Origin of the sequence: Burkholderia sp. AU18528 (assembly GCF_002223215.2) — a bacterium.
Taxonomy (GTDB): domain Bacteria; phylum Pseudomonadota; class Gammaproteobacteria; order Burkholderiales; family Burkholderiaceae; genus Burkholderia; species Burkholderia semiarida.
This window is the reverse complement of sequence record NZ_NKFC02000009.1, coordinates 287015-343589: the sequence shown is the minus strand read 5'-3', so window position 1 is coordinate 343589 and position 56575 is coordinate 287015. Positions and strand designations below refer to the sequence as shown.

The following is a 56575-nucleotide window of genomic DNA, read 5'->3' as shown; positions in this document are numbered from 1 at the left end:
TTCGGACGCGGCGTCGACTATCGTTTGGCGAAGCGCTTCGTTCGCCGGCCGGCCGCGGCGGCCCGGGTTGTTTTCGGTCACGACAATTCCAGTACTTGACAGTATTCAAATTCCAGCATTACGATACCATGCAGTATCGCAAATGTGCAAGCCAATGGGGTCGGCTTCGCGTATCGCTGGACGATATTGCGCATCAGCCCGCCCCCTCCATCCACGACACGGAGCCCATCACCATGAACGACGTCATCATCATCGGCGGCAGCTTTGCCGGCCTCGCCGCCGCCCTGCAGCTCGGTCGGGCCCGCCGCGCGGTCACCGTGCTCGATACCGGCCGGCCGCGCAACCGCTTTGCCGGCCATTCGCATGGCCTGCTCGGCCACGATCACAAGCCGCCGCTGGACATCCTGGTCGAGGCGCGGCGGCAACTGGCGCGCTATCCGACGATCACGCTGGTCAATGCCCGGGCGGAGAGCGTGGCCGGCGCGATCGACGATTTCCGTGTCGTCACGGACGATAACGAAATCCTGACGGCGCGCCGCCTGATCCTGAGCTATGGCGTCGCCGATCAGATGCCCGATGTTCCGGGCTTCGCGGAAAGCTGGGGCACGTCCATCGTACCCTGCCCCTATTGCGACGGCTTTGAAGCCGCCGGCCAGCATTGGGGGCTCGTTTGGTCCGGCCCGCAGTCGCACCAGTCTGTCAGGCTGTTCCGCGACTGGACCGACAAATTGACCGTCTTCGCCGATGGTCACGACATCGCGCCGGATATCCAGGCCGATCTGGCCCGCCGCAACATCCCTGTCGTCGATGGCCGGATCGTGGAGATCGCCCATCGCAATGGCCATATCACCACCGTCAATCTCGATACCCGCCGCCATGTCGCGGTCGACATCCTGTTCGCCCAGCCGCGCAACAAGCCGTCCGCAAGCCTGCATGAATCGCTGGGCCTCGCCACGGTCGATACGCCCACCGGCATCGTCCTCGAGGTCGACGCGCGCCGCCAAACCAGCATGCCCGGTATCTACGCCGCCGGCGACCTCGCCACGCCATTCTTGCCCTCGGCCACCCAGGCATCGTCGCAGGGCGCGATGGCGGGTATCTTCGCCCAACAATCGATGCTGGTTTGAGCACGCGGATTCCGTTCTCCGGTTGCATCGACACCTTCGAAGCGGCTGGCGTGGATCGGCGAGGTGAAGGACGGATTCGTCCAGTTTGACGGAATGGCAGGAGCGGTTGGTGTGCGTCGCGTTCCGGCGGCAGGCGGCGCGGGTCTCGACGCCTGAGACGATCACGCGCAGGTCTGGCGCCTTGTTGCTGGTGGAGGTGGCCTGGCTCGAGAAAAGCCGAGCATGGGCCTTGGCGCCGCTTTGCGCGCCGAGCCTTCGGATACGGCGCACGTCGCGCCGCACCCGCTCTACCTGCCGCGTCATCGGCCGGCACGCCGCAACAATCCACCCACCGACTGTCCAGTTTCCGTACACCGAATCGCGAACGCTCTCCAAACCATGCGCGCGCCGCGCGTGGGAAGAAACCCGGATAGCCCCGCTTCCCCACACCGGCCTACCCTCGCGCGCACGCCGGTCGACGCCAGGCAACACCCGATCCGGCGATCCGAATTTCCCCAGGAGCGCACATGGATAGCAGCAGGAACCCCGCCCTCTTCGACGCCGACATCTGGCGCGGCAGGATCTTCACCGGACGCTGGCACGCGAGCCCGCACGCGGCCGACGTGATCGAACCGGCGACCGGCAACACGCTCGGCCGCATCGGTCTCGCGGACAGCGCGGCCATCGCCGACGCATCGGCCGCCGCACATCGCGCACAGCCCGCGTGGTTCGCCCTACCCTACGACGACCGCGCGGCGGTCCTGCGCCGCGCGGCGGCCGTCGCCGAAACGCACTTCGACGCGATCGTCGACTGGCTCGTGCGCGAAAGCGGCTCGACCCGCGCGAAGGCGTCGTTCGAAACGTCGGTCACGATCAAGGCGCTGCACGAAGCGGCCGGACTGCCGTCGCGCGCGGCCGGCGAAGTGCTGCCGTCGACGGCCGGCCGGCTGTCGCTCGCGCGCCGCCGCCCGCGCGGCGTGGTCGGCGTGATCTCGCCGTTCAATTTCCCACTGTACCTCGCGATACGCGCGGTCGCGCCGGCGCTCGCGCTCGGCAACGCGGTCGTGCTGAAGCCCGATCCGCGCACCGCCGTGTGCGGCGGCATCGCGATCGCCCGCGTGTTCGAGCTCGCCGGCTTGCCCGAAGGCGTGCTGCACGTGCTGCCCGGCGACGGCGCGGCCGGCGCGGCGCTGGTCGCCGATCCGCACGTCGCGATGATCCAGTTCACGGGTTCCACCGCGGCCGGGCGCAAGGTCGGCGAAGCGGCGGGCCGCCATCTGAAGAAGGTATCGCTCGAACTCGGCGGCAAGAACTCGCTGATCGTGCTCGACGATGCCGACCTCGATCGCGCGGTCGCGAACACCGCGTGGGGCGCGTATCTGCATCAAGGCCAGATCTGCATGGCGACCGGCCGCGTGCTCGTGCAGCGCGCGATTCATGACCGCTTCGTCGCGAAGCTCGTCGAAAAGGCGCAAAGCCTGCGCGTGGGCGACCCGGCCGCCGGCGACGTCGGCCTGGGCCCGCTGATCAACGCCGCGCAGCGCGACCATGCGGCGAGCGTGGTCGACGCGGCCCACCGCGCGGGCGCGCGTGTCGAGACGGGCGGCGGCCATCGCGGCCTGTTCTTCGAGCCGACCGTGCTGAGCGGCGTCGCGCCGGGCAATCCGGCATTCGACGAGGAAATCTTCGGGCCGGTCGCGATCGTCGTGCCGTTCGATACCGACGAGGACGCGATCGCACTCGCCAATCAAACCGAATACGGGCTGTCGATGGCGATCCTGTCGGCCGACGTCGGCCGCGCGCTGCGAATCGGCGAGCGCTTGAACACCGGGCTGCTGCACATCAACGACCAGACGGTCAACGACGAAGCGATCAACCCGTTCGGCGGCGTCGGCGCATCGGGCAATGGCTCGAGCATCGGCGGTGCGGCAAACTGGGAGGAATTCACGCAGTGGCAGTGGCTGACGATCAAGGGTGAAGCGCCGCTGTATCCGATTTGACGAGGAGACCGATCATGTACACCGAACACGATACACGCGCCGTCACCGCGGCCGTCGCGCGCGCGGCCGGCGCACCCTTCTCCATTGAATCCGCCCGCATTCGCGCGCCGCGCGGCGACGAGGTGCTCGTGCGCGTCGTCGCGACCGGCCTGTGCCATACCGACCTGATCGTGCGCGACCAGTACTATCCGGTGCCGCTGCCGGCCGTGCTCGGCCACGAAGGCGCCGGCGTGGTCGAGGCGGTCGGCCCGAACGTGAAGACGCTCGCGGCCGGCGATCACGTCGTGCTGACCTACGGCGCGTGCGGCCACTGCGCGTCGTGCGTCGGCGGTCAAGGCGCGTATTGCCGGCAGTTCTTCGCGCTGAATTTCGGCGGCGCCGATTCGGACGGCCAGACGGCGATGCGGGACGAGGCCGGGCAACCGCTGCACGATCACTTCTTCGCGCAGTCGTCGTTCGCGAGCTACGCGCTCGCACGCGAGAACAACGCGATCAAGGTGCCGAAGGAAGCGCCGCTCGAACTGCTCGGCCCGCTCGGCTGCGGAATCCAGACCGGCGCGGGCGCGGTAATCAATTCGCTCGCGGTGCGCCCGGGCAGCAGCTTCGCGAGCTTCGGCGCGGGCGCGGTCGGCATGAGCGCCGTGATGGCCGCGCGCATCGCCGGCGCGACGACGATCATCGCCGTCGACATCGTGCCGTCACGGCTCGCGCTGGCGCTGGAGCTCGGCGCGACGCATGCGATCAACAGCCGGGAAGTGGACGTCGTCGACGCGATCCGCGAGATCACCGACGGCGGCGTCGACTACGCGCTCGAATCGACCGGGCTGCCGGCCGTGCTGTCGCAAGGGATCGACGCACTCGGCTCGCGCGGCACGATGGGCGTGGTCGGCGCGCCGAAGCTGGGCACGAAGGCGGAATTCGACGTGAACAGCCTGCTGCTCGGCGGCCACACGATCCGCGGCATCGTCGAAGGCGACAGCGTGCCGCAGACGTTCATTCCGCAGCTCGTGCAGCTGTATCTGCAAGGTCGGTTTCCGTTCGACCGGCTGGTGAAGTTCTATCCGCTCGACCAGATCAACCAGGCGGCGGAAGACAGCAGCAACGGAAGCACGCTCAAGCCGATCCTGCGGTTGCCGCATTGAGCGGCGATGCGCCGCCGTCCGCGCGGTACATGGCGACCGCCGGGGACCTCGCACGGCAGCGTAGCCGCCGCGAAAATACCGCGCCGGGGGCGCCGGGCTATATTACGCATTCGCGCGACACGGGGCCTGCACGTCCAGCCCCGACCTTCGACCCCAACTGGAGCGCAGCGTGAATACAGCCCCCGAATCCCCTGCACGGCCGGTCGACCTCGACCGGCTTCGCGCCCGCTTCGCCGCGGGCGAGCCGCTGCCGGAAACGGCGTTGCCGGCCAGCGTCGCGCGCTCGTGGCTGCGTTCGCGCGCGGCCGGGCTGCGGCCGTGGGAAGCCGCCCGCTATGAAATGCAGCGCGAGCGCGACGAATCCCGCGACGACCGGCGGCTCTATCGCTGCGTCGCGCAGGAGATCGAGCCGCTGTGGGCCGCGTTCGGCGGCCGCGAATGGGCGATCATGTGCGTCAACCCACGCGGCACGATCGTGCATGCGCGGCGCAGCCCGCAATGCGACGACGCGCTGCTGACGCCGATCGTCGCCGGCCGCCGGATCGTCGAGCCGAACATCGGCACGACCGCGCCGAGCTGCGTGATTCACGACGGCGCCGAAGCCGTCGTCGCGGGCGCGCAGCACTATCTCGACGAGTTCGCGCGGGTGTTCTGTCTCGCGGTGCCGCTCGTCGGTTTCGACGGCGAAGTGATCGGCGCGCTCGATATCACCGGGATCGGCCGGCGCAACGTCGCGCAATTGCACGAGCCGTTCCGGCATGCATCGCTGTCGGCCGAGCAGCGGCTCTATGCGATGCTGCGCGACTGCCATCTGCTGCAGGTGCAATTCGATCCGCGCTGGCTCGGCACGCCGCTCGCCGGCGTCATCGCGCTCGACGACGCGGGCCGCGTGCGTGCGGTGAGCCGCCTGGCGCGCCGGATGCTCGATCTCGCGCCCGAAGGGCCGGTCGCCCCGGTCGGTCACCGCCAACTGTTTCCCGGCGCGACACCCGCGCAGCAGCGTCGCTTGCTGACACCGTCGCGCACGCCGCAGCGGATCGCGCGCGACGATGGCAGCCACGTATGGGTGCGCACCGTGCGCGCCCCGCTCGATCGCACGACCGCGGCGCGGCACGCCGACGTACTCGCCGACGCGGATGACGTGTGCCACGCGGCGCCGGCCGGCCACCCTCACGCCAACGCCAGCCTGCGCGAACAGTCGCTCGATGCGATCCGGCGCGCGCTCGACGAGCATGACGGCAACGTGTCGGCGGCCGCGCGGCAACTCGGCATTTCACGCACGACGCTGTATGCGAAGCTGCGACAGCGCGATGCGGCGGGGATCAGGCACGGCGGGGCGCATTGACCATGCGGGATGAAGTGCGGTGTGGCGATGGCGCTAAGCCACTGCCCGCCGCTCATGCAGCCGCAACGCGGCCCACGCGACACCGGCCGCGAAGATCGCGACCACGCCGCCGAAGGTACCGATCCACGGCAGCCCGAAGTCGCCCGCGATATGGTTGCCGAGCAGCGCGCCGGCGCCGATCCCGACGTTGTATAGCCCGGAGTAGATCGACACGGCCAGGTCGGTCGCCTCCGGCGCCAGCTTCAGCACCCATGCCTGCATCGCCAGCCCGAAACAGACGATCGCGCCGCCCCACACCAGCGTGTGCACGGACAGCGTGACGATGTTCAGCGCGCACGGGAACAGGATCAGCAGGCAGCCCGACAGCGCGACGATCGACGCCAGCAGGAAATCGTCGGGCCGGTGCGGATAGACGCGATTGAAGCAGACCGCGGCCGGCAGGCCGGCGACGCCGAACAGGATCAGCACGTACGTGATCCGGCTGTTGCTCGCATGGTTGATGCTCTGCACGAACGGTTCGATGTACGTGTACGACGTGAAGTGCGCGGACACGACCAGCACCGTGATCGCGTACAGCGCGACCAGCGCCGGCTTGCGCAGGAACACGCCGATGCTGCTCAGCGACCCGGCGCCCTGGCTCGGCAGCAACGGCAACGTGGCGCGCAGCAACAGCAGCGTGACGCCCGCCGCGCCCGCGATGATCAGGAACGTGATGCGCCAGCCGAACGCCTCGCCGATCACGCGTCCGAGCGGAATGCCGGCCACCATCGCGATCGCCGAGCCCATCGCGATCAGGCTGAGCGCGCGGCTCTTGCGGTCGCTCGGCGCGAGCCGCACCGCGAGCGGGATCGAAATCGACCAGAACACCGCATGCGCGCACGCGATGCCGAGCCGGCCGATCATCAGCACCGTGAAATTCCACGCGAAGCCGGTCACGACGTGGCTGCCGACGAACACCAGCAGCGCGACGCTCAACAGCTTGCGGCGCTCGACGTGCCGCGTGACGAAGGTCAGCGGCAGCGACACGACCGCGACGGCCCACGCGTAGATCGTCAGCATCAGGCCGACGGCGGTCGGCTGCATCTGCAGGCTGTCGCCGATCGCGCTCAACAGCGCGACGGGCACGAATTCGGTGGTATTGAAGATGAAGGCGGAGAGTGCCAGGGCCAGAACGCCCCACCACGATTGTTCGGAACTGACGGCGTCGGGGGTTGCCATACGGGGATTCGACGAAGGTTGGGCGCGCGCGGGCGGCCCGCCCGGCGCATCGGCGCGATTGTACCAGCGCTGTTCGACACGCCGCCGCCGGGCGCGGCGCGTGCGGCGCGGGACATGGCGGTGACACGGCCGCGCGCCGATAATGTGACGAACCGGGTTTTACCGACGATTTGCCCGACAACCATCAGGCCAGGAGAGTTACATGCGCATTGAAACGTCATTTCTGTTCGATCTCGACGGCACGCTCGTCGACAGCGTCTATCAGCACGTGCTCGCGTGGAAGGAAGCACTCGATGCCGAAGGCATCGAACTGTCGGTGTGGCGCATCCATCGCAAGATCGGGATGAGCGGCGGCCTGTTCCTGAATCAGCTGCTGCGCGAGACGGCCGGCGACATCGACGCCGAGCGGGTCGAGCGGCTCGCGCGGCTGCATGCGGCCGCCTACCAGCGGCTGCGCGCGCAGGTCCGGCCGCTGCCGGGCGCGCGCGAGTTGCTCGCCGCGCTGTCGAATGCCGGCATTCGCTGGGCGATCGCGACCAGCGGGCGGATGGAAACCGCGGCGATCAATCTCGAGGCGCTCGGCGTCGATCCGGCGAAGAACGTCGTCGTCACGCGCGATCAGGTGAAGTATGCGAAGCCGGACCCCGACCTGTTCCTGACCGCCGCCGCGAAACTGAACGTGCCGATCGAGCATACGGTGGTGGTCGGCGACAGCATCTGGGACATGCTCGCCGCCGCCCGCTGCCGCGCGCTGGGCGTCGGGCTGCTCTCGGGCGGCTACGGCAGCGACGAACTGGAGCGGGCGGGCGCGCTGCGCGTGTACGACGATCCTGCGGATCTGCTCTGGCATCTGGACGAGGTCGCCGCGCGGCCGTAGGCGCAGTTGGGTCGCGCCCGGTCCGTCCGTGCGTGAGCGGCGTTTCAGTCGGGCCGGACGCCGTGTGTCCGCACGGCCTCGTCCGGCCGAGGCAGCCGCGTGCGCGATTCGTTCGCGGCGCGGCTGCTTTTTCGATTCATCGAATCGAAACAATCCCCACCGTCATTGACGATTGAGATTTCAATATCTTTGTCGGCGCCTGTTTTCCCGTGTTTTTAAAACAGACGGGAAGATTCTTGAAAAATCGAATCGCCTCTCATATAACAAATACACTTCGTTTCCGGATCACGATCGCAGTATCCGAATCGTGAAAATGCGAGTTACATACGGAGCCGAACCGGCCAGCCGGTGCAACCCGCGTCGCCAGGCGTCCCGCACATGATCGGGCCTGCCTCGCGATGCCGCGTCACGGCGCCCTTTCCGCCATTTATCCGGGGATTCTATAAATGCGCACGGATCTTTCACCTTCATAACGTTTCAACGAAAGCATTACATCGTTTTATTCAATCGCACGATCGTACGTATCGGCACGCGCTTTTTTTCGTTCCGGCGTTTCGTGAAGACGTGTGCTGCCGCTCGATCGGCGGGTGTTGTTTTTGTCCAGTTTGACGAAAATAAACGACGCGAGGATTCCGATGAATCAGGTCAGCGAACAGGCGATCGTCGACATGCGGGCAGCGCATCCGGCGCCCGCCCTGCCGATCCGGGTGCTGCACGGCGACACAGTGAGCGATTACGAGCGGAAAGTGCAGACGACCTACGCCGGCAGCCCGGACGACTGGCGCAAGGCGATCGGCGAATATCTGTTGTTCCAGTTCGGCGTCTACGACGATCCGCGCTCCACGCCGCCGATCTCGCTCGACGAGTCGGGCATTCGCTACTTCGAACGCCAGCTTGGCCTCGCCGGCTTCGACGATCCCGTTCCCGCGCGCGTCGAGCGCATTCTCGACATCGGCTGCGGCTGGGGCTACATCCTCAAGTATCTCGCCGACCGTTTCCCGGGCTGCATGCGCCTCGACGGCGTCAACGTCAGTCGCGAACAGCTCGAGTACTGCGCACGTTTTCATGCGCAGCACGGGCTCGCCGGGCGCATCAACCTGTATCAGTGCAACGCACAGGACGTCGATCGGCTGCCCGATCCCGCGACGCCGTACGATCTCGTGATCATCCGCGGCGTGATCTCGCATTTCCCGAACGCGCTGTACGAAAAGACGATGCGCGCGCTGCATGCGCGTGTGCGCGGCGGCGGCTCGGTGGTCATCTCGGACAATCTGTACAACGTCGATCTGAACGAATACCAGTCCGACACGCCGGACGAGGTCGACCGGATCGCGTGCAAGCATCGCAAGACGCCCGACTATTTCAGGCAGGTGCTGATCGACGCCGGGTTCGCGATCCGCGACATGCGCGTGCTGCCGTCGAACATCGACGTCGCGCGCTGGCTGATGGATGCCAAGGCCAACATCGATCGCCATTTTCCGCACCGCGCGCCGGACACGCTGGAAGAATTGCGCGTGCTCGCCGAAAACTGGTCCGTCGCGCTGATCAAGAACAAGGTGTCGACCTACAGCATCGTCGCGGTCAAACCGGACGCGTAACCGGGAGATCCGCATGCAAGCATCCGGAACGCCACGCGCCGCGGCCGCCCCGTCGGGCGCGACGGACACGCTGGTGCTGCCGCTGCCGCGTCTGTCGCTGCCGCTCGCCCGGCACCCTCAGCATCAAGCGATCGAGCAGCAGCTTGCGATCGACGACTACCCGTACATCCTGCGGCACTATCGCAGCGACGCGGCGGCTCGCCGTTTTCTCGCGCAGCGGATTCCCGCATACGGCAGCCTGTGCTACCCGAACGCGCGGCCCGATCGCGTGTACGCGATCCATCGCATGATGAACGTCACGACGCTGATGGACGATGCCTTCACGCATCTCGCGCGCACCGGCGATCAGGCGGGGCTCGACGCGTTGCACGCTCATTTCCTCGCCGCGGTCGACGGCACGCCGCCGCCGGCCGATGCGCCTGCCGCGCAACTGCTGTACGACACGCTGCGCGCGATGCGCACCGTACTCGACGCGCGTCCGGCGTTCCGGCAGCGGCTCGTCGAATGCATCCGCGAACAGATCCGCACGCAGGCCGACCCGACGGCGACCGACGCGGCGCGCCTGTCGCTCACCGATTATCTGGCGTTTCGCCGGGTCGAGGGCTTCGGACACTGGATCACGCTGCTCACCGAATATGCGCTCGACGTCGACATGGGGCAGCGCCTCGCGCAATACGCGGCACTGGCCGACGCGCGTAACGCCGCGATCGATTCGGTGATCCTCGTCAACGACCTGTTTTCGTTTCGCAAGGAACGGTCCGCGCGCGAGCGCTTCAACGCCGTGTGGATCCTGATGCGCGTGGAGGAATTGGGCGTTCAGGCGGCGCTCGACCGGTTGGCCGCGCTCTGCACGGCGAACGAACGCCGCCTGATCGACGCGCAGCAGGCGGTAGCGACAGGCGTGCTGGCAGGCGACGCCGACGCGCACGCGTACGTGACGGAGCTCGGCTACATGAGTGCGGGCAATGCGGAGTTTCACGCGTTCAGCACCCGCTACCACGGCGACGATTTCGGTGGCGGGCGCTTCACAGGGGGCGAAATCGCGATGACGGCGCTCCCGACACTCGACGAAATCGCTGTGCGCGACCGTCGCGATTCGCGCTGGTGAACGGAGACATGCGCATGCATTCATCGATTCATTTCCCGCCCGACCCCGCCGCGGCGGCGCGACCTCGCTACCCGGACGGCTGGTTCGCGCTGGCATACAGCCGCGACGTCAGACCCGGCGCGCTCGTCGTCACGCGCTTCATGGGCGAGGACGTCGTGCTCTATCGAACGGCATCCGGCCTGATTCGTGCGGTCGCGCCGCATTGCCCGCACCTCGGCGCCCATCTCGGGCATGGCGGCGTCGTGCGCGGCGAGGAGATCGTGTGCCCGTTCCATCATCTCGCGTTCGCGCCGGACGGCACTTGCGTGCGGGCCGGGCGCGACGGCAAGCCGCCCGCCGTCGTGCTGCGGCAGCGCCACGTGTGCGAATGGAACGGCGTCGTGCTCGCGTGGCAGGACCGTGCGGGCGCCGCGCCGCGGTGGTCGCTGCCCGAGCTGGACCTCACGGGCTATTCGCGACCGCGCGGCCAGTGCCACACGCTGAACGGCAGCCTGCAGAATCCGGCCGAGAACGGCGTCGACGTCAATCATTTCAGCCCGGTGCACGGGTGGTCGAATCCCGTGCTGGAGCCACCGGAAGCCGACGGCCACCGAATGACGATGCGCTCGACGCTCGTGCTGCTCGGGCAACGGTTGCTGCTGGACATCACGATGCACGGCCTCGGCTGCATGGCCGCGCGCATGGAACTGCCGGACCTCGGGCTGCACGCGCGGGTCGTGCTGTTCCCGACGCAGATCGAACCTGATCGCTGGACGTGCCGTGAATTCGTTGCGCTGCGCGTCGAACGCGCGTCGGCGTGGCCGTCGCCGCTGCGCCGGGTCGTGCACGAGATGCTCGTGAGCGCCGCGTACCGGTTGTGGTTCGTGCCGCAATTCAAGCGCGACCTGCGCATCTGGGACCACCGCGACTACGACGCGCGCCCGACGCTGATGGCCGGCGAGATGCCGATCATGACGTTCCGGCGCTGGGCCGCGCAGTTCTATCCGGAAGCCCGCGGCGACGCGCCCGACGGGCAACATGGGCAACACGGCGCCGTGCCGGCGGCCGTCGCCCACGCCGACCGGGCATTCGCGCGATGAACGCCATGCCGACGCAGGAGCGCGCGATGCATGCAGCCAGCCCCGTCGACGAAGCCGCCCCGCTGCCCTATCCGGACGGATGGTTCGCGCTGTGTTTCAGCCGCGAGCTGAAGCGCGGGGCCGTGCTCACGACGCCTTTCATGGGGCGCGATGTCGTGCTGTACCGGACGGCCTCGGGCGTCGCGTGTGCGGTCGACGCATATTGCCCGCATCAGGGCGCGCATCTCGGCCACGGGGGCACCGTCGACGGCGAGCAGATCGTCTGTCCGTTCCATCACTACGCGTACGGCCCCGACGGCCGGCGCACCACGGCCCGCTGCATGAAGGGTAGCCAGGAACTGGTGCTTCGCACATGGCACGTGCGCGAATGGAACGGTTTCGTGTTCGTATGGCAGAACGCCGACGGGCTGGCGCCGACGTGGGAGCTGCCCGAAGTGGACATGACCGGCTTCTCGGCGCCGGTCGGCCGGGCATTCACGCTGCGCGGCGTGATGCAGAACCTGCCGGAAAACGGCTACGACCTCGAACATTTCGGCGCGCTGCATCGCTGGAAGGACATGAAACCGCATGCGCCCGTGATCGACGGGCCGCGCATTTCGATGCAGGTGGACATGGCGTGGAAGAACATCAGATGGAGCACGCTGATTGGCGTTCATGGCCTGGGCTGCGTGTCGTCCGACCATGAAATGAAGGCGATCGGCCTCGAAGCGAAGATCTTCGCGTGCGGCGTGCAGATCGCGCCGCTGCGCTGGACCTTCCGGGACGGCATCGCATTCCGCTTCTCGTGGCTGGCGAGATGGCCGGCGCCGTTGCAGCGGCTCGTCTACGCCGCGCTCGGCCGCGTGCTGCACCGGCTGTGGCTGGTGCCCGTGTTCAAGGAAGACATCATGGTGTGGAACAATCGCGACTACACGGGCTACGGTACGCCGGGTGCCGGTGACGGACCGTACCCGGTGTTTCAGCGCTGGGCGCGGCAGTTCTATCCGGGCGTCGAGCGGCCCGCGGCGCGGCGCCCGGCCGCGCATGCGGACACGGTCGCCGAAAAATAGCCAAGGGAGGAATGTACGCGGCGCGCCCGCCGAACGCACGACCCTACACCGTCCGTCTGACCAGCATCGTCCGGCAGCGAAACAGCCTGATATATTCCCGTTGCCATAATTAAGTCTGGGCGAAATATGCAGGTCACCAGAAAAAATCTAATCGCGATCTCGGCCGTTTTGGTCTTGGCGATTCCGTCTCTTATGTTGCGCGAATCATATGGGGGTTGCGAAAACTATACTCAAGCTTTTAACGGGGGAACGAAAGAGTTCGGTGGCGAGCAATACAAAATCGAGCTGTGTGGGGCACCTCGCTCTCTTGGCGACGGCGACGAAATTCGTCTCCGGGTGATAGGGTCGGCAGGAAATGTGCTGGCGGAGAGGTATTTCGCGGTGCGCACGATCAACGATGCAGTTCCTCGGGAACTGGAGTACGGCGACGACACGATTTTCTACTACGACCAATCGAAGTCGTCGCCCTTGCGCTTCATCGCCATGCCGCCTTCCCGGATGGACCGGTGGACGGCCCAAATGCCTTTGCTCCAACGACTGATCTCGGTATTTTCATAAGTCCGGGAGCAAGCATTCAGACGTGGCATATCACACCGTCCGCCTGACCAACATCGTCCGGATCTCCGAAATCGCCTTGGTCGGATTCAGCCCCTTCGGGCACACGTCCGTGCAATTCATGATCGTCCGGCAGCGGAACAACCGGTACGGATCCTCCAGATCGTCGAGCCGCTCGGCCGTCGCGAGATCGCGCGAATCGGCGATGAACCGGTACGCCTGCAGCAGCCCGGCCGGGCCGACGAACTTGTCCGGGTTCCACCAGTAGCTCGGGCACGACGTCGAACAGCACGCGCACAGGATGCATTCATACAGCCCGTCGAGCTGGTCGCGCTCTTCCGGCGACTGCAGCCGCTCGCGCGCGGGCGGCGTCGTGTCGTTGATCAGGTAGGGGCGAATCGAGTGGTACTGATTGAAGAAATCCGTCATGTCGACGATCAGGTCGCGCACCACCGGCAGCCCCGGCAACGGCCGCAGCACGATCTCGCGCGGCAGCGTCTGCATGTTGGTCAGGCACGCGAGACCGTTCTTGCCGTTGATGTTCATCGCGTCCGAGCCGCAGATGCCTTCCCGGCAAGAGCGGCGATACGCGAGCGTCTCGTCGTCGCGCTTCACGCGGCCGAGCACATCGAGCAGCATGCGGTCGGCCGGGTCCACGTCGATCTCGTAGCGCTGCAGGTACGGCTGCGCGTCCCGATCGGGGTCGTAACGATAGATATGCAGGGTGCGCGGATCGCTCATCGTTTCCTCCCGGCGCCAGCCGGCATGAGTCCTCGGAGTGCTGCGGGATACTGTCGCGGCGCGCGGCGCCGCAAGCGCCATGCCGATCAGTCGTCGTCGACGCGCTTATCGATCAAATAGCGGCCGCGTTCGACGCCTGCCCGCAGCGCCTCGACCTCGGTCAACCATTCCGGGCCGGCTGCCTCCGGCACCACCAGCTCGATGCGCGCGCCGTTGACGTATACCTGTACCTCGTCGCGCCATGCGCCGCGCTCGTTGGGTCGCGCCCACACGAGAATCTCGTGGCCGCGATACGGGTCCCGAACCTGTGCGTCCTGTTGATGTGCCAAGGTGGCCTCCTGTCTTATCTGCGATGGCGATGCAAAAAATGCGCGCCGCATGCACGCGGCGCACACCCCGGGCCTTGCGCGCACGGACCGTGCCCGGCCGGCACGCTGCTTGCGTCCCTTTTCCGCATCGAAGCGCTACCGGGCCCGCCTCGCGCAGGGCCCGAACGGATGCACATCATGATCGGTCACCTCGAATTGCTTGGACGCCTGCTGCTGGCCGCGCTGCTCGGCAGCGTGATCGGGCTCGAACGCGAGCGTCTGAACTGGGCCGCCGGGCTGCGCACGCACATGCTCGTGTGCGTGGGCTCCGCGCTCGTGATGCTGGTATCGACGTTCGGCTTCGAGGACGTGCGCGGGCAGAACGGCGTCGTGGTCGATCCGTCGCGGGTCGCCGCGCAGGTCGTGTCGGGCATCGGCTTCCTCGGCGCGGGCTCGATCCTGCTGCGCGGCGAAGTGGTGCGCGGGTTGACGACGGCCGCGAGCCTGTGGGCCGTGGCCGGCGTCGGGCTTGCCGCGGGCGGCGGCATGGTCGTTGCGTCGGTCGGCGCGACGGCGATCGTGCTCGTTATCCTCGCAGGCGTGAAGCCGCTCGAGCGCCGTTTCATTGCGCAGCGCCAGCAACGCACGCTGCTGCTGGTGGCCGAGCGCGGCGGCCTGACGCTCAACACGCTGCACGAAGCGCTCGGCCCCGGCCGCGTGCGCGTGAAACGGTTCATCGTCCAGCAGTCGGACGACGATCCGGACACCGACGACATCTCCGTCTCGTTCTCGCGCACGAGCGGGCCGGAATTCGCGGCGATCTGCGAGACGCTGCAAAACATCGCGTGCGTGCGGACCTGTCAACCCGACACCTCGTCAAGGAGTTTCGTGTGACCCAGACCGACCTGCTCTCCTATCTCGTGACGAGCCAGCTCGCCGCGCGCATGCGCACCGGCGCCTGGCTCACGACCAGCCAGCTGGTCGGCGCGTTGCGCGCGTGGCTCGCGTGCCGGCGCGCCGAATGCGACTGGCTCGACCGGATCAGGATCGCATACGCGTCGGCGACGATCGCGCAGGAGATCTACGACATCGCGGTCGTGCACGGCGAACGCGTGCGGCTCGACGCGCATTCGCCGGAACTGCAGGCGCTGCGTGCGCGCTGCGACGCACTGTTGCAGCGGATCGACGGCGACCGGGACGTCGGCGCTCGATGATCGTGCCGGACCGCGTGACCCGCGCCGAGGATCGGCGCATCGACGCCGCGCCGGCGGACGGCCCGCTGCGGCACGGCCTGCTCGAGCGCGGGCGCAACTGCGACGCGATCCGCGGCGCGGACCGCTTCGCGATGCTCGTCGACGGCGACGCGTACTTCTCGACGCTGCGCGCGGCGCTGCTGCGCGCGCGCCATACCGTGTTCATCGTCGGCTGGGACGTGGACAGCCGGATGCGGCTCGCGCCCGCGGGCGCCGGCGACACGCTGCCCGACACGCTCGCCGCCTTCCTGCACGCGCTCGCGTCCGCCCGCCACAACCTGCGCATCTACGTGCTCGCGTGGGACTTCGCGATGATCTACGCGCTGGAGCGCGACTGGCCGCCCGTGTATCGGGCCGGCTGGCGCGCGCATCGCGGCATCCGGTTCCGGCTCGACGACGCACATCCGCGCGGTGCGTCGCATCACCAGAAGCTCGTCGTGATCGACGACCGGCTCGCGTTCGTCGGCGGCCTCGACCTGACGCGCGCCCGCTGGGACACGCCGGCCCATGCGGCCGACGACCCGCGCCGCCGCGACGAGCACGGCATGCCGTACGCGCCGTTCCACGACGTGCACGCGATGTTCGACGGCGACGCGGCCGCCGCGATCGGCGAACAGGCGCGCTCGCGCTGGCTGCAGGCGTGCGGGCGCCCGATCGCGATCCGCGCGCAGCGGCATCTCGAGCGGGCGGCCGACGACGATCCGTGGCCGCCCGATGCGCGCGTCGACGTGCGCGACGTGCGGCTCGGCATCGCGTATACGGCGCCGCGCCACGGCGGCCGCGAGCCGGTGCTGCAGGTGCGCGCGCTCGTCGAGGACACGATCCGCGCCGCGCACCGGCACCTGTATATCGAAAACCAGTACTTCACCGCGGCGGTGGTGCGCGAAGCGTTGTCCGCTCGCCTTGCCGATGCGCACGGGCCGGACGTGACGGTCGTCGCGCCGCGGGTGCAGAGCGGCTGGCTGCAGGAAGCGACGATGGGCGTGCTGCGCGCGCGGCTGCACGCGACGCTCGCGTCGGCCGACCGCTTCGACCGCTACCGGCTGCTGTATCCGCACGTCGACGGGCTCGGCGACGCGTGCGTGAACGTGCACAGCAAGGTCGCGATCGTCGACGACGAATGCATCGTGATCGGCAGCGCGAACCTGAACAACCGCTCGATGCTGCTCGACACCGAATGCTGCATCGCGCTCGTCGCGGCAGGCGATCCACGCATTCGCGCGGCAATCGCCGGCATGCGCGAGCGGCTGCTGGCCGAACATCTCGGCACGACGCCCGCCGCGGTGGCCGACGCGTTCGCGGGCGGGGAGCGGCCGAACGTCGTGCTCGACCGGCTGCGCGCGAAGCCCGGCCGCACGCTGCGCACGCTCGATCCGGCCGTGTCGCCGCAATTCGAGGCGCTCGTGCCGGTCAGCGCGCGGCTCGATCCCGAGCAGCCGATCGAGCCGGACCGGTTCGTGCGCGAATTCGTGCCGCACGAGCAGCACCGCTCGCTCACCGCGCGCTTTTTCGTGCTCGGAGCGATCGTGCTCGCGATCGCCGCGCTCGCGCTCGCGTGGCGCTTCACGCCGCTGGGCGCGCACCTGAACGTCGCGTCGCTGTCGCATGCGGTGGCCGCCATCGCCCGGCTGCCGGCCGCGCCGGCGCTGCTGCTCGCGGCCTACGTGGTCGCGGCGACCTTCGCGGTGCCGATCACGCTGCTGATCGCCGCGACGGGGCTCGTGTTCGGCGCATGGCCAGGCTTCGCGTATGCGGGCGTCGGCTCGATGGCGGCGGCCGCCGCGACCTACGCGCTCGGCCGCTGGCTCGGGCGCGACGCGGTGCGCCGGCTCGCCGGCCCCCGCGCGAACCGGCTGAGCGAGCACATCGGCCGGCGCGGCGTGGTCGCGATGGCCGTGCTGCGGCTGCTGCCGATCGCGCCGTTTACCGTCGTCAACCTCGTCGCCGGCGCGTCGCACATCGGGCTGCGCGACTTCCTGATCGGCACCGCGCTCGGGATGCTGCCCGGCATCGTGCTGACCGTCACGTTCGCGCATCAGTTGACCGCGGCGCTCAGCCATCCCGGCCCTGGCGCGTTCGCGTGGCTCGCGGCGATCGGCCTCGCGCTGGTCGGCGTGTCGATCCTGCTCGTGAGGATATTGCGACGATGGCGCTGAGCAAACACGCGGCCCCGCCGCCGCACGTCGTCACCGCCGACGCGGCGCCTGCCGCCGCGCCGGGCGGGCGCGACCTGCGGATCGCGACCTACAACATCCGCGGCGGCTACGGCGCGTGGCCGGCGCGCTCGGCCGATCGGATCGCGGCGGTGATCGACGAACTCGACGCGGACGTGATCGCGCTGCAGGAGGTGCCGCTCGGCGGCACGCGCGCGCCGGACGTGCTCGCGCATCTGCGCGACGCGACCGGCATGCACGCGGTGGCCGGCCCGACGATCGATACGCCGGAGCGCCGCTACGGCAACGCGGTGTTGTCGCGCTACCCGATCCGCGCGGCGCGCACGCTCGACCTGTCGTTCCACCCGCGCGAGCCGCGCGGCGCGCTCGACGCCGACATCGATTGCAGCGCCGGCCCGATCCGCGTCGTCGCGACCCATCTCGGGCTGTCGGCCAGCGAACGCAGCGCGCAGGTGCAGCGGCTGCTCGCGGCGTTCGACACGGGCGCGATGCCGGTGATCCTGCTCGGCGACATCAACGAATGGTTCGTGCGCGGCCGTGCGCTGCAGGCGCTCGTCACGCGGTTCCGGCGCGCGCCGGCGCCGCGCACGTTCCCGACCGTGTGGCCGGTGTTCTCGCTGGACCGGATCTGGATCCATCCGGGCGAGCTGCTGGTCGACGTGGTCGTGCACCGCAGCGCGCGGGCGCGGCACGCGTCCGACCACTATCCGCTGGTGGCCCGGATGCGCGCGACGCCCGCGACGGGCACGGCGCTTGCGCGGTGAGCCTTTTTCGATCCGACGGAGGCAGCCCATGCGAACCGATGCACTCGACGGAAAGGATCTCGACTACTGGTGCGCACGCGCGTTGTGCGCCGATGACGAAGACACGCTGCGCTTCACGGCCGTCGCGCCGACCGTCGTCGTGACGGCCGCGTGCGACGCGTTCCGGCACCTCGATGCGCCGTTCGCGCCGTCGGCATCGTGGGCCGATGTGGGTGCGGTGCTCGATCGCGTGACCGATGCGCGGATCGCCCGCCACGGCGACGACGTCGAATGCGATGCGACCTTCGTCGACGGCCCGTCGACCTGCGGCGCGCACGGCCACGATGCGCGTGAGGCGCTGCTGCGCGCGTTCGTGCGTGCGCGCTTCGGCGACGAGGTGGACGAGCCGCCGTCGTTCCCGCACCGGATCGAACACGGCAAGGTGGTGCGGTATGACCCCGGCGTGCCGATTCCGGACACGGATGACGATCCGGCGGCGGGCGACAGCTCGGATATCCGTTCGATACCGCGGATGTAGTACATCCGCGGGTCTTGCGCTCATGTAAAAACGACAGGCCCCTTCAAACCGCCTTTCCGTGCACGTCCCCCCCACTGGTCATCGTGGAGCAGGCACGGACGTTGCGCCGCACCGGCGGTTACCGATCGCCGCCACCCGCGCCACGCCATGAATTCCACACCCCCGTTCGCTCCACACCTCTACTTCTGCGACGCCCGCCTCGTCGGGCCGCTCGACGCATGGCCGCCGACCTTCGCGCATATCGCCGGAATGGGCTTCGATCACGTGCTGATCGGTGCGTTCTGGGCCGCTAGCGTCGCCGGCTTTCCGCGTCACGTGGCCGATTTCCGGCGGCAGGCCCAGTCGTTCGAGACGCGCGCGAGCGCGCTCGAAACCTTCTCGCGGCTCGCGCAACTGGCGAAGGGCCACGGGCTGCGCCTGCTGCTCGAAGTCGTGCCCGATCGCATCGCGCGCGAGAACCCGCTGCGCGCCGAGCATCCGGACTGGTACGTCGAGCGGGCGCACGACGACGCGCTGATCGACCCGCGCGGCACCGCACATGCGCTGGATATCGCGCATGCGAACGCCAGCGACGAAGCGGTACGCGACGCGCTGTCGGCATGGTGGTGCGCGCATCTCGCGACGTTCGCCGACGCGGGCGCGGCCGGTTTCCTGATCGACGCGCCGCATCATCTGCCGGCCGACTGGTGGCCCGGCTGGCGCGCGGCGCTGCGCCGGGCGCGCCCGGACGTCGCGGTGCTCGCCGGCGTGCCCGGCCATGCGCGCGACGCGCTCGCGCAGCTCGAAGACGCCGGCTTCGACGCGGTGTTTTCATCGGTGCGCTGGTGGGACCTGCGCGCGCCGTGGTTCGCGGACGAACACCGGCTGCTGCGACGCATCGGCGCGCCGATCGCGTTTCCCGATGCGCCGGACGGCCCGCGTCTCGCCGACGACTGGCCCGACGCGCCGGACGACACCGTCGCCCGCGCGTATCGCCGCGCGCTGTGGACGGCCGCGGCCGTCGGCACTGGCTGGCTCGTGCCGATGGGTTTCGAGCGCGGCGTGACGGTGCCGCTGATGGCGCGCGACGCGGATGCCGTGCGCTACCGCGCCGCGTTCGAGCACGCGCGTTTCGACCTGTCGGGCGCGCTCGCCGATGCGAACGCGTGGCGCCGCGCCGCGCCCGTCGCGGCGGCCCGCGGCGAGATCGTGCAACTGAGCGCGCCGGGCGCGAGCGCGACCGCGCTGCTGCGCGGCAGCGGGCCGTCGCTCGAACACGACGACGCGGCGTTGCTGATCGCGTTGAATCCCGATCTCGACGCGCCCGCCACGCTCGACCCCGCGGCGATCCTGCCCGGCGTGCCGGGCGGCTTCACGCGCGTCGCCACGCAGGACGGCGCCCAAACGCATCCGCCGGCCGCGCTGGAGCCGTTCACGCTCGCACCGGGCGCGTATGCACTGCTGCACGCATGGCGGGCACCGCCCGTCACGGCGCGCGCCGACGCCGCGCGTGAGCGCACCGCGCTATCGGCGGCGCTCGCGGCCGACCGGATCGCGATCGAGCGCGTCGAGCCGTCGGTCGACGGCGGCCGCTTCGCGATCAAGCGCGTGATCGGCGAGCCGCTCGTCGTGAGCGCGTCGATCTTCACGGACGGGCACGCGCATCTGGCGGCGGTGCTGCAGTGGCGCGCCGCCGATAGCGACGAATGGCGCGAAGTGCCGTTCGAAGCCGAGCCGAACGACCGCTGGCACGCATGCGTCACGCTCGACCGGCTCGGCCGCCATGAATTCCGCGTGATCGCATGGCGCGACGACTGGGCGTCGCTCGTCACCGACATCGCGAAGAAACGCGCCGCCGGCCAGGACGTGACGCTGGAGGTACACGAAGCGCAACTGCTGCTCGCGACCGCGCTGAAGCTCGCCGATCCCGCCGATCCGCGCGCGGTCACGCTAATGAAACAGCGCATCGCCGAGCTCAAGGACGCGTCGCCCGACGACCGCCTCGCACTGATCGGCGCGCCCGAACTCGCCGATGCGTACGCGGCGCTGCGCTACCGCCCGTTCGTCACGCACGACGCGACGACCTACCCCGTCGACGTCGAACGCCGCAAGGCGCGCTTCTCGAGCTGGTACGAGATGTTTCCGCGCTCGGCGAGCGACAATCCGCACCGGCACGGCACGTTCGACGACGTGATCGCGCATTTGCCGCGCATCCGCGACATGGGCTTCGACGTGCTGTATTTCCCGCCGATCCACCCGATCGGCACGTCGGCCCGCAAGGGCCGCAACAACAGCCTGACCGCGGGCCCCGACGACGTCGGCAGCCCGTATGCGATCGGCTCGCCCGACGGCGGGCACACGGCCGTGCATCCGCAGCTCGGCACGCTCGATTCGTTCCGCGCGCTGGTCGATGCCGCACGCGGGCACGGGCTCGAGATCGCGCTCGATTTCGCGATCCAGTGCTCGCCCGACCATCCGTGGCTCGCCGCGCATCCGGGCTGGTTCGCGTGGCGGCCCGACGGCTCGCTGCGCTTCGCCGAAAACCCGCCGAAGCGCTACCAGGACATCGTGAACCCCGATTTCTACGCGCCGGACGCGCTGCCCGACCTGTGGCTCGCGCTGCGCGACGCGGTGCTGTTCTGGGTCGACGCGGGCGTGCGGATCTTCCGCGTCGACAACCCGCACACGAAGCCGCTGCCGTTCTGGGCGTGGATGATCGACGACGTGCGCGGCCGGCATCCGGACGTCGTGTTCCTGTCCGAGGCGTTCACGCGCCCGGGGATGATGTATCGCCTCGCGAAAGTCGGTTTCTCGCAGTCCTACACGTATTTCACGTGGCGCGAATCGAAGCGCGACTTCGTCGATTACCTGACCGAACTGACGGCCGGCCCCGCGCGCGAATTCTTCCGGCCGAACTTCTTCGTCAACACGCCCGACATCAACCCGCGCCACCTGCAGAACGCGCCGCGCTCGCAGTTCGTGATCCGCGCGGCGCTCGCAGCGACGCTGGCCGGCTCGTGGGGCCTGTACTCGGGCTTCGAGCTCGGCGAATCGGCGCCGCTGCCGGACAGCGAGGAATACGCGGATGCGGAGAAATACGAGCTGCGCGCGCGCGACTGGAGCAAGGCCGCGCACATCGGCGCGGAAATCGCGCGGCTGAACCGCGCGCGGCGCGATCACCCGGCGCTGCAGACGCATCTCGGGCTCACGTTCGTCGACGCGGACAACGATTCGGTGCTCGTGTTCATGAAGGCGACGCCCGCGTTCGACAGCGTGGTGGTCGTCGCGATCAGCCTCGACCCGTGGCATCCGCAGGCCGCCAACTTCACGCTCGATGCGGCGCTGTGGCGCGGCCTCGGGCTGGCCGACGGCGAGCCGCTCGATGCGCTCGAACAGGACGCCGCGCACGCGCAAACCTGGCGCGGCCAGCGCCAGTACGTGTCGCTCGATCCGCACGTGCGGCCGTACGCCATCTGGCGGCTCGCGCCGCCTCCGGGCGCCGCGCGGGCGGCGACGCCCGCGCCGGACGACGCCCGACCTTCCTCGGGAGCCCACGGATGATGAAACGCGAAGATTCCCTCGACGACGTGCGCCGCGCGCAATTCCCGTCGCTCGCGCCGGCCGGCACGCCGCGCCGGCGCCGCGCGCGCCGCCGCGAACCCGCGCTCTGCGCGGACGATCCGCTGTGGTACAAGGACGCGATCATCTACCAGGTGCACGTGAAGTCGTTCTACGATTCGAACAACGACGGCATCGGCGATTTCCCCGGCCTGATCGCGAAGCTCGACTACATCGCCGAGCTCGGTGTCGACACGATCTGGCTGCTGCCGTTCTATCCGTCGCCGCGACGCGACGACGGCTACGACATCGCCGACTACCGCGACGTGCATCCCGACTACGGCACGCTGGCCGACGTGCGGCGCTTCATCCGCGAAGCGCATGCGCGCGGCATCCGCGTGATCGCCGAGCTGGTGATCAACCACACGTCGGACCAGCATCCGTGGTTCCAGCGCGCACGCCGCGCGAAGCCGGGCTCCACGTATCGCGATTACTACGTGTGGTCCGACACCGATACGAAGTACGCGGGCACGCGGATCATCTTTCTGGATACCGAAACGTCGAACTGGACGCACGACCCGGTGGCCGGCCAGTATTACTGGCACCGCTTCTACTCGCACCAGCCCGACCTGAACTTCGACAACCCGGCCGTCGTGCGCGAAGTGATCCAGGTGATGCGCTTCTGGCTCGACCTCGGCATCGACGGGCTGCGGCTCGACGCGGTGCCGTACCTCGTCGAGCGCGAAGGCACCAACAACGAGAACCTGCCGGAGACGCATGCGATCCTGAAGCGGATCCGCGCGACGATCGACGCCGAATACCCGAACCGGATGCTGCTCGCGGAAGCGAACCAGTGGCCGGAAGACGTGCAGGAATATTTCGGCAACGAGGACGAATGCCACATGGCGTTCCACTTCCCGCTGATGCCGCGCATCTACATGTCGATCGCGAGCGAGGACCGCTTCCCGATCCTCGACATCATGCGCCAGACGCCGGCGCTCGCGCCGAGCAACCAGTGGGCCGTGTTCCTGCGCAACCACGACGAGCTGACGCTCGAGATGGTCACCGATTCGGAGCGCGACCTGCTATGGCAGACCTATGCGAGCGACCGGCGCGCGCGGCTGAACCTCGGGATCCGGCGCCGGCTCGCGCCGCTGATGGAGCGCGACCGGCGCCGCATCGAGCTGATCAATTCGCTGCTGCTGTCGATGCCCGGCACGCCGGTGATCTACTACGGCGACGAGCTCGGGATGGGCGACAACATCCACCTCGGCGACCGCGACGGCGTACGCACGCCGATGCAGTGGTCGTCGGACCGCAACGGCGGCTTCTCGCGCGCCGACCCCGAACTGCTGGTGCTGCCGCCGGTGATGGGCTCGCTGTACGGCTATGACGCGATCAACGTCGAGGCGCAGACGCGCGACCCGCATTCGCTGCTGAACTGGACGCGGCGCATCCTCGCGACGCGCCGGGCGTCGCAGGCGTTCGGGCGCGGCACGATCCGCTTCCTGCGCCCGGACAACCGCAAGGTGCTCGCGTATCTGCGCGAGCTGGACGGCCACGAGCCGCTGCTGTGCGTCGCGAACCTGTCGCGCGCGTCGCAGGCGGTCGAGCTCGATCTGTCCGAATTCGCGGGCCGCGTGCCGATCGAGATGACGTCCGATTCGCCGTTTCCGCCGATCGGCCAGCTCCCGTATCTCCTCACCTTTCCGCCGTACGGATTCCTCTGGTTCGTGCTCGCGGAGCACGGCCGCGAGCCGTCGTGGCGGCAGCCGCACGCGGAACCGTTGCCCGAATACGTGACGCTCGTGATGCGGCGCGGCGACACGCGGCCGGACGTCTCGCAGCTGCACACGCTCGCGCACGACGCGCTTGCGTCATGGCTCGCGCGGCGGCGCTGGTTCGCGTCGAAGGACCGCAAGATCGGCGACGCGTGGCTGAACGTCGTCACGCCGATTCCGGACGAGCCGTTCCAGTATGCGGAGACATGGGTGTCGGCGAGCGACGGCGGCGTCGAACGCTACGTGGTGCCGCTCGCAGCCGCGTGGGGCGGCGAGACGTCCCATCCGCTGTTCGCGCAACTCGCGCTGGCGCGCGTGCGGCGCGGCCATACGGTCGGCTACTTGACCGACGCGTTCGCGCTGCCGGCGTTCGCGCGCGGGATGCTGCGCAAGCTGCGCGACGGCGCGACGGTGCCCACGTCCGACGGCGGCCGGCTCACCTTTCTGCCGGAAGACGCGCTCGCCGGGCTCGATCCGGGCGACGACGCGGAAGTGCGCTGGCTCGCGGCCGAGCAGAGCAACAGCTCGCTCGTGATCGGCGACGCGATCGTGCTGAAGCTGGTGCGCAAGGTCGCGCACGGCGTTCATCCGGAAGCGGAAATGAGCCGGCACCTGACGCGCATCGGCTATGCGAACACCGCGACGCTGGCCGGCGAAGTCGTGCACGTCGATCCGGACGGCACGCCCCATACGGTCGCGATCCTGCAGCGCTACGTCGACAACCAGGGCGATGCGTGGACGCGCTCGTTCGACTTCCTGCGGCGCGCGATCGACGAACTCGCGCTGCCGGCCGCGGACGAAGGCGAGGCGGCCGAAACGGACGAGGAACCCGACGCGCTGCTCGGCTACGCGGCGTTCGCGGGCATCATCGGCACGCGGCTCGGCCAGTTGCACGTCGCGCTCGCGCAGCCGTCCGACGATCCCGCGTTCGCGCCGGAGCGCGCGACGCCCGATCACATCGACGGCTGGTGCATGGACGCGATCGCATCGTTCGAGCGGGCGCTCGACGTGCTGCGCACGCGGCTCGATGCGCTCGATGCGCCCACCCGCGCGTCGGCCGATGCGCTGCTCGCGTCGCGCGACGCGGCCGTGCTGGCGCTCGGCGAGCTCGTGCCGCGCACGCTCGACGCGCAATGCACGCGGATTCACGGCGATTTCCATCTGGGCCAGGTGCTCGACGTGCAGGGCGACGCGCTGCTGATCGACTTCGAAGGCGAACCGGCGCGCCCGCTCGAGCGGCGTCGCGCGAAATCGCATCCGCTGCGCGACGTGGCCGGCCTGCTGCGCTCGCTGTCGTACGTCAGCGCGACCGCGCAGTTCGCGATCGAAAAAGCGCCGCCCCAGGCCGCCGGCCGCAAGCGCGCGCTGTTCGACCGCTTCGGGCAGGCCGCCGCCGACCGCTTCGTCGAATGCTATCGCGCGGCCGCGGACCACGCGCCCGCGCGCTTCGTCGATCCGCACTACGCGGACCGCCTGCTCGCGCTGTTTCTGATCGACAAGGCGTCGTACGAGCTGTGCTACGAAGCCGCGAACCGGCCCGACTGGCTGAGCGTGCCGGTCGGCGGGCTCGCGGCGCTGGTCGACCGGCTGCTCGGCGACGGCGTGCTGCCCGACGACGGAGGACACCCATGACCGACACGCTGTTCGAACGCGCCGATATCGACGCGCTGCTCGCCGGCCGCCATCCCGACCCATTTGCATGCCTCGGCCCGCACGAACAGGCCGACCGGATCGTCGTGCGGGCGCTGCTGCCCGGTGCGGAGCGCGTGCGCGCGCTGTCGCCGGACGGCGCCGAGCTCGGCGCGCTCGCCTGCATCGATCGCGCCGGCTGCTTCGCGGGGACGATCGCGCACGACGGCGGCTGGCCGCATTACCTGCTCGCGATCGACTGGCCGAACGCGCACCAGGTCACCGACGACGCGTATGCATTCGGCACGCTGCTCGACGAAGCGGCGCTCGCGCGCTTCTCGGCCGGCGATTCCGATGCCGTGCTCGACTGCCTCGGCGCGACACCGGTGCGCATCGACGATACCGACGGCGTGCGCTTCGCGGTCTGGGCGCCGAACGCGCAGCGCGTATCGGTGGTCGGCGATTTCAATGCATGGGACGGGCGCCGCCATCCGATGCGGCTGCGGCGGCCGTCGGGCGTATGGGAGCTGTTCGTGCCGGGCATCGGCGCGGGCGAGCGCTACAAGTACGAGCTGCGCGCGGCCGACGGGCGCGTGCTGCCGCACAAGGCCGACCCGTGCGCGCGTGCGACCGAGGCGCCGCCGAGCACGGCATCGGTGGTCGCCGACGTCGCGGCGCTCCACGCGTTCGCATGGCACGACGACGGCTGGATGCACGCGCGGCCGCGCAACGACGACCGCTATCGCGTGCCGTGGTCGATCTACGAGGTCCATCCGGAATCGTGGCAGCGCATCCCCGAACAGATGGACCGCAGCGCGACGTGGGACGAACTCGCCGAGCGGCTGATTCCATACGTGAAGGGGATGGGCTTCACGCACGTCGAGTTCATGCCGATCGCCGAATACCCGTTCGGCGGCTCGTGGGGCTACCAGCCGCTCGCGCAGTTCGCGCCGTCCGCGCGCTTCGGGCCGGTCGAGGGTTTCGCGCGGTTCGTCGATCGCGCGCATGCGGCCGGCATCGGCGTGATCGTCGACTGGGTGCCCGCGCATTTTCCGAACGACGCGCACGGGCTCGCGCAATTCGACGGCAGCGCGCTGTACGAGCATGCCGATCCGCGCGAAGGCATGCATCCCGACTGGAACACGTGCGTGTTCAACGTCGGGCGCACCGAAGTCAGTGCATTCCTCGTCGCGTCGGCGCTCGCATGGGCGCGCCGCTATCACGTGGACGGCATCCGCGTCGACGCGGTCGCGTCGATGCTGTACCGCGATTATTCGCGCAAGGAAGGCGAGTGGGTGCCGAACGTGCACGGCGGCCGCGAGAACCTCGAATCGGTCGCGTTCCTGCGCCGGCTGAACGACACGCTGCACGGTGCGTCCGCGCCGGCCGGCGTCGTCACCGTCGCGGAAGAATCCACCGCGTGGCCGGGCGTCACCGCGTCGACCGCCGACGGCGGGCTCGGCTTCGACTTCAAATGGAACATGGGCTGGATGCACGACACGCTCGCGTATCTGCACGAAGACCCGATCCACCGCCGCTATCACCACGACCGGATGACGTTCGGGCTCGTGTATGCATTCTCCGAGCGCTTCGTGCTGCCGCTGTCGCACGACGAGGTCGTGCACGGCAAGGGCTCGCTCGTCGCGAAGATGCCCGGCGACGCGTGGCAGCGGCTCGCGACGCTGCGCGCGTATTTCGGCTTCATGTGGGCGCATCCCGGCAAGAAGCTGCTGTTCATGGGCAGCGAATTCGCGCAATGGTCGGAGTTCGCGCACGATGCGACACCGCACTGGGACTTGCTCGACGCGCCCGCGCATCGCGGCGTGCAGCGGCTGGTGCGGGATCTGAACCGCACGTATGCGGCCGAACCGGCGCTGCATGCGCTCGACTGCCACGCGGCCGGGTTCTCCTGGCTGATCGGCGACGACCGCGACAACAGCGTGTTCGCGTTCGCCCGCCGCGACGATGCCGGGCACCTCGTCGTCGCCGTGTGCAACTTCACGCCCGTGCCGCGCAGCGGCTACCGCCTCGGGCTGCCCGCGCCCGGGCACTGGCGCGAACTGATGAACACCGATGCCGCGACGTACGGCGGCACCAACGCCGGCAACGACGGCGCCGTGTGGGCCGAAGCCGTGCCGGCCCACGGCGAGGCGTGGTCGGCGACCTTGCGCCTGCCGCCGCTCGCGACGCTGTGGCTTACCCCTGCCTGATCACTCGCTCGCGCCCTCGACACGGAGAACCGCCCCATGCCGACCGCCCTCCCCACCCGTCTCGAATCCGGCCGCAGCTATCCGCTCGGCGCGACCTGGGACGGCCTCGGGACCAATTTCGCGGTGTTTTCCGCGCACGCGCATCGCATTCAGCTGTGCGTGTTCGATCCGACCGGCCGCAAGGAACTCGCGCGCCTCGACCTGCCCGAATGCACCGACGAGGTGTGGCACGGCTACCTGCCCAACGCGCATCCGGGCACCGTGTACGGGTTTCGCGCGGACGGCCCTTACCAGCCGCAGAACGGCCATCGCTTCAATCCGACCAAGCTGCTGCTCGATCCGTACGCGCGCAAGCTGGTCGGCCAGTTCCGCTGGTCGGACGCGCTGTTCGGCTATCGCGTGCATTCGAATCGGGCCGATCTGTCGATGGACCGCCGCGATTCGGCGCCCGCGATGCCGAAAGCCGTGGTCGTCGACGAAGCGTTCGACTGGAGCAACGACCGGCGCCCGAACGTGCCGTGGCGCAGTACCGTGATCTACGAGACGCACGTTCGCGGCGCGTCGATGCGCCGCGCCGGGCTGCGCCCGCCGGAGCGCGGCACGTTCGCGTCGCTCGCGCATCCGGCGTTCATCGATCATCTGCTGTCGATCGGCGTGACGACGGTCGAGCTGTTGCCGATTCACGCGTTCCTGCAGCAGCGCGAGCTCGTGAAACGCGGGCTGCGCAACTACTGGGGCTACGACACGGCGGCGTTCTTCGCGCCGGAGCCGTCGTATCTGACGACGCGGCGACTCGACGAAATGCGCATCGCGGTGCGCCAGTTGCACGCGGCCGGCATCGAGGTCGTGCTCGACGTCGTCTACAACCACACGTGCGAAGGCAACCAGCTCGGGCCCACGCTGTCGTGGCGCGGCCTCGACAACGCGAGCTATTACCGGCTGCGGCCCGACGATCCGCGCTACCACGTCGACGAAACCGGGTGCGGCAACACGCTGAACATGTCGCATCCGCGCGTCGTGCAGATGGTGATGGATTCGCTGCGCTACTGGGCCACCGCGTTCAACATCGACGGCTTCCGCTTCGATCTCGGCGTGACGCTCGGCCGCGAGGATCACGGCTTCGAACCCGGCGCGGGGTTCTTCGACGCGCTGCGGCAAGACCCCGTGCTCGCGCAGCGCAAGCTCATCACCGAGCCGTGGGATCTCGGCCCCGGCGGCTATCAGCTCGGCCGCCATCCGCCCGGCTTCGCCGAGTGGAACGACCGGTTTCGCGACACCGTGCGACGCTTCTGGCGCGGCGACGCTGGCCAGCGCCCGGAACTGGCGGCACGCTTGTCGGGCTCGGCCGACCTGTTCAATCACGGGCGGCGCCGCACCTGGGCATCGATCAATTTCATCACCGCGCACGACGGCTTCACGCTCGCCGATCTGGTGTCGTACGCGGGCAAGCACAACGACGCGAACGGCGAGGACAACCGCGACGGCCGCGACGACAACTGCAGCGCGAACTGGGGCGCCGAAGGGCCGACCGACGACGCGGCGATCCGCGACGTGCGCCGGCGCGTCGCGCGCTCGATGCTCGCGACGCTGTTTACTGCGCTCGGCACGCCGATGCTCGTGGCGGGCGACGAATTCGGCCGCACGCAGCAGGGCAACAACAACGCGTATTGCCAGGATAACGAACTGTCCTGGCTCGACTGGGACCTGGCGCACGGCGACGAAGGCGTGGAGATGACCCGCTTCGTGTCGCGGCTCGCCGCGCTGCGGCGCATGTACCCGGTGATGTCGGCGCCGCGCTACCCATCGGGCGACCGCGACGGCGCGCCGGGCATGCGCGAGATCGAATGGTTCGACGAACGCGGCGACGCGCTGACCGTCCCCGCGTGGGAAGACGGCGAACGCCGCGCGCTGACGATGCGGCGCGTCGGCACCGGCCGCACCGGACGCACCGAGGCGTTGCTCGTGATGCTGAACGCATCGGCCGACACCATCACGTTCATGCCGCCCGCGCCCGTACTCGATTACCGGATCCTGCTCGACACCGCGACGCCCGACTCGGGCCCGCGCTCGTGGCCGGAAGCGGGCCTCGACGTCGCCGCGCATGCGGCCGCGATCGCGGTCGCGGCCGTGCCGCCGCCCGATCAGTCTCCTTCCCGAGGATCGCCATGACATCCCGTTCCGCCCGCCCAACCGGCACGCATGCATTCGAATCGTCGTTCGGCGCGACCTGCGTCGATGCCGACCACACGCGTTTCCGGCTGTGGGCGCCCGCGAGCCGCACGGCCGCCGTCGAGCTGCAGGACGAAGGCGGCCGCGCGATTCCGATGACGCCGGCCGGCGACGGCTGGTTCGAGACGGTCGCGCCGTGCGGCCCCGGCACGCTGTACCGCTACCTGCTCGACGACGCGCTCGCGGTGCCCGATCCCGCGTCGCGCTTCCAGCCGTACGACGTGCACGGGCCGAGCCAGATCGTCGATCCAACCGCGTACCGCTGGCGTCACGACGCATGGCGCGGCCGCCCGTGGCACGAGACGGTGCTGTACGAGCTGCATGTCGGCGCGTGCGGCGGCTACGCGGCCGTCGAGCGGCGGCTGCCGACGATCGCCGAACTCGGCGTGACCGCCGTCGAGCTGATGCCCGTCAACGCGTTCCCGGGCGCGCGCAACTGGGGCTACGACGGCGTGCTGCCGTTCGCGCCCGACGCGTCGTACGGGCGGCCCGAGGAGCTGAAGTCGCTGGTCGACACCGCGCACGGGCTCGGGCTGCAGGTGTTCCTCGACGTCGTCTACAACCACTTCGGCCCCGACGGCAACCTGCTGCCGCGCTACGCACCCGAATTCTTCCGCGCGGACCGGCAGACCGCGTGGGGGCCGGCGATCGACTTCTCCCGCCCGCAGACGAGCGCGTTCTTCATCGACAACGCGCTGTACTGGCTCGACGAATACCGTTTCGACGGGCTGCGCATCGACGCCGCGCACGCGATCGGCGACGACGCATGGCTGCGCGAACTCGCGCGCCGCGTACGCGCGCACGCGGGCGACGCGCGCCACGTGCATCTCGTGCTGGAGAACGAGCGCAATACCGCGAGCCTGCTCGGCCCCGGCGGCTTCGACGCGCAATGGAACGACGACTTCCACAACAGCGCGCACGTGCTGCTGACCGGCGAGCGCGACGGCTACTATCGCGCGTACGCCGACGCGCCGCTGCGCCATTTCGCGCGCACGCTCGGCGAAGGCTTCGCGTATCAGGGCGAACCGTCGCCGCTGCACGACGGTGCCGCGCGCGGCGAGCCGAGCGCGCACCTGCCGCCGACGGCGTTCGTCGTGTTTCTGCAGAACCACGACCAGATCGGCAACCGCGCGTTCGGCGAACGGCTGCGCGCGCTCGCGAACGACGACGCGGTGCGCGCGGCCACCGCGCTGATGCTGCTCGCGCCGTCGATTCCGCTGCTGTTCATGGGCGAGGAAGACGGCAGCACGCAGCCGTTCCAGTTCTTCACCGACTATCGCGGCGCGCTCGCCGACGCGGTGCGCGAAGGCCGGCGCCGCGAATTCGCCGCGTTTCCCGCGTTCGCCGATGCCGCGCATCGCGACGCGATTCCCGATCCGAACGACATCGCGACGTTCGTGCGCTCGTCGTTGCACCATCCGCCCGACGAATCGTGGCCCGACGCGGCCGCGTGGCGGCGCTTCTACCGCAGCGCGCTGGCCGTGCGCGCGGCGCTCGTGACGCCGCACCTGGCCGGCGCGCGGTCGCTCGGCGTCGATCTGCTCGCGGGCGACGGCGACCCGCCCGCGCTCGCCGCGCGCTGGCGCCTCGGCGACGGCAGCACGCTGACGATCGCGCTGAATCTCGGCTCGCACGACGCGACGCTGCCCGCGCTGCCGGTCGGCAAGATTGTGTTCGAGACGCCGCCGCGCGCGCGCGACCGGCTGCCGGGCGGGCACGTGCCGCCCCGCGCGTGCATCGCGTGGCGCGACGGCGCGGTCAACCAGGATGCGCGGCATCACCGCGCGAACGGACGGAGTTCATCATGACGACCGACGTTCCGATCGCGGCGCTCGCCCGTGCGGCCGGGCTGGAGCCCGACTGGACCGACGCGGGCGGCGTCGCGCGGCGCGTGGACGACGACGCGCTCGTCGCGCTCGTCGATGCGCTCGGCTGGCCGTGTGGCACCGCGATCCAGCGGGTCGACAGCGCGGCGGCGCTCGCCGACGCGAACGCGGCGCCGCCGCGCACCGTGACCGGCGACGCCGGCCTGCCGCTGACGCTGCCCGCGACCGTCGCGGCGCCGGGCGCGCGCTTCAGGATCTCGCTCGAAAGCGGCGGGCACGTCGACGGGCGCGTGGGCGGCACGGGCGAACACGGCACGCTGCCGCCGCTCGCGATGGCCGGCTATCACGCGCTCGACGTCGGCGAGCAGCGTATCGGGCTCGCGATCGCACCGCCGCGCGCGCGGCCGTTCGACGCGTTCGCGCGCACACGCGACGCGAACAGCCGCTGGGGCATCGCCGCGCAGCTCTACGGCCTGCGCCGCACCGGCGACGACGGCGCGGGCGACTACACGACGCTCGCGCGGCTCGCCGCGCACGCGGCGCGACACGGCGCGCAGGCCGTGGCGATCAGCCCGACGCACGCCGGCTTTCCGGCCCTCCCCGCGCACGACAGCCCGTATTCGCCGTCGTCGAGGCGCTGGCACAACGTCGCGTATCTCGACTGCGACGCGGTGCCGGGCGCCGATGCCGCGCCGCGCGCATCGGCCGCCGTCGCCGACGCCGACGCCGCACTGATCGACTGGCCCCGCGTGCTGCCGGCGAAGCTGCGCCGTCTGCGTGCATGCTTCGACGCATGGCGAGCGAGCGACGACCCGTCGCGCGACACGTACCAGCGGTTTCGCGCGGCGGGCGGCGCGGCGCTCGACGCGCACGCGCGCTTCGATGCGCTGCAGGCGTTCTGCATCGAGCACGGGATCGGCGCGGATTGGCGGCAATGGCCGGCGCAATGGCACATGCCGGGATCGGCGGAAGTCGACGCGTTCGCGCACGCGCATGCCGACACGATCGCGTTCCACACCTTCCTGCAATGGTGCGCGTCGCGCGCGCTGGGCGACGCGCAGCACGCGGCGCGCGGCGCGGGCATGGCGACCGGGCTGATCGCCGATCTCGCGGTCGGTTCCGATCGCGCCGGCAGCGACGCTTGGGCGCACGGCACGACGCTGCTGCGCGGCGTGTCGCTCGGCGCGCCGCCCGACCTGTTCAATGCGGCCGGCCAGGCGTGGGGCGTGACGACGTGGACGCCCGCGGCGCTGCGCGCGGACGGCTTCGTGCCGTTCATCGAGCTGCTGCGCGCCGCGTTCGCGCACGCGGGCGGCATCCGCATCGATCACGTGCTCGGCTTCGCGCGGATGTGGATCGTGCCGGACGGCGGCTCGCCGCGCAGCGGCGCGTACCTGCGCTATCCGATCGACGATCTGGTGCGGCTCGTCGCGCTCGAGGCGGCCCGCCATCGCGCGATCGCGATCGGCGAGGATCTCGGCACCGTGCCGGCCGGATTGCGCGAACGGCTCGGCGCGCAGGGTGTCGCGGGCATGCGCGTGCTGTGGTTCGAGCGCGACGCGAACGGCGCGTTCCGGCCGCCGTCCGCATGGGATCGCGATGCGATCGCGACCACCTCGACGCACGACTTGCCGACCGTGGCCGGCTGGTGGCGCGGCGTCGATCTCGGGTGGCGACGCGTCGCCGCCGACGCCGAAGCCGGTAAACGGCGCGACGACACACCGCCGCGCGACGTGGCCACCCCGGCGCCGGACGATGCGAGCGCGCACGATTCCGACGAGATCGTGCAGCGCATGGCGTTCGGACACGATACCGTGCAGCGCCCCGAGCCGGGCAAGCCGATGCCGCCGCCGGCTTCGCCGCCCGAGCTGCTCGCCGCCCACGCGGAACGCGCCACCGAGCGCGCGGCGCTGTGGCGCGCGCTGCAACAGGCCGGGTGCGCGCCGGCCGGCGCCGCGGTGCCGCCGGCCGACATGCCGCCGGTGAACGCGATCCTCGGCTACGTCGCGAGCAGCCCGTCGCCGCTCGCGCTGCTGCCGCTCGAGGATCTGCTCGCGCTCGACGCGCAGCCGAACCTGCCGGGGCCGCCGTGCGGCCATCCGAACTGGCGGCAGCGTCTGCCGCGCACGGTCGACACGCTGTTCGACACCGACGTGCGCACGCGCATCGCCGCCGTCGTGCATGCGCGCCGTTCGCGGGGGCGCCGCTCATGACGCCGCGCGCGACGCTGCGCCTGCAGTTGCACGCGGGCTTCACGTTCGACGACGCGGCCGCGCACGCCGACTACTTCGCGCGGCTCGGCGTGAGCCACCTGTACCTGTCGCCGGTGTCGACGGCCGAGCGCGGCTCGCTGCACGGCTACGACACCGTCGACTACGGCGCGCTCAGCGCGGAACTCGGCGGCGAAGCCGGCTTCCTGCGGCTCGTCGATGCGCTGCGCGCGCGCGGCCTCGGCATCATCATCGACATCGTGCCGAACCACATGGGCGTCGGCGGGTCGTCGAACGGCTGGTGGAACGACGTGCTCGAATGGGGGCCGGCGAGCCCGTATGCACGCACCTTCGACATCGACTGGCATCCGCCCGACCCGGCGCTCGACGGCAAGGTGCTGCTGCCGTGCCTCGGCGTGCCGTACGGCGATGCGCTCGCGGCCGGCGACATCACGCTGCGCGCCGATCCGGCCGCGGGCCGCTTCTATATCGCGTGCCCCGGGCGGCGGCTGCCCGTAGCCGCCGCCACCTACGCGGAAATCCTGCGCATCGCGAACCGCGCGGACCTGAACGCGCTCGCCGAGCGCTTCGATGCCGCGCCGGCACGCGGCAGCGCGCGGCTGGCCGCCGCCCATGCGGCGCTGCGCGATCATGCGGCCGCGCACGGCCCGCATGCGCTCGACGCGGTATTGCGCGGCGCCGACCCGCGCCGCGCCCGCTCGCGCGCCTGCCTGCACCGATTGCTCGAACGCCAGCACTACCGGCTCGCGTGGTGGCGCACGGCCGCCGACGAGCTGAACTGGCGGCGCTTCTTCGACATCGCGACGCTCGCGGCCGTACGCGTCGAAGACGACGCGGTGTTCGACGCCGTTCATGCGCTGCCGCTGCGCCTCCACGCGGCCGGGCTGATCGACGGCGTGCGCGTCGATCACGTCGACGGCCTCGCCGATCCGCGCGCGTACTGCCGGCGGCTGCACGCGCGGCTCGCCGCGCAGCGCGACGCGCGGCCCTACATCGTGGTCGAGAAGATCCTCGCGCCCGGCGAGGCGCTGCGCAGCGACTGGGCCGTCGACGGCACGACCGGCTACGACTTCATGAACGACGTCGGCGCGCTGCTGCACGACCCGGCCGGCGCCGCGCCGCTCGCCGCGCACTGGGCGGCCGTGTCGGGTTCCGCGCGCACGTTCGCGCAGGAAGCGCTCGACGGCAAGCGGCGCGTGCTGATGCGCCAACTCGCCGTCGAGCATGCGCGCGTCGCGCGGTTGCTGCACGGGATCGCGCGGGCGTCGCCCGCGACGCGCGACGTGAGCCGGCTCGCGATCCAGCGCGTGCTCGGCGAACTCGCGGTGCGGCTGCCCGTGTACCGGATGTATCCGGCGCCGGGCGACGAACTCGCCGGCGCCGACCGGCGCGTGCTCGCCCACGCGTATGACGGTGCGTATGCGGCCGTCGATCCGACCGACCGCTTCGCGCTCGAGCGCGTCGCCGCGTGGCTCGGCTTGCCGGTCGTGCGCGTGCCGCGCGCGAACGCGGACGCGCTGGTCGCGGCGCGCGTCGCGTTCGCGCAGCTCACCGCGCCGCTGGCCGCGAAGGGTGTCGAGGATACGGCCAACTATCGCTATGGCCGGCTGCTGTCGCGCAACGAAGTCGGCGCCGACGCCGGCGACTTCAGCCTGTCGCGCGGCGCGTTCCATGCGCGCAACCGGCGTCGCGCGCGCACCGTGCCGCACGGGCTCGTCGCGACGGCCACGCACGACCACAAGCGCGGCGAGGACGCGCGTGCGCGGCTCGCGGTGCTCAGCGAGGCGCCCGATGCGTGGCGCGCGGCATCGCTCGACTGGTCGGCGCTGAACCTGCCGCATCGCGGCGGCGCGCACCGCGACCTCGCGTGGACGCCCGGGCCGGCCGCCGAGGCGATGCTGTACCAGACGCTCGTCGGCTGCTGGCCGCCCGCGCTCGCACCCGACGATGCGGCCGGCCTCGACGCGCTCGCGACGCGCGTCGTGCAATGGCAGACGAAGGCGCTGCGCGAAGCGAAGCAGCACACCGACTGGCTCGCGCCCGAGCCCGACTACGAGCGCGGCTGCGAGGCGTTCGTTCGCGCGATCCTGACGCCGCGCGGCGCCGGGGATTTTCCGCATCGGCTGCATGCGTTCGTCGCGCGGATCGCGCCGGCCGGCGTCGTCAACAGCCTCGCGCAGACGGCGCTGCGGATCGCGTCGCCCGGCGTGCCCGATCTGTATCAAGGTACCGAGTCATGGGATCACTCGCTCGTCGATCCGGACAACCGGCGCGACGTGCCGTTCGCGACGCTGGCGGCCGAAGCGGTCGACGCGCCCGTTGCGTCGTATCTGCCGACATGGCCCGACGCGCGCGTGAAGCGCGCGCTGATCGAGCGGATGCTGGCGCTGCGCGCGCGATGGCCGGCGACGTTCGCGGATGGCGCGTACGTTCCGCTGCGCGTGCGCGGCAAGTTGGCACGGCATGCGGTGGCGTTCGCGCGGTGCGACGATGCGGCGACCGTGGTGGTGGTCGCGACGCGGCTCGCGTGCCGGTTGCTGGGCGAAGCGCCCGGATTGCCGCGCGTGGAACCGGCGCGATGGGGCGACACGGCCGCCGTGCTGCCGCGCGGCGTTGAAGGGCCCTGGACAGACGCGTTGAATGCCGGGGACGCGATCGATGCGCCGGATGGTGTGCTGGCGCTCGATCGCTGTCTGGCCGAGTTGCCTGTGGCGGTGCTCGTCGCGGCGCGGAGTGAAAACTGAAGGCGATGTCCGATTGACGGTAGTCAGGGAGCGAGCCCGCGATCGATTTTGTGCAAAACGTGCCGCGAATAATCGATCTTTCAAACGCGTGATCGGCTTTCACCCGAAACGTCCGATCGCAAGCCGGTTTGTTCAGCCGACGATCTGCGTCGGCGACCTTACGACCACTCCTCCGGCGGCGTCTCGCCGCGGTCGTCTTCCCACAGCGGTTTCGCCGCCTCTTCTCCGCGGCTCGGCGTCACCGGCCCGTTTCCGCTTGTGCCGCGGTCACCGCGCTCGGCCCGCCGAGCGCCGTCGAGCGGCGCCGCCTGCGCTCGCACTCGAGCCCGCGTACGTGTCGGCGTCACGGTCCGCTGCCCGTCGCGGCGACGCTCGTCCGTCGAGCCTGCATCGTGGGTCTGTCGTGCATTCGAAGCTGTAGCCATTCCGTTCTCCTGAGTCATCGAAAGAAACCGGTCGCCCGAACGCAGCAATTTCGGTGCCGCCCGCCGGGCAAGCATCTTGCTCCGGTGATTCGACCGAAACCGTTCCGGAGGTGACGATGCCGACGAATCGCAACACGCCGCCCGCCACGCGCCGCCGCCTCGGCGGATGGATGGCCACCGAGGAATCCCGCATGGCCGCGTTCCGCGAAAAAATCGCGAACGAAGCCCGCGCGCATGCCGGCGAGCGGCTGCGGACGCCGGCCGTGCAGGACCTCGCGCGGCTGTTCGACGACAACGCGGTGCTGCGCATGAGCCTGACCCGCGCGATCGACGAAGCGTGCGAATCGGGATACCGGCTCGGCTACACGTCGATCGGCGAGCTGATGACCGTGCTCGACCATCTGATGACCTACACGCCGCCGTTCAGCGAGGAAAGCCTGATCGTGTGCCCGCTGAACGCGTTCTTCGACTGGCCGATGTGCATGCCGTCGGGCCACGCGGTGTTTCGCGACGCGGCCGTGAACGCGCAGTTGAAGCGCGTGCTGAACGTCTGGTGCGACTTCCTCGGCGGCCCGCACTCGCGCGTGCATCTCGACACGTCCGCGCCCGACGGATGGTTCTGCGACGGAGCACGCAAGCGTCTGGGGCTGTCGCAGTTCCAGTATCGTGAAGATCAGCCGCACTGGGGCTTCGATTCGTGGAACGACTTCTTCACGCGGCGCTTTCGCGATGGCGCGCGGCCCGTCGCGGCCCCGGACGATCCGCACGTGATCGTCAGCGCGTGCGAAGCCGCGCCCTATCACGCCGAAACCAACGTGAAGCTGCGCGACACGTTCTGGATCAAGTCGCAGCCGTATTCGCTGCGCGACCTCTTCACGCCCGCGTGGCTGCCGCTCGCCGAGCGCTTCGTCGGCGGCGACGTCTATCAGGCCTACCTCAGCGCGTACAACTATCACCGCTGGCATGCGCCGGTGCGCGGCGTCGTCACCCACGCGTATCGAGTCGACGGCACCTATTATTCGGTCGCCGAAGCGGAAGGCCCGGACCCGGCCGGGCTCAACGACTCGCAGGGCTACATGACGGCCGTGGCCGCACGCGCGGTCATTGCGATCGCGAGCGACGATCCGGGCATCGGCACCGTGGCGGCCGTGTTCGTCGGGATGGGCGACGTATCGTCGTGCGTGGTCGAGGTCGTGCCGGGGCAGCGCGTCGACAAGGGCGACGAGATCGGTTACTTCCAGTTCGGCGGCTCGACCTACTGCCTGCTGTTCGAGCCCGGCGTGATCGACCGCTTCCTGTACGCGCCGCCATTCGAAGGCAAGCCGCCCGTCGTGCAGGTCAATGCGCCGGTCGCGGTCGCGCGGTGAGCGCGGTGCGCGACCCTGCGCATCACCCGTCGGTCACATCGTGCAGGGCGATCGCGTGGGCATCCGCGGCGTCATGACGCTGCACGCCTCGCAGCACCGACAGGCCGTCGGCAGTCAGCGCGGGTCGGTGCGCGCCCGACGCGTCGTCGTGCTCCATCACGATCAGGCGTCGTTCGACGAGCGCGACGACGTCGTCGCGATCGATCTGGATCTGTTCGGGCGCGTGATGCGCGAGGAACAGTGCGGCGAATTCGTGGGCAGTCAGCATGCTCGTTTCCCCGGTTGACGGCTGCGCTCGATGCGACGACGGCGTCGCATCGGCATGCGACGCGTATCGTGCGCCGGCGACGTCAGGGGCATGCAGGGACCGTGCCAACCGCTCTCGTGCCGCCTGTATCCGCAGGGCGCGCGCACCGCGCGATGTGGCGCCGGACGACGTGTTCGAGCCGCTGCAAAGTTTTCAACGGCGTGTAATGGCAGGCCGCCGGATGCGACCGGCGTCGATCCGTCTGGACAACGTACCGAGCAGATGCTTCGGGAAACGCGCTCGCATCACGATCTCCGCGAGCGAAACAGCCCGGCCCTCGCTGCGCCTGCCGGCGCACGGAAATACCCGCTGTGCAGCACCACGTCGTGGTTGCCGCTCGCCAGCACGTCCGCGCATGCGGCTTCGATCCGCGCACGGCCGCGCTCGAACGCATCGCGCAAGTCGGCTTCCAGCGCGGAGCGCGCGCCGAAATGGTCTTCGAGCGCCTCGACGGTGATCGCGCAGTCATGCGGCACGCCACTGACCTCGACGACGAAGCGCATTTGCAGCGCCGCGCCGTCGAACGCGGGCGGTTCGTCGGTCAGCGTGACGGCGCGCGGGGAACCTGTCGGCATCGGCTCACGCCCCCCGCGCCGCGAGACGCTCGACCAGCGCGCCGTTGAACGCGGGCAGGTCGGCCGGCTTGCGGCTCGTGATCAGGTTGCCGTCGCGCACGACTTCCTCGTCCACCCACTTGCCGCCCGCATGACGGATGTCGTCCTGCAGGCTCGGCCAGCTCGTCATCGTCTTGCCGTCGACCAGCCCGGCCGATACCAGCAGCCAGCCGCCGTGACAGATCGCCGCGACCGGCTTGCCGGCGCCCACCGCCGCCGTCACGAATTCGCGCGCGGCGGGCACCATCCGGATCGCGTCGCCGTTGATGACGCCGCCCGGCAACACGACCGCGTCGTAGTCGCCTTCGCGCGCCTCGTCGAACGTGCGATCGACCTTCACGCGCTCGCCCTTGTCGACATGCCTGAAGCCCTGGATCTCGCCACCCTTCTGCGAAATCACGTCCACCTGCGCGCCTTCTGCCGCGAGCGCGCGCTGCGGTTCGACGAGCTCGGCTTCCTCGAAGCCGTCGACCGCGAGAATCGCTACCTTGCAATGATCCAGCCTGCCGCTCATGAATGCCTCCGTGGAAGGTGTGGCACACGTCGTGCCGTGTTCGTCGCGCAGCAATCGGCGTGCCGCGTGCTCGAGGCGCCGCAGGGTGCCGCACGCCGCGGCAACCATGCGCGCTTGTATTGCCCTGCAATCGGGGAACGACCCGCGCGCCGGGGGTGCGTATGCCTCTCGTCGTCTCGCCTGCCCCGTTCGTCACGGTCGGGGGTGCAAACTTTTCAACGGGATGTAACCCGACGCCGCGCGCCCGTTCGATGCGCCGCGATCACTGCAAATGACGCGCGGCGTCGAGCATCGCGTCGGTCAGCTCGACCGTCAGCGTCAGATTCTCGTCGGTATCGGGCAACTGTTCGAGCGTCTGCTGCACGGCGTCGTGCAACATCGCATGCACGCGCATCCGCGCGCCGTCGTCGAGGTCCGCATAGCGTTCCATCGTCGAGCATTCGAGCGCGAGCACGACCGAATGCCGCGCCGCCTCGGGTGGCGCCTCGACCGCGTTCGCCCACGCCGCATGAAACATGACCCTGCCCGTTTCGACGTCCACGTGCACCGTCGTGTCGAGATCGTCCATGTCGCCTGCATCGTCGTCGATCTCGTCGTGCTCCAGAAAATTCCGGGAATTCGATTGCATGATGTCCTCCTGCGTGGTGACGGCGCGCCCGTCCCGGGTAACCGCGCCGCCATCGCGCCGTGCCGGCCGCGCCGGCACGACACCGTCAATAACCGCTGGAACCGCCGCCCGTCCCGCCGGCCCCGCCGCCGCCCGTGCCCGTCGAGCCCGCCGACCCGCCGTTGCCGGCGCCCGTCCCGCTCGTGCCGCCCGAGCCGCCCGTGCCGCCGGCCCCACCGGACCCGCCGCCGACGCCGCCGCCGGGGGAGCCGCTGCCGCCCTGGCCGGCACCGTTCGGGCCGCCGCCCGGCTTCACATGCCCGGCCGCCCCGCTGTGCGACCGCATCCCGTGCTTCGCGCCATGCCGCTGGGTGCCCGCCGGTGGCGGCGGCGCGGCCGTATTGCCGTTGGTGCCCGGCGTCGACATGTCCATCGACGGGTTTGGCGCGCCGGTGCCCTCGTCGGAGCGCTGCGAGTTCTGCGCCCACGCGGCCGGCGCGGCGGCGGCGATCGCGACGGCCGCGCAGCCCAGCACGTGCCGCGCGACGAACTTCGATTCGAATACTGACTTCATGGCGTTTTCTCCCTATGGACGATCGCGTGATGGAAATTCCTGCTCCGGTCTTTCAGCAAGGCCCATGCCGCGCCGGCGACGTTCGCGATGCGGCACGCAGTTTGCTTCCCTGCTGCGCACGACTTGTCCGTGACCCATACGGAGCCTCTGCCTTATGCCTTCCGCTTCTGCTTCCGCTTCCCACGCGCACGGCAAGCGCCACACGCGCCGCCCCGGCCGCGCACCCGGCGCCGATCCGAACCACCGCCAGCGCTGGTCCGGCGAAGTCACGCAAAAAAGCGATGCGCTCGACATCGAGCCGGACATCTTCAAATCCGACGATCCGGCGGCGATCGCCGCGTCGCTGAAGCACTCGGCCGAACACAGCCGCCGCCGCAAGGCGTCGCCGTTCCAGTCGGCGATGTCGATGCTGAACTTCTACGTGAACCGCGCGGGCCGCAACCTGCCGAAAACGCGCCGTGCAACGCTCGAACGCGCGAAGCGCAAGCTGCGCGAAGCGTTCGGCCGCAAGCCCTGACGGCTGGCGCGTCGCCCGTCTCCCTCCGCTGCGATCACACATGCACGAAACCCTCTGGTACCTGATCATCGGCGCGGTGCTGCTGGGCATGGGCGTCGTGACGTCCGCGTTGCGCCACCTGCCCTGCAGCTCGGCCATGGTCTACCTGGTGCTCGGCGTCGCGCTCGGCCCGAGCGGCGCCGGCCTGCTGCATCTCGACCTGGAACGCGACGGCCCCCTGCTGCGCGCGATCGTCGAAGTCGCGCTGCTCGTATCGCTGTTCGCGATCGGGCTGCGGCTGCGCGTGCCGCTGTCCGACAAGCTGTGGCTCGTGCCGTGCCGCCTCGGGCTGCTCGCGATGGTCGTCACCGTGCCGCTGCTCGCCGCGTGCACGGTGCTCGCGCTTGGCGTCGGCTGGGGCCCCGCGCTGCTGCTCGCGGCGATCCTCGCACCGACCGATCCCGTGCTCGCGCACGACGTGCAGGTGCACGACCCGGGCGATCGCGACCTGGTGCGCTTCGCGTTGTCCGGCGAAGGCGGGATGAACGACGGCATCGCGCTGCCGTTCGCGCTCGCGGGGCTCGCGCTGTGCGGCGCACCGGGCGCGACGCACGGCATCCCGCCGCTGTCCGGCACGTTCGCGCTGGTCGCGCTGTGGGGCATCGCCGGTGCGACGGCGATCGGCGGCGGGCTCGGCTGGGCCATGACGAAGACGATCGGCTGGCTGCGCACGCGCCACGCGCAGGCGCTCGGCCTCGAAGGCTTCTTCGCGCTCGCGCTGATCGTGCTGTCGTTCGGCGCCGCACAGCTCGCGCACACGTTCGGCTTCATCGCGACGTTCGCGGCCGGCGTCGCGATGCGGCGCGTCGAGCATCGTGCGAGCGGCGACCGTCCGCCGCGCGAAGTGATCGGCCAGATCGATTCGGAAGACGTCGTCGCGACCGAAAAGCATCCGGACAAGGCGCATGCGTTCATGGCCGAATCGGTGCTCGGCTTCACGATCGAGCTCGAACGGATCGCGGAGGCGATCGTGATGACGATGATCGGCAGCGTGCTGTCGACGCTGCCCGGCCCGCTGTTCACGTGGGGCGCCGCCGCACTGGCCACCGTGCTGTTCGTCGCCGTGCGCCCGCTCGCGGTGCTGGTCACGCTCGTCGGGTCGCGGGCGACGCATGCGCAGCGGCGGCTGATGGCGTGGTTCGGCATCCGCGGGATCGGCTCGTTCTACTATCTGCTGTTCGCGCTCGAGCACGGGCCGTCCGAGGCCGTGCGCCCGCTGGCGGCGCCCGTGCTGGCCGTCGTGTCCGCGTCGGTGGTGGCGCACGGGGTCTCCGCGACGCCGCTGATGAACTGGTATTACCGGTTGCAGCAGCGCCGTCGCTGACGGTTCACGTGTCCGCGCCGAGCCGCGCCCGCATCGCCGCGGTGATGCGCTGGCGCGCCTTCGCATAGCCTTCCCACGGGTCACGCTTCAGCGCGTCCAGCCGCACGTGCAACGTGTCGATCGTCCATTGTGCGCCGCCCGTCGTCTGCGGCACCTCGTCCCACTCGAGCGGCACCGACACGCCCATGCCGGGCCGCGCGCGCACCGAATACGCGGCGATCGTGCTCGCGCCGCGCCCGTTGCGCAGGTAGTCGACGAAGATCTTGCCGCGCCGGTGGCGCGGCCCCATCGTCGCGGTGAAACGCTCGGGCAGCGTGCCGGCGACGTGCTGCGCGACCGCGCGCGAAAAATCCTTCACGTCGTCCCAGCCCGCGTGCCGCGTGAGCGGCACGACGACGTGCAGCCCCTTGCCGCCGCTCGTTTTGCAGAACGACACGAGCCCCAGCTCGTCGAGCAGGCCGCGCACCAGTTGCGCGGCGTCGATCATCGTGCGCCACGGCAGCGCCGGATCGGGATCGAGGTCGAACACGATGCGGTCGGGCCGCTCGATGTTCGACGCATGCGCGTTCCACGTGTGCAGTTCGACCGTGCCCATTTGCGCGGCGCCGAGCAGCGCGTCGACGCTGTCGATCGACAGTAACGGCCCGTGGCCGGGGTCGAGCCCTTCGTGCTGCGTGACGAACGGAATCTCGCGGCGCTCCGCGTGTTTCTGGAAAAACAGCTCGCCGGCGATGTCGCCCGGGGCGCGCACGAGCGAGACGGGCCGGCCTTTCAGGTCGCGCAGCAGCCACGGCGCGACCCATTGCCAATACTGCGCGAGATCGATCTTGCGCGTGCCGCTTTGCGGGTCGAGCACGCGCTCGGGATGCGTGATGCGCGCGCCGCCGAGCGAGTCTGGCGCAGCCGCGTCGCCTTCGGCGCGCGCGGCCGCGCCGGAACGTGCGGGGCGCTTGCGAGCGGCCGTTTCGTGAGCGGCAGGCGATGCGCGCTTGCGTTTGTCGTCGTGCGGGGTCTGGCGTTGATCCATCGTCACCTCCGTTTCCGTATGCCTGGGCATCTCGCGAACGATCTGCTGCGCCGGCTTGTCGTCGCGCAGCGCGATGAACGCGGCCTGCCGCACGATGCCGTCGCCGGTCCATTCCGCGAATTCGCATTCGGCGACGAGTGTCGGCTCGACCCAGTGCACGCGCGTGCGCGTGCGTTCGCGCGGCGGTGCGTCGAACGGCATCGTGTCGCGCTCGTGCTTGCGCAGGATCGCGGCGAGACGGTCGAGCATGCGCGCGTCGAATCCCGTGCCGACGCGGCCGACGTAGCGCAGCGGCCCCGGCCCGCGCCGCCGCTTGCCGGCCGGCGGCGGTTCGTGCACGCCGAGCAGCAGCGCGCCGAAGCCGTGCCGGCTGCCCGATGGCTCCGTAAAGCCGCCGATCACGAATTCCTGCCGGCGCCGGCATTTGAGCTTGATCCACGCCGGCGAACGGCCGGCGCGATAGCGCGACTCCGCGCGCTTGCCGATCAACCCTTCGAGACCCGTGTCGCAGGCGCTCGCGATCAGCGACGCGACGTCCTCGCCGAGATCGGGCGAGAAACGCACGCGCGTCGGGTCGCTGTTCGCGAGCAGCGGTTCGAGCAGCGCGCGACGGGCCGTGAGCGGCGCGTCGCGCAGGTCGTATCCGTCGAGATAGGGCAGATCGAACGCGAAGAACGTGATTGCATCCGAGCGGCCCGTGCCGAACGCGTTCTGCAACGCCTGGAAATCGGGCAGGCCGTTTTCGCCGAGCACGACGGCCTCGCCGTCCAGCCACGCGTCGTCGACGTCGAGCGCCGCGAGCGCGTCACGCTGCGCGCGCAGCTTCGCGGTCCAGTCGCGGCCTTCCCGCGTCATCAGCGTGACGCGCCGGCGCGCGCCCTGGCCTGCAATGCGCGCGAGGATCCGGTAACCGTCGAACTTCAGTTCGTAGCACCAGCCGCCGTGCGTCGGCGGTGCGTCGACCAGCGTCGCGAGTTGCGGCGCGACGCGCTCGGGCAGCGGCGCGCGCACCGCGCCCTCGACTTGCGACGGATCGGTGGGGCGCTGGCTTTCGTTGCCTTCGCGGCTTGCAGGTCGCGTTGCCCGTGAATCGCCGTTCGCGCCGGTCGAGCCGCCGCGTCGCGCCGCTCGCTTGCGCGCCGCGCCGTCGGACGCGCCGTCATGCACGCTGCCCGGCCGCTCGCCGACCACGTCGAATTCATCGGCGCTGCGCGCGTCGTCGTCGCGCTCCTTGATCAGCAGCCACTGCTCCTGGCGCCCTTCCTGGCGCCCGCTGCGTACGAGCGCCCAGCCGCCGTGCAGCTTCTCGCCGTCGAGCCGGAACGTCAGCTTGCCCGCCCGATAGCCTTCGCGTGCCTGCGCGACGCCGCCGTCGGGCGTCCACGTGCCCTCGTCCCAGACGACGACCGACCCCGCGCCGTAATGCCCGGCCGGAATCTCGCCTTCGAACGACGCGTATTCGAGCGGATGGTCCTCGACATGCACGGCGAGCCGCTTCACCTGCGGATCGAAGCTCGGCCCCTTCGGCACGGCCCACGATTTCAGCGTGCCGTCGAGCTCGAGCCGGAAATCGTAGTGCAGCCGGCGCGCGTGGTGCTCCTGGATCACGAAGCGCAGCGGGTGGCGGGCGCGCGCGGCGGGCTTCGCCTTCGTGCCCGCTTTCACCTCCGCCTTCGCGCGACGCTTCCCGTGCGCGCCTTCGGGCTCGGGCGTCGCGCCGAAATGGCGCTTGCGGCGATACGGATCGAGCTTGCCGGCCATCGCGTCACCTCGTCGAAATCGGAGTCGGCGTCATCGGCTTCACGCCGCGTGCTTGCGTCGCGCGGCGGTCTTCTTCGCCGCGGGCTCGCTCGCCGCGCGTTTCGCGGTGCCGCGCTTCGCCGCGGTTTTCGTCGTCGTGCCTTTCGACGCGGATTTCGAGGGTGGCTTGCGTCGCGCGCCGCCCCGCGACGATGACGCCTCCTCTTCCGCTTCGTCGCGCTCGTCACGCAGATCCGCCGCGCGCGCGCCGGCGCCGCCCTTGAGGCTGCGCTTCAGCAGCTCGGTGAGATCGACCACGTTGGTCGCCGCGCGGCCCGTCTGCGCGGGCCGGTCCTCGATCTCCTCGACCTTGCCCGCGCGCACCTTGCGCTCGACCAGTTCGAGGATGTCGTCGCGAAACGTGTCGTGATATTCATCGGGCGTCCATTTGCCGGACATGTCGTCGATCAGCTTCTTCGCCATCGCGAGTTCGCGCGCGGTGACGCCCGCGCCCTTCGCGTCGTCGGCCGGCACCGACAGCTCGTCGAGCGGCCGCAGTTCCTCCTGCCAGCGCAGCGTATCGAGCGCGAGTATCGGCCCGACCGGGATCAGCGCGCCCAGATGCTGGCGGTCGCGCATCACGACGAGCGCGATGCCGATCTTGCCGCTGTCCTTCAGCGCGTCGCGCAGCAGCGCATAGACCTTCTCGCCCTTGCGGTCCGGCACCAGGTAGTACGGCGTGTCGAGATAGAGGAACGACACGGCGTCCTCGTCGACGAAGGTCAGGATGTCGACGGTCTGCGTCGATTCCGGGTTCGCCGCGCGGATTTCGTCGTCGGTCAGCACGACGTAGCGCTCCTTCTCGTACTCGTAGCCGCGCACGATGTCCTCGCGCGTGACCTCCTTGCCGGTGCGCTTGTTGATCTGCCGATAGCCGATCGGGTCCATCGAGCGCTTGTCGAGCATCCGGAACGACGGCTTCACGGTGCGCGTCGCCGGAAACAATTGCACGGGCACGTGCACGAGCCCGAAGCTGATCGCGCCTTTCCATATCATCCGCGGTGCCATGCTGTTCCTCCTTGCCCGATGCGCGCCCGCCCGAGGGCAGGCGCGCCGTCCGGCACGAACCGCCGCCGGCCCTATGCCGGCAGTTCCGCCGCCTGCTGTTCGCGCGCCCACACGCGATGCTGGCCGAGGTGATCCGACAGCGTGTTCAGCACCTTGTCGAGATCGACGGCCTGCCCGACGCACACGCCTTCAGCCGGATCCGGCAAGTGCGCGGCGCTGAGCAATTGCCGCCCCGAGCCGACGGCCGCGATCGGCTTCAGGTGCTTGAACGCCTCGCGCACGAAATGGCGGGCGTCGGCGCTGTGCGCGAGATCGCGGCCATCGCCGTCGCCGCCGCACACGAACACCGCGTCGAACATCACCGACGGCATGCCGGCGAGCGTCGCCTCCGGCACGATGCCGCCGATCGGCGCGAGCGTCGGCGCGACGATCGTCGGCACCGCGTGCGCGGCCTGCAACGCGTCGCGCACCTGCTCGACGAGCACCGGGTTCACACCCGGCGTCGCGATCAGCGCGATCTTGCGCGAGCGGATGCCGGGCTTCGCGCGGCCGATCAGGCTCAGCGCCGGCGAGGGCCGCGGGACGGCCGGCGTCGCGGCCGCCTGCGGCGCGGGCAGCCCGAGCCGTTCGGCGACCTGCGCGGCGAGCCCCGCGTCGAAGCGCGCGATGATTTCGTTGACCACCCGCTCGCGAATGTGCGGCTGCGTCACCTTGCCGAGCTCGAAGCAGTACGCGTCGCGAATATGCCGCTGCTCGATCTCGGTCATGCTCTGGTAGAACAGCGCGGCTTGCGAGAAATGGTCGGCGAACGATTCGCTGCGCACGCGCACCTTGTGGCCTTCGAGCGGCTCGGGCACGGTTTCGAACCCGCCGCCGGACGGCGCGGGCGGCGTCTCGCGCGGCCAGCCGCCGCTCGTCGAGTTCGGCTCGTACGACGCCTGCCCGACGTTGATCGTCTGCCGGTGCATCGCGTCGCGCTGGTTGTTCGCGAACGGGCACACCGGCCGGTTGATCGGAATCTCGTGGAAATTCGGGCCGCCGAGCCGGCTCAGTTGCGTATCGGTGTACGAGAACAGCCGCCCCTGCAACAGCGGATCGTTCGTGAAATCGATGCCCGGCACCACGTGGCCCGGGTGAAACGCGACCTGCTCGGTCTCCGCGAAGAAGTTGTCGGGGTTGCGGTTCAGCGTCATCCGGCCGATTGGCCGCACGGGCACGCGTTCTTCCGGCACGAGCTTGGTCGGATCCAGCAGGTCGAAGTCGAATTTGTCGGCATCGGCCGGATCGATCATCTGCACGCCGAGCTCGAACTCCGGATAGTCGCCGCGCTCGATCGCCATCCACAGGTCGCGCCGGTTGAAATCCGGGTCGTGGCCGGCGATGCGCTGCGCCTCGTCCCACAGCAGCGAATACGCGCCGCTCACGGGCCGCCAGTGGAATTTCACGAAACGCTCGACGCCGGCCGCGTTCACGAAGCGGAACGTGTGCACGCCGAAGCCGTCCATCGCGCGATAGCTCGCCGGCAGCGCGCGATCCGACATCAGCCACAGCACCATGTGCGTGGTTTCCGGCACCAGCGACACGAAATCCCAGAACGTGTCGTGCGCGGACGCGCCGGTCGGCATCTCGTTCGGCGCCTCGGGCTTCACCGCATGCACGAAGTCGGGAAACTTGATCGCATCCTGGATGAAGAACACCGGCATGTTGTTGCCGACGAGGTCGTAGTTGCCTTCCTCGGTATAGAACTTCACCGCGAAGCCGCGCACGTCGCGCACGGTGTCGGCCGACCCGCGCGGCCCCTGCACGGTCGAGAAGCGCACGTACACCGGCGTTTCGACGGCCGGGTCCTGCAGGAACGCGGCCTTCGTGTAGTCGGCCATCGGCTCGTAGACGCGGAACACGCCGTGCGCGCCCGAGCCGCGCGCGTGCACCACGCGCTCCGGAATGCGCTCATGATCGAAATGCGTGATCTTCTCGCGCATGATGAAGTCTTCGAGCAGCGACGGGCCGCGCGCGCCGCCTCGCAGCGTATTCTGGTTGTCGGCGATCCGCACGCCCTGGTTGGTGCGCAACGCCTCGCCGTCGGGCCGCGCACGGTTCGCTTCGAGCTGGCGCGACTTCGCGCTGTCGTGCGGCTGCGTCGGGGGCGTCTTGCCGGCGGATGGGGGATTCGTCATCGTCAGGTGTCCTCTTGGTATTCGAATGGGGAGCCGCCATGCACGCCGGCGCGCCGCGGCGCGCGCGTGCGAACGGCGGGGAAAGCCGGCCCGGCGCCCGATGGGCGCCCGCGGGCCGGCGGCGTCAGGGCGCGCGCAGCGCCGCGTCGAATTCGACGGCCGTCACGTCGAGCGCCACGTTGCATTCGATCACGGCATCCTCGACGCGCGGCTTGTGCTCGTCCACCGCGCGCCGCGCGCGGTCGCACAGTTGCGTGCGCACGCGCAGCCGGTCGGCCGTGTCGAGCAGCGCGTATCGCTCGATCACGTCAGCATCGAACCGCATGTCGACCGTGCAGCGCCATTCGCGCGCATCCTCGTCGGAGGGCACGCGCACCCACGATACGTGGATCGTCAGCCGGCCCGACGCGTCGTCCTCGTGAACGACGACGGTCGACTGCGACGGAAAGCCGATCGCGAACGCGTGCTCGAGTTCCGCGACGCGCCGCGACCGGTCGGGCGCGACCGTCATCGGCGCACGACCCCCAGCAACAGCGTGACCAGGAAGATCACGACGAAGATGTAGAACAGGATCTTCGCGATCTCGGCCGCGCCGGCGGCAATGCCGCCGAACCCGAACACCGCCGCGATGATCGCGATGACGAAGAAGATGATGGCGTATCGAAGCATGGAACCCTCCTGGATGACAGCGGTCGTCACTAAACGTCGGCGGCGCTCACGCATCGTGCTTGTGTTTCGGTTTGCCGTGCGTGGGCGTGGAAGCCATTTTCTCGAGCTCTTTCTCGCTCATCGACTTGGCCATCGATTTCGACGGCGGCTTCAGATCCTTCATTTTCGTGTCACCGCGCTTGGCCGACAGCGCGGCCCCTGCGGCGCGCTGCTGCGCCTGGGATTTGGCTGGCATGATTGCGCTCCTCTCGTTGGCGCGAGCCGACGCGACGGACGGCGCGCGCGTGGTTGGAACAATGAGGCCGTCACGCGGCGTCGCGGCGCCGCAGGTCGGCCGGCGGAATCTTCATCGCCTGGCGATACTTGGTCACCGTCCGACGCGCAAGAAGAATGCCGCGGCCCGCGAGATTTTCGGCGAGCGCGACGTCGGACAGCGGATCGGTATGCCGCTCGGCCGCGATCATGTCGCGGATCAGCACCTTCGCGGCGGAGGCCGAGCACACGCCCTTGCCGGCCGCCTCGAGCTTGCGCGGGAAGAAATGCTTGAACTCGAACGTGCCGTGCGGCGTGGCCATGTACTTGTTGCCGGTCGCGCGCGACACGGTCGACTCGTGCAGGTCGAGTTCCTCCGCGATATCGCGCAGCACCAGCGGCTTCATCGCGATCTCGCCGTAGCGGAAGAAATCGCGCTGCCGCGCGACGATGCATTCGCCCACGCGCTGGATCGTGTCGAAGCGCTTCTGCACGTTGCGGATCAGCCAGCGCGCTTCCTGCAATTGCTGGCCGAGCGGCGAATCGCGCTCGCCGCTCGACTGCGCGAACAGCGTCGCATAGCGCTCGTGCAACCGCGCACGCGGCAGCACGGCCGGATTGATCGTGACGATCCACTCGTCGCGCACCTGACGCACGATCACGTCGGGCACCACGTAGTCGCCGCGCGTGCTGCCGTAGTGATTGCCGGGGCGCGGGTCGAGCCCGCGCACCAGCGCGCAGGCGGCCTGCAGCGTCTGCTGATTGCAGCCGAGGCGCCGCTGGATTTCGGCCGTCTCGCGGCGCGCGAGCCGCTCCAGATGCTCGCGCGCGATCGCTTTCGCTTCCGCGAGTGCCGGCGTGCCGGCCGGAATCGCGTCCAGTTGCAGCACCAGGCATTCGGATAACGAACGAGCGGCGATACCCGGCCGGTCGAGCATCTGCACGAGCCGCAGCGCGACCGCCAGATCCTGCTCCGACAGCAGCCACGCGGGATCGGCGGCGACCAGCAGTTCAGGGAGTTCCTGCCGCAGGTAGCCGTCGTCGTCGAGCGCATCGATCACGAGGCGCGCGGCCTCGCGATCGCGTTTGTTGAGCGGATAGAGCCGCAGCGCATCGTGCAGCTGCTGATGCAGCGACGGCTCGGCGGCCATCCATTCGCCGGGCGACAGCCCGTCGGTGTCGTCGCCCTGCCGGCTCGTGCCGCGCGGCGCGGGCGCGGCGGTAAACGGCACCTCGCCGTCCGGCGGGCGGATTTCGTCGCGCTCGGGCGCCGTTTCAGGCGCGGCCGCTTCGGTCGGTTGCTCAGGGGTGGCGGCAGCGGTTTCGTCGTCGCCCGGGCCGTCTTCGAGAAACGGGTTCATGTCGAGCGCCTGACGCAATTCCTGTTGAAATTCGAGCGAGGACAACTGCAGCAGCCGCAGCGACTGCTGAAGCCTCGGCGTGAGTGCGAGATGCTGTCGCATCTGCAGCGCAAGCGAGACGGGCATCAAAAGCCTCCTGACGGTTCGGTTCGGGTGTGTCTTCTACCGAACGTCATGCAGCATCCGTGCCAGCCGCGCGAAGCGCGGCAGGGCGCGGCTCTCGGGGGTTCGCACCCCGTGTCGCCCCGCGCCGGAGCCTGCTTTTTTACAAGGCCGGGGCAAGTTTGGGGGCACGTATTTCGCTCGGGCAAACGCGGCCCCGCCCTGGGCCGACTGCCCGTCCTCATTCGCATCGATGCGGTCGCCCTCCGACCGGTCGAGTAAAGCGGTCGACGATTCGGGCAGATGGCGCCGGATGCGCGTGCGGATTCTCCATCGCGTTGCCCCGGCCGCATCGCGGTGCCGCATGCCGTGGCGCGGCGCCACAGCGCAACGTCCTGTCAGTACTGCATCGGCGGCGGCGTGCCCGGCAGCGGCCGATCGCCCTGCGTGCCGTTCGGGCCGGGCGGCGGTGCGTCGACCGGTTCGCCGACGGTTGCGCCCGGCGGCATCGTGTTGCCCGGCGACGGACGCGTGTCGTAGCGCGTGTTCGCGTCCGGCATCGTCGTGGTCGATTGCGCGCCGCGGCCGTCGGGCGGCGCGGGCGGCGCCGCGCGCGTGCCGTACGGGCCGCCAGCCGGTTGCGTGCATGCGCCCAGCGCGCACGCGGCGGCCAACGCACACGCGCCCACGCGGATCGTCTGGATCGTGTTCATCGAATGCTCCTCCCATGGCTGCGGGCCGCGCCGTGGCGGCGCGGCTCAGAGCCGGTTGAAATGGAAATCGCCCGCGTACGCGGTCGGTGCGCGGCGCGCCATCATCGTGTCGAATTCGGCCGCGACGCGCGTGAGCGAGCCGCGTTGCCGGCCGACGTCGGCCCGTTCGAGCGCGGCGAATGCGTCGCCGTCGAACGTCACGGTCAGCGACGCCGGATGGCCGTCGACGCGAAAGCCGATATGCAATGCGCCGGCCGGTTGCTCCTCGACATGGAACGGGATCGCGCGCGCCTCGAAATGGCGGCCCAGCGTTTCGGCGATGTCGCGCAGCAGGCCGGGTTTCACGCCGATGCTCATCGCAGGCCCTCCCTTTCCGGTCTCGTTCGCGGCGCCGCGCTCACCGGCGGCGCCCGCACCGGCGGCTCGCGCGACGGCGGATCGCGTTCCGGCGGCGCATGCCCGGGCGGATCGCCCTCCGGCTGCCGGTACGGCTCCGGCATGTCCGGCGGCACGTCGTCGGGGTCGGGCGGCTCCGGGTCCGGCTCGACGTCGGGAAGCGGCGGTTCGGGCCGTTGCAGCCACTGCGCGGGTTCGTGTTTCATCGGCAATTCCATCGTTGCGGGATTCGGTCGGGATCGGCGCGACAGCCTCATGGCGACGATTCGCAAGCCGCATGCCGTGCGGCGGGGCCGCCCGCACACGGAGATCGCACGGGGACCGCGCGGGAATCGATACGCGGGCGGATACACAGCCGCGCGGTGCCGCGCGAAGCGCCATGCCTTCGCTACACCGTTCGCTGAAAATCTTGCAAGCGCGCCGCTACGCGTCATAGGCGGCCATCACCAGCCACAGCTCGCGGCCGTCGTCGCGCACGCGCGCGGCGAGCGCGTACGGATCCGACGGCTCGCACGCCCGCTGCAGTGCGAAGCGCGCGGGCTCGGTCGCGCCGAACGTCTCGTCGCCGAGCGGCCGCACGTCGGCCTTGCCTTCGAACATCCGGCGCTCGGGGCGGTAGATCAGCGGCTCGCGCTTCCACGTATCGAAATGGCTTTTCACCGAATCGAATCCGCCCCCGCATACGTTGATCTCATAGCGCACGCCTGGTCGTCGTTTCGGAATCATCGTCGTGCCTCCGCTTGATGTGTGCGCAGCAGACACGCCGTCGCGCCTGCGTCGTCATCGTCGTCATGGTCGTCTGCGCCGCTGCGGCAAGTCGCGTGCCGGGGGGCGAACCGGGAACGCCGGTTGCGGCACAGGCGCATCATCGTCACCGATACGGAGCACCGCCATGAAGGATCCGACCCGGCCCGGCCAGAACGCACCGGCGCACGAGCGGCAACCCGATCCGCAACCGCCGCTGAAGGATCAGGACCGCACGCGTACGGGCCATTCCGAACGTCATATCGACAAGCAGCTCGAGGACACGTTTCCGGCGAGCGACGCGCCCGCGACGGGCGGCGTCACGCGCATCGAGCCCGACACGCCGCCCGGCACGCACGACGACGGGCCGTGGCAGGACAAACGCGACCGCGACGACGCGTGACGCGGCGGCGGCGCGCACGGCATGTGCTTTGCTGAACCGCGGCGGCCGCATCGGCCCATTGCTACACGTTGCTACACCCACCCGCAAGGAGAATTGCATGCATCGCGTCCACGAAATCATGTCGCAGGACGTCGTGCGGATCTCGCCGACCGACTCGATCCGTCACGCCGCCCAATTGATGGAGCGCTACGACATCGGCGCGCTGCCCGTGTGCGACAACAACCGGCTGGTCGGGATGGTGACGGACCGCGATCTCGCGGTGCGCGCGATCTCGGCTGGCAAGCCGCCGGAGACGCGAATCCACGAGGTGGCGTCCGGCCCGATCGAATGGTGCTTCGACGACGATTCGCTCGACGAGATCCAGCACTACATGGCCGACGCGCAACTGCGCCGGCTGCCCGTCGTCGATCACGACAAGCGACTGGTCGGCATGCTGTCGCTCGCCGACATCGCGACGCGCACGGCGAGCCCCGAGCGCGACGACGTGGCGAACACGCTCGAAGGCGTGTCGCAACCGAAGCAGACGTGACGAAGCGATTCCCGCTTCGCCCTGCCCACCCCGCGCGACCCGCAGGGCCCGCCCCGGGCACGGTCGCGCCCCACGCAGCCTGGAGGAAACCATGCAGACTTCCAATCAAGGTCAGACCCGCATCATCGGCAAGGGCGCCGCGACGGCGGCCGGCCCCGGCCCCGACGTGATGGCGGCCGATACGCTGGAAGGCGACAAGGTCTATACGACCGACGGCGACGACGTCGGCAAGATCAAGGACATCATGCTCGACGTGCGCTCCGGCCGCATCGCGTATGCGGTGCTGTCGAGCGGCGGCATCCTCGGCATCGGCGACAAGCTGCACGCCATTCCGTGGAGCGCGCTGACGCTCGACACCGAGCGCAAGTGCTTCCTGCTGTCGGTGTCGTCCGAGCGGATCCGCAACGCGCCGGGGTTCGACAAGGACCATTGGCCGGCGATGGCCGATCCGCAATGGGCCGAGCCGCTGCACGAGTTCTACGGCAGCACGCCGTACTGGAGTGCCGGCGACGAACTCGGGCTCACCGACCCGACCGAGGACCTGAACGATCCGCGCGGCCGCCACTGAGCGCGCCACGACGTGGCGCCGGAGCGCCGGCGCCTTTGATGCGACACGCCCCGCTCCGCGCGGGGCGTTTTTTGTCCGCCGCGCCGTGCCGGCAGATGCCGCACCCGCGCGCCGCCCGCCTTTTTACAAGGGGCGTGTAACGTCCCCGTCCGGCTTCGCGGCACCGCCGCTCGCCGATTCGAGGTAGCCCAGCAGCCGGTGCGGCGTCAGCGGCTTCGCGCAATGCGCGTCGAAGCCGGCTTCCTTCGCCTGTTCCTGATCCCGCCGCGACGCGAGCCCGCTGCACGCCACCAGCAGCATGTCGGCCGTTTGCGGATCGCCGCGCAGTCGCGCCGCGAGTTGCAGCCCGTCGAGGCCCGGCATCGCGATGTCGAGCACGACCGCGAACGGCTGCCAGTCGCGCGCGACGTCGCACACCGCGAACGGATCGTCGGCAACCCGGCACTCGAAGCCGCGCGCCTCCAGCAGCAGGCGCAGCGCATCGGCCGCTTCGCGATAGTCGTCGACGACCAGCACGCGGCGCGGGCGGCGTGGCACGCTGTCGGGCGCGCGCCACAGCAGCACGTCGTCGGCGGCCGGATCGTCGCCGGGGTCGGGTTGCATCGTGCTTCTCCTGTCGTTGGACCGGTTTGCCAAGCAAGGCGCGCGCCCATATCGATCGAGTGCGGCATGCCGGTTGCTGTCTCTTTCGCATCGCCGACACAGGAGTCTTTCATGCGCACGATGCGGCTTCCGGCGCCCGCTCTGCTTCCCTCCGCCCGTGCGACAGCACGAGCGCCGGCATGTTCCGCGCAACCGCGGCGCGCCGCTTGCCCGGCCCGGGCCGGGGGCGCCGCATGACGCGCAAACCGCCCGCGCGCCCGGCATCCACGCCGCCGCCGACCGACGACGATGCGCCGGCCACGCTCGACGCGTGCCGCCGCTGCACGCTGTGGGAGCACGCGACGCAGCCGGTGCCGGGCGCCGGGCCCGTCGACGCGCCGATCATGCTGGTCGGCGAGCAGCCGGGCGACCAGGAGGACCGCGCGGGCCTGCCGTTCGTCGGCGCGGCCGGCCGCATGCTCGATCGCGCACTCGACGAAGCCGGGATCGAACGCTCGCACGTCTACCTGACGAATGCGGTCAAGCACTTCAAATGGGAGCCGCGCGGCAAGCGGCGGCTGCACAAGACGCCCGCGCAGCGCGAAGTGGCCGCGTGCCACTACTGGCTCGAGCGCGAGCTCGAAGCCGTACAGCCGCGCGTGGTGGTCGCGCTCGGCGCGACGGCGCTACGCGCGGTGCTGCAGGACAACGACGCGACGCTCGAGCGCACGCGCGCGCCGGTGCGCACCGAGGACGGCCGGCTCGTCGTCGCCACCTATCATCCGTCGTACGTGCTGCGCACGCGCGGCGCCGATTCCCGCGAACACGCCTACCGCACGCTGGTGGACGCATTGCGCACGGCGTCGCGCCTCGCGCGCGAGCGGCGCCACGGCGGCGGGCGCCCGTCGCACGGGGACGCCGGATGAGCGGACTCG

General features: G+C 70.1%; 51 protein-coding genes (2 of these 51 cut by a window edge). 30 read left to right on the top strand and 21 right to left on the bottom strand.

Annotated features, from left to right (window positions below; all coding sequences use genetic code 11):
- Nucleotides 1-81: the beginning of a TetR/AcrR family transcriptional regulator gene (locus CFB52_RS32215; RefSeq protein ID WP_059575062.1), read on the bottom strand. The gene continues 552 nt to the left of window position 1, outside the view; the window shows 81 of its 633 coding nt (coding positions 1-81); its start codon is at nucleotides 79-81; its stop codon lies off the left edge, out of view.
- A gap of 152 nt (nucleotides 82-233) precedes the next feature.
- Between CFB52_RS32215 and CFB52_RS32210 the strand changes: the two genes are divergently transcribed.
- The 4 genes from CFB52_RS32210 to CFB52_RS32195 all read left to right on the top strand — a co-directional run bounded on the left by CFB52_RS32210 (nucleotide 234) and on the right by CFB52_RS32195 (nucleotide 5593).
- Nucleotides 234-1127 carry an NAD(P)/FAD-dependent oxidoreductase gene (locus tag CFB52_RS32210; protein WP_059575061.1) on the top strand — a complete coding sequence of 298 codons (894 nt, stop codon included), beginning with the start codon at nucleotides 234-236 and terminating at the stop codon, nucleotides 1125-1127.
- A gap of 506 nt (nucleotides 1128-1633) precedes the next feature.
- The gene (locus CFB52_RS32205; protein ID WP_099318449.1) at nucleotides 1634-3106 is read left to right on the top strand and encodes a benzaldehyde dehydrogenase; all 1473 of its coding nucleotides are present in this window, start codon (nucleotides 1634-1636) and stop codon (nucleotides 3104-3106) included.
- Nucleotides 3107-3120: 14 nt separating this feature from the next.
- Nucleotides 3121-4248, top strand: a complete 1128-nt coding sequence (locus CFB52_RS32200) for an NAD(P)-dependent alcohol dehydrogenase (protein WP_099318448.1) — start codon at nucleotides 3121-3123, stop codon at nucleotides 4246-4248.
- Between the two features lie 169 nt (nucleotides 4249-4417).
- Nucleotides 4418-5593: a helix-turn-helix domain-containing protein gene (locus CFB52_RS32195; protein ID WP_257220850.1), complete on the top strand. Its 1176-nt coding sequence runs from the start codon at nucleotides 4418-4420 to the stop codon at nucleotides 5591-5593.
- Between the two features lie 33 nt (nucleotides 5594-5626).
- Here the strand turns inward: CFB52_RS32195 and CFB52_RS32190 are convergent, their stop codons facing one another.
- The gene (locus tag CFB52_RS32190) at nucleotides 5627-6811 is read right to left on the bottom strand and encodes a sugar transporter (RefSeq protein WP_059575058.1); all 1185 of its coding nucleotides are present in this window, start codon (nucleotides 6809-6811) and stop codon (nucleotides 5627-5629) included.
- Between the two features lie 202 nt (nucleotides 6812-7013).
- Here CFB52_RS32190 and CFB52_RS32185 point away from each other — a divergent pair, with 202 nt between their 5' ends.
- The 6 genes from CFB52_RS32185 to CFB52_RS34475 all read left to right on the top strand — a co-directional run bounded on the left by CFB52_RS32185 (nucleotide 7014) and on the right by CFB52_RS34475 (nucleotide 13080).
- A complete protein-coding gene (locus CFB52_RS32185; protein ID WP_027785977.1) occupies nucleotides 7014-7688 on the top strand; it encodes an HAD family hydrolase in 675 nt (224 codons plus the stop codon).
- 635 nt (nucleotides 7689-8323) lie between these two features.
- Nucleotides 8324-9286, top strand: coding sequence for a cyclopropane-fatty-acyl-phospholipid synthase family protein (locus CFB52_RS32180; protein ID WP_099318446.1), 963 nt, complete (start codon nucleotides 8324-8326; stop codon nucleotides 9284-9286).
- Between the two features lie 13 nt (nucleotides 9287-9299).
- A complete protein-coding gene (locus tag CFB52_RS32175; protein ID WP_099318445.1) occupies nucleotides 9300-10394 on the top strand; it encodes a methyltransferase type 12 in 1095 nt (364 codons plus the stop codon).
- Between the two features lie 14 nt (nucleotides 10395-10408).
- On the top strand, nucleotides 10409-11473 hold the full coding sequence (locus CFB52_RS32170; RefSeq protein ID WP_099318601.1) for a Rieske 2Fe-2S domain-containing protein: 1065 nt from the start codon (nucleotides 10409-10411) through the stop codon (nucleotides 11471-11473).
- Between the two features lie 26 nt (nucleotides 11474-11499).
- Nucleotides 11500-12522, top strand: coding sequence for a Rieske (2Fe-2S) protein (locus CFB52_RS32165; RefSeq protein ID WP_257220849.1), 1023 nt, complete (start codon nucleotides 11500-11502; stop codon nucleotides 12520-12522).
- Between the two features lie 126 nt (nucleotides 12523-12648).
- Nucleotides 12649-13080, top strand: a complete 432-nt coding sequence (locus CFB52_RS34475) for a hypothetical protein (protein WP_144029784.1) — start codon at nucleotides 12649-12651, stop codon at nucleotides 13078-13080.
- 30 nt (nucleotides 13081-13110) lie between these two features.
- Here CFB52_RS34475 and CFB52_RS32155 read toward each other — a convergent pair whose 3' ends face one another.
- Nucleotides 13111-13818 (bottom strand): succinate dehydrogenase/fumarate reductase iron-sulfur subunit, encoded by a 708-nt coding sequence (locus tag CFB52_RS32155; RefSeq protein ID WP_059500499.1) that lies wholly within the window; start codon nucleotides 13816-13818, stop codon nucleotides 13111-13113.
- Nucleotides 13819-13904: 86 nt separating this feature from the next.
- Nucleotides 13905-14147 carry a DUF6566 family protein gene (locus CFB52_RS32150; RefSeq protein ID WP_059637224.1) on the bottom strand — a complete coding sequence of 81 codons (243 nt, stop codon included), beginning with the start codon at nucleotides 14145-14147 and terminating at the stop codon, nucleotides 13905-13907.
- 177 nt (nucleotides 14148-14324) lie between these two features.
- On the opposite strand from CFB52_RS32150, the gene CFB52_RS32145 reads away from it, so the two are divergent.
- From CFB52_RS32145 to CFB52_RS32080, 13 genes are all read left to right on the top strand, one after another.
- Nucleotides 14325-15020 (top strand): MgtC/SapB family protein, encoded by a 696-nt coding sequence (locus tag CFB52_RS32145; RefSeq protein WP_059575219.1) that lies wholly within the window; start codon nucleotides 14325-14327, stop codon nucleotides 15018-15020.
- On the top strand, nucleotides 15017-15340 hold the full coding sequence (locus CFB52_RS32140) for a hypothetical protein (protein ID WP_059575052.1): 324 nt from the start codon (nucleotides 15017-15019) through the stop codon (nucleotides 15338-15340). Before CFB52_RS32145 ends, CFB52_RS32140 begins: the two co-directional genes overlap by 4 nt.
- Nucleotides 15337-17535: a VTT domain-containing protein gene (locus CFB52_RS32135; protein WP_059575051.1), complete on the top strand. Its 2199-nt coding sequence runs from the start codon at nucleotides 15337-15339 to the stop codon at nucleotides 17533-17535. The genes CFB52_RS32140 and CFB52_RS32135 overlap by 4 nt, the downstream gene beginning before the upstream one ends.
- Nucleotides 17526-18317, top strand: coding sequence for an endonuclease/exonuclease/phosphatase family protein (locus CFB52_RS32130; RefSeq protein WP_099318443.1), 792 nt, complete (start codon nucleotides 17526-17528; stop codon nucleotides 18315-18317). Before CFB52_RS32135 ends, CFB52_RS32130 begins: the two co-directional genes overlap by 10 nt.
- Before the next feature lie 28 nt (nucleotides 18318-18345).
- A complete protein-coding gene (locus tag CFB52_RS32125) occupies nucleotides 18346-18834 on the top strand; it encodes a phage protein NinX family protein (protein WP_099318442.1) in 489 nt (162 codons plus the stop codon).
- A 147-nt stretch (nucleotides 18835-18981) separates the two neighbouring features.
- A complete protein-coding gene (locus tag CFB52_RS32120; RefSeq protein ID WP_099318441.1) occupies nucleotides 18982-22374 on the top strand; it encodes a maltotransferase domain-containing protein in 3393 nt (1130 codons plus the stop codon).
- The gene (gene treS / locus CFB52_RS32115; protein WP_099318600.1) at nucleotides 22374-25784 is read left to right on the top strand and encodes a maltose alpha-D-glucosyltransferase; all 3411 of its coding nucleotides are present in this window, start codon (nucleotides 22374-22376) and stop codon (nucleotides 25782-25784) included. The genes CFB52_RS32120 and treS overlap by 1 nt, the downstream gene beginning before the upstream one ends.
- The gene (gene glgB / locus CFB52_RS32110; protein ID WP_099318440.1) at nucleotides 25781-27991 is read left to right on the top strand and encodes a 1,4-alpha-glucan branching protein GlgB; all 2211 of its coding nucleotides are present in this window, start codon (nucleotides 25781-25783) and stop codon (nucleotides 27989-27991) included. The genes treS and glgB overlap by 4 nt, the downstream gene beginning before the upstream one ends.
- A gap of 36 nt (nucleotides 27992-28027) precedes the next feature.
- Entirely contained in the window at nucleotides 28028-30160 is a 2133-nt protein-coding gene (gene glgX / locus CFB52_RS32105) for a glycogen debranching protein GlgX (protein WP_099318439.1), read from the top strand.
- Nucleotides 30157-32028 (top strand): malto-oligosyltrehalose trehalohydrolase, encoded by a 1872-nt coding sequence (gene treZ / locus CFB52_RS32100; RefSeq protein WP_089466137.1) that lies wholly within the window; start codon nucleotides 30157-30159, stop codon nucleotides 32026-32028. The genes glgX and treZ overlap by 4 nt, the downstream gene beginning before the upstream one ends.
- Complete coding sequence (malQ, locus tag CFB52_RS32095) at nucleotides 32025-34259, top strand: 4-alpha-glucanotransferase (protein ID WP_099318438.1); 2235 nt, start codon at nucleotides 32025-32027, stop codon at nucleotides 34257-34259. Before treZ ends, malQ begins: the two co-directional genes overlap by 4 nt.
- Nucleotides 34256-37021 (top strand): malto-oligosyltrehalose synthase, encoded by a 2766-nt coding sequence (gene treY, locus CFB52_RS32090; RefSeq protein ID WP_099318437.1) that lies wholly within the window; start codon nucleotides 34256-34258, stop codon nucleotides 37019-37021. Before malQ ends, treY begins: the two co-directional genes overlap by 4 nt.
- Nucleotides 37022-37562: 541 nt before the next feature.
- Entirely contained in the window at nucleotides 37563-38813 is a 1251-nt protein-coding gene (locus tag CFB52_RS32080; RefSeq protein ID WP_099318436.1) for a phosphatidylserine decarboxylase family protein, read from the top strand.
- Nucleotides 38814-38835: 22 nt separating this feature from the next.
- On the opposite strand, the gene CFB52_RS32075 is transcribed toward CFB52_RS32080, so the two are convergent.
- The 5 genes from CFB52_RS32075 to CFB52_RS32055 all read right to left on the bottom strand — a co-directional run bounded on the left by CFB52_RS32075 (nucleotide 38836) and on the right by CFB52_RS32055 (nucleotide 41429).
- On the bottom strand, nucleotides 38836-39081 hold the full coding sequence (locus CFB52_RS32075; RefSeq protein WP_099318435.1) for a hypothetical protein: 246 nt from the start codon (nucleotides 39079-39081) through the stop codon (nucleotides 38836-38838).
- A 284-nt stretch (nucleotides 39082-39365) separates the two neighbouring features.
- Nucleotides 39366-39695, bottom strand: a complete 330-nt coding sequence (locus CFB52_RS32070; protein ID WP_099318434.1) for a DUF1488 domain-containing protein — start codon at nucleotides 39693-39695, stop codon at nucleotides 39366-39368.
- A 4-nt stretch (nucleotides 39696-39699) separates the two neighbouring features.
- Entirely contained in the window at nucleotides 39700-40248 is a 549-nt protein-coding gene (locus tag CFB52_RS32065; RefSeq protein WP_059575215.1) for a type 1 glutamine amidotransferase domain-containing protein, read from the bottom strand.
- A gap of 262 nt (nucleotides 40249-40510) precedes the next feature.
- A complete protein-coding gene (locus tag CFB52_RS32060) occupies nucleotides 40511-40876 on the bottom strand; it encodes a DUF3022 domain-containing protein (protein ID WP_099318598.1) in 366 nt (121 codons plus the stop codon).
- 85 nt (nucleotides 40877-40961) lie between these two features.
- Nucleotides 40962-41429, bottom strand: a complete 468-nt coding sequence (locus CFB52_RS32055) for a hypothetical protein (protein WP_099318433.1) — start codon at nucleotides 41427-41429, stop codon at nucleotides 40962-40964.
- 154 nt (nucleotides 41430-41583) lie between these two features.
- Here CFB52_RS32055 and CFB52_RS32050 point away from each other — a divergent pair, with 154 nt between their 5' ends.
- Together CFB52_RS32050 and CFB52_RS32045 are read left to right on the top strand one after the other, a co-directional pair.
- On the top strand, nucleotides 41584-41946 hold the full coding sequence (locus CFB52_RS32050) for a DUF3175 domain-containing protein (RefSeq protein ID WP_059575038.1): 363 nt from the start codon (nucleotides 41584-41586) through the stop codon (nucleotides 41944-41946).
- 40 nt (nucleotides 41947-41986) lie between these two features.
- On the top strand, nucleotides 41987-43309 hold the full coding sequence (locus CFB52_RS32045; protein ID WP_059575037.1) for a sodium:proton antiporter: 1323 nt from the start codon (nucleotides 41987-41989) through the stop codon (nucleotides 43307-43309).
- A gap of 4 nt (nucleotides 43310-43313) precedes the next feature.
- Here the strand turns inward: CFB52_RS32045 and ligD are convergent, their stop codons facing one another.
- The 11 genes from ligD to CFB52_RS31990 form a co-directional block, all read right to left on the bottom strand.
- The gene (ligD, locus tag CFB52_RS32040) at nucleotides 43314-46097 is read right to left on the bottom strand and encodes a DNA ligase D (protein ID WP_099318432.1); all 2784 of its coding nucleotides are present in this window, start codon (nucleotides 46095-46097) and stop codon (nucleotides 43314-43316) included.
- A gap of 39 nt (nucleotides 46098-46136) precedes the next feature.
- Entirely contained in the window at nucleotides 46137-47144 is a 1008-nt protein-coding gene (locus CFB52_RS32035; protein ID WP_099318431.1) for a Ku protein, read from the bottom strand.
- A gap of 71 nt (nucleotides 47145-47215) precedes the next feature.
- A complete protein-coding gene (katE, locus tag CFB52_RS32030) occupies nucleotides 47216-49321 on the bottom strand; it encodes a catalase HPII (RefSeq protein WP_060011132.1) in 2106 nt (701 codons plus the stop codon).
- A gap of 124 nt (nucleotides 49322-49445) precedes the next feature.
- Complete coding sequence (locus CFB52_RS32025; RefSeq protein WP_060310432.1) at nucleotides 49446-49832, bottom strand: DUF3022 domain-containing protein; 387 nt, start codon at nucleotides 49830-49832, stop codon at nucleotides 49446-49448.
- Nucleotides 49829-49990, bottom strand: a complete 162-nt coding sequence (locus CFB52_RS32020) for a DUF1328 family protein (protein ID WP_006498332.1) — start codon at nucleotides 49988-49990, stop codon at nucleotides 49829-49831. The genes CFB52_RS32025 and CFB52_RS32020 overlap by 4 nt, the downstream gene beginning before the upstream one ends.
- A gap of 46 nt (nucleotides 49991-50036) precedes the next feature.
- On the bottom strand, nucleotides 50037-50225 hold the full coding sequence (locus CFB52_RS32015) for a DUF3008 family protein (protein ID WP_006498333.1): 189 nt from the start codon (nucleotides 50223-50225) through the stop codon (nucleotides 50037-50039).
- A gap of 70 nt (nucleotides 50226-50295) precedes the next feature.
- Complete coding sequence (locus CFB52_RS32010; protein ID WP_099318430.1) at nucleotides 50296-51729, bottom strand: RNA polymerase factor sigma-54; 1434 nt, start codon at nucleotides 51727-51729, stop codon at nucleotides 50296-50298.
- A 374-nt stretch (nucleotides 51730-52103) separates the two neighbouring features.
- Entirely contained in the window at nucleotides 52104-52418 is a 315-nt protein-coding gene (locus CFB52_RS32005) for a hypothetical protein (RefSeq protein WP_059575031.1), read from the bottom strand.
- A gap of 45 nt (nucleotides 52419-52463) precedes the next feature.
- Nucleotides 52464-52775, bottom strand: a complete 312-nt coding sequence (locus CFB52_RS32000; protein WP_099318429.1) for a hypothetical protein — start codon at nucleotides 52773-52775, stop codon at nucleotides 52464-52466.
- A complete protein-coding gene (locus tag CFB52_RS31995) occupies nucleotides 52772-53020 on the bottom strand; it encodes a hypothetical protein (protein ID WP_059637853.1) in 249 nt (82 codons plus the stop codon). Before CFB52_RS31995 ends, CFB52_RS32000 begins: the two co-directional genes overlap by 4 nt.
- Nucleotides 53021-53237: 217 nt before the next feature.
- Nucleotides 53238-53540 (bottom strand): hypothetical protein, encoded by a 303-nt coding sequence (locus CFB52_RS31990; RefSeq protein ID WP_059575029.1) that lies wholly within the window; start codon nucleotides 53538-53540, stop codon nucleotides 53238-53240.
- Nucleotides 53541-53706: 166 nt separating this feature from the next.
- Between CFB52_RS31990 and CFB52_RS31985 the strand changes: the two genes are divergently transcribed.
- The 3 genes from CFB52_RS31985 (at nucleotide 53707) to CFB52_RS31975 (ending at nucleotide 55058) form a co-directional block, all read left to right on the top strand.
- Nucleotides 53707-53961 (top strand): hypothetical protein, encoded by a 255-nt coding sequence (locus CFB52_RS31985; RefSeq protein WP_099318428.1) that lies wholly within the window; start codon nucleotides 53707-53709, stop codon nucleotides 53959-53961.
- A 97-nt stretch (nucleotides 53962-54058) separates the two neighbouring features.
- Nucleotides 54059-54490 (top strand): CBS domain-containing protein, encoded by a 432-nt coding sequence (locus tag CFB52_RS31980; protein ID WP_059637162.1) that lies wholly within the window; start codon nucleotides 54059-54061, stop codon nucleotides 54488-54490.
- 91 nt (nucleotides 54491-54581) lie between these two features.
- Complete coding sequence (locus CFB52_RS31975) at nucleotides 54582-55058, top strand: PRC-barrel domain-containing protein (protein WP_059575026.1); 477 nt, start codon at nucleotides 54582-54584, stop codon at nucleotides 55056-55058.
- 123 nt (nucleotides 55059-55181) lie between these two features.
- Here the strand turns inward: CFB52_RS31975 and CFB52_RS31970 are convergent, their stop codons facing one another.
- Nucleotides 55182-55661 carry a response regulator gene (locus tag CFB52_RS31970; protein ID WP_059575025.1) on the bottom strand — a complete coding sequence of 160 codons (480 nt, stop codon included), beginning with the start codon at nucleotides 55659-55661 and terminating at the stop codon, nucleotides 55182-55184.
- Nucleotides 55662-55894: 233 nt separating this feature from the next.
- Between CFB52_RS31970 and CFB52_RS31965 the strand changes: the two genes are divergently transcribed.
- Both CFB52_RS31965 and CFB52_RS31960 read left to right on the top strand, forming a co-directional pair.
- The gene (locus CFB52_RS31965; protein ID WP_060967423.1) at nucleotides 55895-56566 is read left to right on the top strand and encodes a UdgX family uracil-DNA binding protein; all 672 of its coding nucleotides are present in this window, start codon (nucleotides 55895-55897) and stop codon (nucleotides 56564-56566) included.
- Nucleotides 56563-56575, top strand: partial view of an Nramp family divalent metal transporter gene (locus tag CFB52_RS31960; protein ID WP_060310436.1) — the beginning only. The gene runs 1280 nt beyond the window's last position; the window shows 13 of its 1293 coding nt (coding positions 1-13); its start codon is at nucleotides 56563-56565; its stop codon lies beyond the right edge, outside the window. The genes CFB52_RS31965 and CFB52_RS31960 overlap by 4 nt, the downstream gene beginning before the upstream one ends.

What these genes read in the sequence shown, in the direction of transcription:
- CFB52_RS32210 (WP_059575061.1), top strand. Translation starts at nt 234, where the DNA reads ATGAACGACGTCATCATCATCGGCGGCAGCTTTGCCGGCCTCGCCGCC.
- CFB52_RS32205 (WP_099318449.1), top strand. Translation starts at nt 1,634, where the DNA reads ATGGATAGCAGCAGGAACCCCGCCCTCTTCGACGCCGACATCTGGCGC.
- CFB52_RS32200 (WP_099318448.1), top strand. Translation starts at nt 3,121, where the DNA reads ATGTACACCGAACACGATACACGCGCCGTCACCGCGGCCGTCGCGCGC.
- CFB52_RS32190 (WP_059575058.1), bottom strand. Translation starts at nt 6,811, where the DNA reads ATGGCAACCCCCGACGCCGTCAGTTCCGAACAATCGTGGTGGGGCGTT.
- CFB52_RS32185 (WP_027785977.1), top strand. Translation starts at nt 7,014, where the DNA reads ATGCGCATTGAAACGTCATTTCTGTTCGATCTCGACGGCACGCTCGTC.
- CFB52_RS32180 (WP_099318446.1), top strand. Translation starts at nt 8,324, where the DNA reads ATGAATCAGGTCAGCGAACAGGCGATCGTCGACATGCGGGCAGCGCAT.
- CFB52_RS32175 (WP_099318445.1), top strand. Translation starts at nt 9,300, where the DNA reads ATGCAAGCATCCGGAACGCCACGCGCCGCGGCCGCCCCGTCGGGCGCG.
- CFB52_RS32170 (WP_099318601.1), top strand. Translation starts at nt 10,409, where the DNA reads ATGCATTCATCGATTCATTTCCCGCCCGACCCCGCCGCGGCGGCGCGA.
- CFB52_RS32165 (WP_257220849.1), top strand. Translation starts at nt 11,500, where the DNA reads ATGCATGCAGCCAGCCCCGTCGACGAAGCCGCCCCGCTGCCCTATCCG.
- CFB52_RS34475 (WP_144029784.1), top strand. Translation starts at nt 12,649, where the DNA reads ATGCAGGTCACCAGAAAAAATCTAATCGCGATCTCGGCCGTTTTGGTC.
- CFB52_RS32155 (WP_059500499.1), bottom strand. Translation starts at nt 13,818, where the DNA reads ATGAGCGATCCGCGCACCCTGCATATCTATCGTTACGACCCCGATCGG.
- CFB52_RS32145 (WP_059575219.1), top strand. Translation starts at nt 14,325, where the DNA reads ATGATCGGTCACCTCGAATTGCTTGGACGCCTGCTGCTGGCCGCGCTG.
- CFB52_RS32135 (WP_059575051.1), top strand. Translation starts at nt 15,337, where the DNA reads ATGATCGTGCCGGACCGCGTGACCCGCGCCGAGGATCGGCGCATCGAC.
- CFB52_RS32130 (WP_099318443.1), top strand. Translation starts at nt 17,526, where the DNA reads ATGGCGCTGAGCAAACACGCGGCCCCGCCGCCGCACGTCGTCACCGCC.
- CFB52_RS32125 (WP_099318442.1), top strand. Translation starts at nt 18,346, where the DNA reads ATGCGAACCGATGCACTCGACGGAAAGGATCTCGACTACTGGTGCGCA.
- CFB52_RS32120 (WP_099318441.1), top strand. Translation starts at nt 18,982, where the DNA reads ATGAATTCCACACCCCCGTTCGCTCCACACCTCTACTTCTGCGACGCC.
- treS (WP_099318600.1), top strand. Translation starts at nt 22,374, where the DNA reads ATGAAACGCGAAGATTCCCTCGACGACGTGCGCCGCGCGCAATTCCCG.
- glgB (WP_099318440.1), top strand. Translation starts at nt 25,781, where the DNA reads ATGACCGACACGCTGTTCGAACGCGCCGATATCGACGCGCTGCTCGCC.
- glgX (WP_099318439.1), top strand. Translation starts at nt 28,028, where the DNA reads ATGCCGACCGCCCTCCCCACCCGTCTCGAATCCGGCCGCAGCTATCCG.
- treZ (WP_089466137.1), top strand. Translation starts at nt 30,157, where the DNA reads ATGACATCCCGTTCCGCCCGCCCAACCGGCACGCATGCATTCGAATCG.
- malQ (WP_099318438.1), top strand. Translation starts at nt 32,025, where the DNA reads ATGACGACCGACGTTCCGATCGCGGCGCTCGCCCGTGCGGCCGGGCTG.
- treY (WP_099318437.1), top strand. Translation starts at nt 34,256, where the DNA reads ATGACGCCGCGCGCGACGCTGCGCCTGCAGTTGCACGCGGGCTTCACG.
- CFB52_RS32080 (WP_099318436.1), top strand. Translation starts at nt 37,563, where the DNA reads ATGCCGACGAATCGCAACACGCCGCCCGCCACGCGCCGCCGCCTCGGC.
- CFB52_RS32075 (WP_099318435.1), bottom strand. Translation starts at nt 39,081, where the DNA reads ATGCTGACTGCCCACGAATTCGCCGCACTGTTCCTCGCGCATCACGCG.
- CFB52_RS32070 (WP_099318434.1), bottom strand. Translation starts at nt 39,695, where the DNA reads ATGCCGACAGGTTCCCCGCGCGCCGTCACGCTGACCGACGAACCGCCC.
- CFB52_RS32065 (WP_059575215.1), bottom strand. Translation starts at nt 40,248, where the DNA reads ATGAGCGGCAGGCTGGATCATTGCAAGGTAGCGATTCTCGCGGTCGAC.
- CFB52_RS32060 (WP_099318598.1), bottom strand. Translation starts at nt 40,876, where the DNA reads ATGCAATCGAATTCCCGGAATTTTCTGGAGCACGACGAGATCGACGAC.
- CFB52_RS32055 (WP_099318433.1), bottom strand. Translation starts at nt 41,429, where the DNA reads ATGAAGTCAGTATTCGAATCGAAGTTCGTCGCGCGGCACGTGCTGGGC.
- CFB52_RS32050 (WP_059575038.1), top strand. Translation starts at nt 41,584, where the DNA reads ATGCCTTCCGCTTCTGCTTCCGCTTCCCACGCGCACGGCAAGCGCCAC.
- CFB52_RS32045 (WP_059575037.1), top strand. Translation starts at nt 41,987, where the DNA reads ATGCACGAAACCCTCTGGTACCTGATCATCGGCGCGGTGCTGCTGGGC.
- ligD (WP_099318432.1), bottom strand. Translation starts at nt 46,097, where the DNA reads ATGGCCGGCAAGCTCGATCCGTATCGCCGCAAGCGCCATTTCGGCGCG.
- CFB52_RS32035 (WP_099318431.1), bottom strand. Translation starts at nt 47,144, where the DNA reads ATGGCACCGCGGATGATATGGAAAGGCGCGATCAGCTTCGGGCTCGTG.
- katE (WP_060011132.1), bottom strand. Translation starts at nt 49,321, where the DNA reads ATGACGAATCCCCCATCCGCCGGCAAGACGCCCCCGACGCAGCCGCAC.
- CFB52_RS32025 (WP_060310432.1), bottom strand. Translation starts at nt 49,832, where the DNA reads ATGACGGTCGCGCCCGACCGGTCGCGGCGCGTCGCGGAACTCGAGCAC.
- CFB52_RS32020 (WP_006498332.1), bottom strand. Translation starts at nt 49,990, where the DNA reads ATGCTTCGATACGCCATCATCTTCTTCGTCATCGCGATCATCGCGGCG.
- CFB52_RS32015 (WP_006498333.1), bottom strand. Translation starts at nt 50,225, where the DNA reads ATGCCAGCCAAATCCCAGGCGCAGCAGCGCGCCGCAGGGGCCGCGCTG.
- CFB52_RS32010 (WP_099318430.1), bottom strand. Translation starts at nt 51,729, where the DNA reads ATGCCCGTCTCGCTTGCGCTGCAGATGCGACAGCATCTCGCACTCACG.
- CFB52_RS32005 (WP_059575031.1), bottom strand. Translation starts at nt 52,418, where the DNA reads ATGAACACGATCCAGACGATCCGCGTGGGCGCGTGTGCGTTGGCCGCC.
- CFB52_RS32000 (WP_099318429.1), bottom strand. Translation starts at nt 52,775, where the DNA reads ATGAGCATCGGCGTGAAACCCGGCCTGCTGCGCGACATCGCCGAAACG.
- CFB52_RS31995 (WP_059637853.1), bottom strand. Translation starts at nt 53,020, where the DNA reads ATGAAACACGAACCCGCGCAGTGGCTGCAACGGCCCGAACCGCCGCTT.
- CFB52_RS31990 (WP_059575029.1), bottom strand. Translation starts at nt 53,540, where the DNA reads ATGATTCCGAAACGACGACCAGGCGTGCGCTATGAGATCAACGTATGC.
- CFB52_RS31985 (WP_099318428.1), top strand. Translation starts at nt 53,707, where the DNA reads ATGAAGGATCCGACCCGGCCCGGCCAGAACGCACCGGCGCACGAGCGG.
- CFB52_RS31980 (WP_059637162.1), top strand. Translation starts at nt 54,059, where the DNA reads ATGCATCGCGTCCACGAAATCATGTCGCAGGACGTCGTGCGGATCTCG.
- CFB52_RS31975 (WP_059575026.1), top strand. Translation starts at nt 54,582, where the DNA reads ATGCAGACTTCCAATCAAGGTCAGACCCGCATCATCGGCAAGGGCGCC.
- CFB52_RS31970 (WP_059575025.1), bottom strand. Translation starts at nt 55,661, where the DNA reads ATGCAACCCGACCCCGGCGACGATCCGGCCGCCGACGACGTGCTGCTG.
- CFB52_RS31965 (WP_060967423.1), top strand. Translation starts at nt 55,895, where the DNA reads ATGACGCGCAAACCGCCCGCGCGCCCGGCATCCACGCCGCCGCCGACC.